This window comes from Brevibacillus sp. SYP-B805 (genome assembly GCF_011059135.1).
In the GTDB taxonomy this organism is placed as follows: Bacteria; Bacillota; Bacilli; order Brevibacillales; family Brevibacillaceae; genus Brevibacillus_F.
Genome location: NZ_JAALGD010000015.1, coordinates 1 through 57,326, shown reverse-complemented (window position 1 = coordinate 57,326; position 57,326 = coordinate 1). Strand labels below are relative to the sequence as shown.

The window sequence follows — 57,326 nt, the reverse complement described above, 5'->3', positions numbered from 1 at the left end:
CCAGATTGCCAAGGAAGAGATCGGCCCGGTCGGCGGTTTTCTCGCCCTGATCGGCATCCTGGCCATCATGGTGATTTTGATTGCCGTTTTGGCGATGGTTGTGGTAAACGCTCTCGCCGATTCGCCCTGGGCCACCTTCACGATCTTCATGACCCTGCCGATCGCCATCCTGATGGGGCTGTACATGCGCTATATCCGGCCGGGCCGCGTCCTGGAAGGTTCCCTGATCGGATTGGTGCTGCTGTTCGTCGCGCTCTGGTGGGGCCAGGCGGTTGCCGAATCGCCCACCTGGGGACCTGCGTTCACCTTCACGAAACCGCAGCTCGCCTGGATGATCATCATCTACGGGTTCATCGCTTCCGTTCTGCCGGTTTGGCTGCTGCTGGCACCGCGTGATTATCTCAGCTCGTTCCTGAAAATCGGCACCATCGCCGTGCTGGCGGTGGGGATCGTATTGACGCTGCCGCCGCTGCAAATGCCTGCGCTGACCAGATTTATCGACGGCACCGGCCCGGTATTCGCCGGCAACCTGTTCCCGTTCCTCTTCATTACGATTGCCTGCGGAGCTGTCTCCGGCTTCCACGCGCTTGTCTCTTCGGGGACGACGCCCAAGCTGATCGCCAAGGAATCGCATGCGCCGATGATCGGATACGGCGGGATGCTGATGGAATCGGCGGTTGCCATCATGGCCATGATCGCCGCCTGCGTGCTGACGCCCGGCATGTACTTCGCCGTCAACTCTCCGGCTGCCGTGATCGGCGCGGACGCGGCCGCAGCCGCTGCCAAAATCACCGAATGGGGCTTTACTGTCACTCCTGACCAGATCACGGCCATGGCCAACGATATCGGGGAGAAGACGATTCTTTCCCGCACAGGGGGCGCACCATCGCTCGCCATCGGGATGGCCACCATCTTCGCCGGGTTTTTCGGTGGATTTAAAGCCTTCTGGTATCACTTCGCCATTCTGTTTGAAGCCGTTTTCATCCTGACGACCATTGACGCCGGTACCCGTGTGGGGCGTTTCATGGTGCAGGACCTGCTGGGCAACGTTATTCCGAAGATGAAGGAAGTGAATTGGCTGCCGGGCAACCTGATCGGTTCCGCATTGATCACCCTCGGCTGGGGGTATTTCCTCCTGCAAGGTGTCTATGATCCGCTGGGGGGTATCTTCACGCTCTGGCCGCTGTTTGGCATCGCCAACCAGATGCTGGCCGCCATCGCCTTCACGGTGGGGACGACCATCATCTTCAAGATGGGCAAAGCCCGCTATTCGTGGGTCACACTGGTGCCGATGGCATGGCTGTCGATCTCGACCCTGACCGCCGCGTGGCAAAAGCTGTTCCACGAAAAAGCCAGCATCAGCTTCCTGACGCATGCGGAAACATTCAAGAAGGCCCTGGCGGAAGGCACGCTGCCGCCCGGCGTCAAAACGGTGGAAGCCGCCCAGAAGATGATTCTCAACGACCAGATCGATGCGGTGGTCTGCGCCATCTTCATGGTGATCACCGTCGGCATCATTCTCGACGGCCTGCGCCTGTGGATCAGCATTTTGAACGGCAAGCAGTATGAACTGCAGGAATCGCCGTATGTGCAATCCAAGGGCGACGACTACTACGATCCGAAAGGACATGTCTTGGCATGAAGCAGAAGCTGAGAGCGATCCGTAGGTTCCTGCGTCAGACCAGGTCCACCATCAAATTCATCTTCGGCATGCCGGACTATGATCGTTATCTCAAGCATTGGTACGCCAATCATGCGGCGCCCGGCGCGTTTCCCATGTCGGAAAAGGAGTATTACATGTGCGCGCTGCGCGACCGTTATGAAAAGGGCGGCGTTTCCCGCTGCTGCTGACGGCAAACAGGGAGGTCCTCACAGGGCCTCCTTTCTTCGTCGTGACAAAATGTGGTACACTAAAGGAAAGTCAAGATTTAGGTGGCGATCCGCTTGCAACCAGTGCAAATCGAAGCTCTCAAGGAGATGGCACTCCACTGCGCGAAATCAGCGGGAGCGTTAAGCCTGGAACGATTGAAACAACCCTTTCTGGTCGAATACAAAACCTCCGCTTCCGATCTGGTGACGGCCGTGGACAAGGAAGTGGAAAAACATGTGGTGGAAACCATCCTGCAGCAGTTTCCCGACCATGGCATCCTGGCGGAAGAGAGCACCTTCAAAGGGGACCCCAGCCAATATGACACCTTGTGGATCATCGATCCGATCGACGGAACGACCAACTTTGTGCACCAGCAGATCAATTTTGCCGTTTCCATTGCCGTTTACCATAAAGGGGAGGGGTTGGTCGGTGTAGTGTTTGACCCGTCCCGGGACGAGATGTTTTACGCCGTGAAGGGCGCAGGGGCCTATCTGAACGGCCGGCGCCTGCGGTTGGAGCGGCAGGTGAAGCTGGAAGAGGCGTTGCTGTGCACCAGCGTGTTCTGGAACAAACGGGCCGAGCAGATGGGGATCGACCTGATCGTCAAGAAGCTGGCCGGAAAGGTACGCGGCATGCGCCTGTTGGGCAGCGCGGCCCTGGAGATGTCCTATGTGGCTGCGGGAAGGCTGGACGGCTATGTCAGCCTGTCGCTCAATGCCTGGGACTTTGCCGCAGGCAGAGTGATCGTGGAGGAGGCTGGCGGAGTGGTTACCCGCATGACAGGCGAACCGCTTCCGCACGATCAGAAAAGCAGCGTGATGGCATGCAACCCCGCCTTCTATGAAGAGCTCCGGCAGTACCTGAATCCCGAAGGCGCTTCTTTCAGCCGATAAACAGGCGCCCCTGTCCCCCGACGCACGCGGCGTATGCGTTGGGGGAATTTTTTCTGACAACCGCACAAAAAGGCCGCCGTCAGCAGAAGGTTCAAACTGAACAGCGGCACAAACATGGAGGACGCATATGTCCATCGTAGGGTCTGACCACCCTCATCGTAAACCGGGGATGTTAAGCCCGCGTAGAGAATCGGTGGACATCCCGTAAAAAATCGGTAAATATACCCTAACCCATTTTGACCGAGCGTAGACGAGTGTGCAAGCCAGCGATTCCCTCCTCTCATACACTGTTTTCAGAATGGTGGTTCCTGTGAGAACCTACTTTCTAAATACCGTATTGAGGAGGAGAGAAAATGAGCGGTTTCGGTTTCGGCTTTCATCGGGGTGGTTTTTTCTTTATTTTCATTATTATCTTCTTTTTGATCTTCTTCCTGGGTGAAGAGTAATTCACAAACGGCGTCTAAGGAAAAAAACCTATGCGGTGCGTGTGGTCAAGACCCCATTTTGTAGACAATAAGAAAAACCCCGGCTGTTAGGCCGCAAGCTGACGCCTGTATTCTACGGGCGTTTGCTTTTTTAATTTGATCTGAATGCGTTCTTCGTTATAAAAGCGGATATATTCCTCAATTCGCCTTTGTGCCTCTTCCACACTTCGTATATCATAAGGGTAGAGCGCTTCCGCTTTCAAATGCGAGAAGAAGCTCTCCATGGCGGCATTGTCCAAACAATTGCCGCGGCGAGACATGCTGATTCGGGCGCCAACCTTCAGCAGCATGTCGTGGTAGCCTTGACGCTTTAAATATTGGTAATATCCGCTGCGCGAGATCTGGAGAAAGCGGCATAAAAATGCACCCCCTAGAATTACATCGGATTTCCCTAGGGTTTTTCCAATGTCTATTCTAAGGGGTGCACTTCAAGCGATCGCATAGGGTTTTTTTATAGTAGCAACTGCAGGAATTGGCGGGTTCGCTCTTCCTGCGGATGGGCAAACAGCGTCTCCGGGTTCCCCCGTTCAACAATGACGCCCTGATCCATAAAGATGACTTCGTCCGCCACCTCGCGGGCGAAGCCCATCTCATGGGTGACCACCAGCATGGTCATGCCGTCGTTGGCCAGCTCTTTCATCACCTTCAGCACTTCGCCCACCAGTTCGGGGTCAAGAGCGGAGGTGGGCTCGTCAAAGAGCATCACCTGCGGGTCCATCGCCAGCGCCCGGGCGATGCCGACGCGCTGCTGCTGTCCGCCGGAGAGCTGATACGGATATGCATCCACCTTGTCGGCCAGCCCCACTTTGGTGAGCAGGGAGAGGGCTTTGGCGCGGGCGGCCTCCTTGGGCTCCTTCTTGACGGTGACCGGCCCCTCCATGACGTTTTCCAGCGCGGTCATATGGGGAAAGAGGTTGTAGTTTTGAAACACCATGCCCGTCTGTTTGCGCAGCCGGGTAATCAGCGCCTTGTCCGTTTTCTGCGCGAAGTCCAGCTTCACATCCCCGATGCGGATGGTGCCGAGATCCGGCGTTTCCAGGAGATTCAGGCAGCGCAGCAGGGTGGTTTTGCCGGAACCGGACGGTCCGATGATAACCAGCACTTTTCCCTTTTCGATTGTCAACGAGATCCCGCGCAGCACATCGCGACCGGCGAACTGTTTCTGCAGATTTGTAATCTCAATCATGTTTCAGCCTCCTACCTCGCGACATAGCGGTCCAACCGCTGCTCCAGCCAGTCCTGCAGGAAGGAGAGCGCCAGGCAGATCACCCAGTAGATCAAGGCGGCTTCGCTGTAGACCAGCAGCGGCTCATAGGTGGCAGCGGCGATCTCCTGCGCCTTGCGGAACATCTCGGAGACGAGAATCGAGGCGGCGAGCGACGTGTCCTTCACCAGACTGACAAAGGAGTTGGAGAGCGGCGGGACGGAGACGCGGGCCGCCTGCGGCAGGATAATCCGGCGCAGGGCCTGCGTGTACGTCATGCCGATGGAATAGGCGGCCTCCCACTGTCCCTTGGGGATGGAGAGGATCGCCGCCCGGACGATCTCCGAGGCATAAGCCCCGACATTGAGCGAGAAGCCGATCACGGCGGCGGGGAACGGATCGATGGTGATCCCGACGCTTGGCAAGCCGTAAAAAATGATAAACAACTGCACCAACAACGGAGTGCCCCGGATGATTGACACATATGCGCGGGCGATGCCGATCAGCACGCTCACCCTGGAAATGCGGGCCAGCGCGGTCACGATCGCCAGCATCAGACCGAATGCAAAGGAGAGCAGCGTCAAACTCAGCGTATAAGTGAGAGCTCCTTTCACCAAAGGGAGAAAGGAGCTTTGGGCAATCTGGATGAGACGCTCTGCGCGTTCAGGGTTTTCGAACCAATTACTTGGAAACATCGGCGCCAAACCATTTCTCGGAGATTTTCAGATATGTGCCGTCTTTTTTCATGTCATCCAGGGCTTTGTTGAACGCTTCCACCAGTTCGGGATTGCCTTTGCGGAACATGAAGCCGTTTTTGGAACCATTCGGGTCTTTGGCTACGATTTTGATCGGAGTGTTTGGCTTCTGTTTCAGCAGGTCGAGTACGGACAACCCGTCGTTGATGGTCACATCGACACGCTTGGAAGCCAACAGGTCAATCGCCTGGTTGAAGCCTTCCACCCCGACGATCTCGGCGCCGTTTTTACGGGCGATGTCGGTCAGGTTGCTCGTCAGGGTTTGCGCTGCCTTCAATCCCTTGATATCTTTGAAATCCTTCACCGTGTTGTTCTCCTTGTGCACGACAAGCACAGCGGAAGAGACGATGTACGGATCGGAGAAATCGTATTTTTCCTGACGGTCGGGACGGATGCTGACCTCATTGGCGATCACGTCGAAGCGCTCCGCATCCAGCCCGGCGAACATCGCATCCCATTGGGTTTCCAAAAATTCCGGTTCCACGCCGAGGCGTTTGGCGATTTCGGTAACCACCTCGACGTCAAAACCGGTCAGCTTGCCGGATTGGTCGTGGAAGGTAAATGGCGCGTAGGTGCCTTCCGTTCCGATCTTGATTTTGCCTTCCGCTTTGATTTTATCAAGCAGCGACTGCTGTTTCGCCGGTTCCGTCGAAGCGGACGGAGCAGGGGCAGGAGCGGGAGCCGCCTGATTGCCGGACGAGCCGCAGCCGGCCAAAAGAACCAAGAGCGAAGCGATGGTAGCGAATGAGAACAATTTTTTCATGATGAATCCCCCAGTAAACCGATATGATTTGGATGTATGTAATGTAGCCTTGTTTGATTGATTTGTCAATACAATACATCCGAAAACTTTTGCTTCTCAACGGTTTGTCCATCTGATAATATCTAGAAGGTAAATAGGCGAGAGTTCGAAACCCCCACCTCTCGTAAAACAAAACTAGGGGAGAGCAGTGCAAGAAACTGTACCACTCTCCGCTCTGTCTGATTTCTCCGGGGCGTTGCAGAGTGGTTTTTTGTTTGTTGGGCTGCTCTCAGACAAGGAGGATGCCGTATGGGCATGTACAACGAGCAACACGACACACGCTTTCTTTACCTCTCCACCGCGTTCGTGGCCCTGTTGGTGGTAGCCAACATCGTGTCGGCGAAGGTGATTGACCTCTGGGGAATGATTCTTCCTGCGGCGGTCATCGGGTATCCCTTCACCTATCTGCTGACGGATGCCATCAGCGAGCTTTACGGAGAGAAACGGGCCAAACAGGTGGTGTACGCCGGCTTTTTCGCCAATCTGCTGATGTTGCTGTTCGTCCAGGCGACGATCGCGCTCCCGGCCGCGTCATTCTGGCCCCACCAGGAGTCGTACGCTGCCATCATGTCTTCGTCGCTGCGCATCGTGATCGCCAGCCTGCTTTCCTACTTCGTGGCGCAGATGGCCGATGTGAAGCTGTTCCACTGGATCAGGCGAAAGACGGGAGGCAGGCGCTTCTGGCTACGCAAGAACGGCTCCACGCTGGTCAGCCAGCTCTTGGACACGGTGATCTTCATCGGCGTCGCCTTTGCCGGCACCATGCCGACCGCCGCCCTGCTGCAGATGATCCTCTTTCAGTATCTGGTAAAAACGGCCATTGCCGTCATCGATACACCGCTCTCGTATCTGCTGATCAAACAGATGGGCAAGCGAACAGCCCCGCAGGCGGAGGTGAACGCGTAAAATGGCAACGTTTGACATTCCGCGCAAGCTGCAGCGCCTGTATGAGGATATCCAGCCCGAACAGCTCCGCTACCATCGGAAGCGGGTGGCGATCAGCAAGGTGTTTACGTTTGATGCCGCCCACCACATGCACAACCATGAGGGCAAATGCATCAGCCTGCATGGTCATACGTACCGGCTGGAGGTGACGATCAGCGGGTACCCCGACGACAAGGGGATGAGCATCGACTTCGGCGTGATCAAACAGATCTATGAGGAACGGCTTAAAGATAAGCTGGATCACCGCTATCTGAATGAAACCCTGCCGCCGATGAACACGACGGTGGAAAACCTCCTCGTCTGGCTGTGGGAGGAGATCGACCGGTATCTCGTGGAAGAAGGCTGGAAAGAAAAAGGGTTCCGCATCGAGGAACTGAAGCTGTACGAAACCCCGAACAGCTTCGGGACCATGAAACGGGAGTGGATGGAGGAAGCGTAGATGAATGCGACCAACATGAAGCTGCCGATGGTGGAACTGTTTCAAACGATTGAAGGGGAAGGAACGCGGGCCGGTTTTCCGACGACGTTTGTCCGGGTGTACAACTGCAACCTGCGCTGCGCCTGGTGCGATACCACCTACAGTTATGCTCCCCACCCGGCTGAATTTTACGCGACGGTGGAGGAGATTGCGGAGCGGGTCGCATCGTTCGGCAATCCCTACGTGTGCCTGACAGGCGGGGAACCGCTGATGCACGGGGAGAAGTCGCTCGCGCTGGTGGAAGCCTTGGCATCCATCCCCTGCGTGACGGACGTTCATATTGAAACGAACGGGGCGGTCCCGCTGGAGCCGTTTGCCGCCCTGCGCGACAGCCATCCGGAAGCGGCGGCCAAAGTGCGCTTCATCATGGACTGGAAGCTGCCGTCCAGCCGGGAGATGGACCGCATGCTGCCCGGCAATCTGGCGCTGCTGGATGAACGGGACGAATGCAAGTTCGTCATCGGCGACGAGCACGATTTCGAGGTGGCCTGCCAGGTGCTGGATACCTACCGGCCCCGGGCGCTGCCGCTGTTCAGCCCGGTGTGGGAAACGATGCCGCCCGCCCGCCTGGCGGAGCTGCTGCTTGCATCGGGCAGAAAACAGGTGAAGCTGAATCTGCAGATCCATAAAGTCATCTGGCATCCGGACGCGCGGGGCGTCTGAAAGGAGGAAACCGGCATGTCAGCCAACAACAAAGCGGTGGTCGTGCTGAGCGGCGGTCTCGACAGCACGACATGCATGGGCATCGCCAAAGCGGCGGGCTTTGAACCGTATCCGATCACGTTTGATTACGGCCAGCTGCACAAGCGGGAAGTCGAACAGGCGAAGGCGGTAGTCCGCTTCTATCAGGCCCGGGCCCACAAGATCGTACAGATGGGCTTTCTGCGGGAGATCGGCGGCAGCGCGCTGACCGACGACAACATCGACGTGCCGACGGGGGGCGTGGCGGATGGAATTCCGGCCACGTATGTACCGGCGCGCAACCTGATCTTTTTGTCGCTGGCGACCGCCTATGCCGAGGTGATCGGCGCCACGCGGATCTACATCGGCGTCAGCGCCGTCGATTACAGCGGCTATCCCGACTGCCGGCCCGCCTTTATCGAGTCCATGACGCAAACGGTCAATCTGGCGACGCGGGCAGGTTCCGAAGGGGCACAGATTGCCATTGAAGCCCCATTAAGCCATTTGAGCAAGGCGGAGACGATCCGGCTCGGCCTGTCGCTGGGCGTTCCCTATCATCTGACGACCTCCTGCTATCAGGGAGGGGAAAAGGCGTGCGGCGTCTGCGACAGCTGCCGCCTGCGGATCAAGGGGTTCCGGGAAGCCGGTGCTCCGGACCCGATCCCCTATGCCATTCCCATCACATGGTAATAAAGGAAAGGAAGGTGCTTTTTCATGGCACGAGTGGAACACGATCACAGCAAGTACAACAATATCCGTTTTGATACCCAGGACGAATCGGCCATCATGGTCGATATCCTGGAGACCATTCCGTACGAATATGTCGGCAAGCGGACGGAAATCATGATGCCGACCAGCGAATTCACCTCGGTCTGCCCGTGGTCCGGTCTGCCTGACTTCGCCGAGCTGAAGATTTATCTGATCCCCAATGAGAAGCTGATCGAGATGAAGTCGCTGAAATACTACCTCACCTCCTACCGCAACGTGGGCATCTATCAGGAACATGCGACCAACCGCATCCTGAACGATCTGGTGGCCTGCTGCGACCCGCTCTACATGCGGATTGAGGCGAACTGGAACGCGCGCGGCGGGCTGGGTACCCAGGTCGTGGTGGAATACAAGAAAGAAGAAGCGCAAAATTAAGTGGGTACCGCGCATCCCCCTTCGGCCGCATGACGGCAGGGGGATTGCGTCCCAAAGGAGACGTGGCGATGAACGATTGGCGCATGTATACGGACGCTTCCGGCCAGGAAGTGGAGCACGCGGCCTGGCATCATGTCTTGAAGGAGATCGCCAGTTTGAACGGCACCACGCATACGCTGGTTCATGCGGCTTACGGCGAACATGTCGATCTGGTGGTAGCCGGGGGGAACAGTGGCCTGGTGCTGGTGCAGTGGAAAGAACACGAGCCGGCGGAACGGCATTTCGTGCTGGCCGCTTATCAGCCGGACGGGGTGATGCAAAATCTGACGGTCGAGGGTGCGGAGGTGGCGTTTCCATTGGCCTGGTGCATCCCGCTGGAGCAGGCCGTACCGGTTTGCGGAGATCTCCTGCGCACCTGTGATCGCCTGGAGTATGAAGGGCTGCAGTGGTTTACGATTGAATAAAAAGACGCGGGAGCACAGGGTGGCGTACCCAGATGTTGAGCCCCCTGCCCGCGTCGCGTTTCGGTACGGGCACGGCCCACTTCCCGCGGGTCGTCAAGAGAGCGAGCGGGAACCGTCACCCATGATCGACAGACTTTGTCTGCACACTGGGCCCGGGGCATCACCCCGGGTTTTCTGATATCACGACGATGCGTCAGGGTTTACCTCGGACACTCCAAATAATAGACCCTGGGGATCAACACAATACGCGAAATATCCCATTCCAGGGACAGCAGTTTTGGGTACAACCACTTTCCCGCCGTTCTCAACGACTTTGTTGAGATATTCATCAACAGAAGGGACTTCAATAGAGATTGTGGTTCTTGTTCCACCATCAGGAGACTTCATCAAGCCGCCATCTATGCCAGGTTTATCGCTCTCACCCGTTGTAATAAACCAATAATCATGACCAACCATCTTTTCAAATTTCCAATGAAAACAATTCGTGTAGAACTGAATGGCTTGTTCAGGATTTGGCACTTGAAACTCAAATCGCAGGACCTTTCCCATATCCACCCTCCTCCAAATCTTGCCTTTTTACAATAACAAATCCTATGACTTTGCTCAATCATGCTGCCCGTCAGGCGTTTGTCTCCTTTACAATGGGTGAAAGAGATGGCATCTTTTCAATATTCCGACAGATAAGGTATACTTCAATGTATATTTGGCTGCAATCGCACCAGGAAACCGACGGAGGATACGGACGTGGAACTGACGACACTGCTGACGTCGATCGCCGTGATGGCGGTCATAATCGGGATTGGGGCCTTGATCGGCATGCGCCTTCCGCTCGGCGGCGACTCCCGCCAGCTGCTGATCATGATCATCGTCAATGTGGCGATGCCCTGCATCATTCTGGACGGCATTTTTCAACTGCCGATTGATCGGTCGCTGCTGACCCAGATCTTTGCCATTTTTGCCATCGCCATTCTGTTTACCTGTATGGGCATTTTTCTCGGCTGGCTGGGGGCCAGGATGCTCCGCCTTCCCGCCAGCCAGGCGCGGCAGTTGGCGATTCTCTCCGGTTGCGGGAATACCGGGTTTATCGGGATTCCCCTGTGTGCCGCCCTGTTCGGCGCAAAAGGAGCTTTGCTGGCCGCCGTGTTTGATGCGGGACTCGATTTTACCATCTGGACGCTGGGCGTCATGCTTTTGCAGGAGAAGAGAAGCTTTTCTCTCAGCGGGTTGCGCTCGATGGTTAACATTCCGATGTTTGCCATCCTGGGCGGGTTAACCATCGCGGTGATCGGCTACCATCCCCCGGAGATCGTCAGGCAGCTGACCGGAACCCTGGCCAAGCTGGCTTCACCGCTGGCAATGATCTATATCGGCATGCTGATTCCCGCCCTGCTGAAAAACAAGAAACGTGTGCCGCTGCCGGTTTTGGGGCTTCCCCTCGCGCTGAAGCTTTGCGTCTACCCGCTGCTGGCGGCCGCGCTGCTCTGCCTCTTTCCGCTGGACGGAGACCTGGCCCACATCATTATCATCCAAACCGCCATGCCGACCATTGCGATGGCTTCGATCCTGTTTGCCCGCTATGCCGCCGATGAGGAGATGGGGGCGATGACGACCGTTTTCTCCACATTGACGGCGATCGCGACGATTCCGGTTGTCGTATTGATGGGCAATCTGATGCTGCAGCAGCTACCTTGACGGCATAGAAGTTCATCTTGCTTAAAAAAATGGAAATGTTTACAATAGAAGCAGTCGTACAATCCTACATATTTTGACAAGGGTGTCAAAAGGTAGGGACGTTGAGCACGGGCCTGCGGCGGCACTGCGGCTGGCCGGACAGCATGCTGCACCCCTTTTGCCAGTGATGGAAGCAAAAGGGGTTTTTTGTTGGCAAGGAGGGGGAAACAAATGAGAATCGCAACAAGGCTGAAGCTGACAAGCGGTCTCGTCGCGCTGTTGTCCATCCTGACGATCGGCAGCATTTTTCTGCTTGATGTCAGCTTTCGCGAACAGCGGAACGCCGTAGTCAGAAAAGAGGAGTTCAAAAGGCTCGGCGATGAGCTGATGGCGTCGGTGGTATATTTGACCGAGGAAGCGCGTCAGTATTCCATTTTCGGCGAACAGGAGCATTATGCCAACTATCAGCGCGAAAAGAACGAGACAAAGACGAGCGAACGGGTGATCAAGAGGCTGACGGAACTGAACGCTCCCCAGGAAGAGATCGACCTGCTCAAGCAGGCGATTGCCCATCTGAAGGAAGTGGAGGCGCAGGAGGAAGAGGCGTTTCGGGCCGTGCAGGAAAAAAATCTGCCCAGCGCCCGCCTGCTGGTGTTCGGCAGCCTGTACAAGGAGAAGCAGAAGAGGGTGCTTGATCCGATCAAGCAGTTTCAGGAGACGATCAATCAACGGGCCGAAAGCGAAGCGGATGCAGCGATCCGCAGGTTTGAACTGATTTCCTATGTGACGGCGGGCATCACTATGCTCTTGATCGGCTGCGTGTTGACGACGTTCTTCCTGCTGTACCGCAAAGTGACCAAGCCGTTGTCCGGAATAACCGATGTCGCCAATCAGGTGGCTTCCGGCAATCTGCGGGTGGCACAGCTGGACAGCCGGGGAAACGATGAGATTGCCCAGCTTTCCCAGGCGGTGAACGGCATGGTTGTCAATCTGCGCCAGTTGCTCGAGCAGGTATCCGTAACGACCGAACAGGTGGCGGCTTCGGCCGAAGAGCTCTCCGCCAGCATGGAACAGACCACCGACACAACCAACCAGATCGCCTGTTCCATCCAGGAGGTGGCGCGCGGTGCCGAAACGCAGCGAATCGGTGCCGAAAAAGGGGTCCACACCATGCAGGAGCTGTCCAACGGCATCCAGCGGGTGGCAGAGACTGCGGCCGTTGTTGCGGAAGCTTCCGAGCTGACGGCGAGAGAGGCCGAACAGGGCAATGAAGCGATCCAGCAGGCGGTCGGCCAGATCAAGCTGATTCATGATGCCGTCAGTGATCTGGCATCGGTGATACGCGTGCTGGGGGAACGTTCCCAGGAGATCGGCCTGATCGTGGAAGCGATCAACAGCATTTCCGCCCAGACCAATCTGTTGGCCTTGAACGCCGCCATCGAAGCGGCCCGGGCCGGCGAGCACGGCAGGGGCTTTGCCGTGGTGGCGGACGAGGTGCGGAAACTGGCCGAGCAATCGCAGGAGTCGGCCGGACGCATTACCGCGCTGATTGCCATCATTCAGGCAGATACCACGCGGGCGGTCGAAGTGATGGATACCGGTTCAAGGGAAGTGGAGACCGGCATGCGTGTCGTCGAAAAGGCGGGTGCTGCCTTCGACCGCATTTTGCAGGCGGCGCAGCGGGCAGCCGCCCAGGTGCAGGAGGTGAGCGCGGCTGCCTCCCAGATGAGTGCCGGTTCCCGCCAGGTAACGGCTGCAGTCGACGAGATGATGCAAATCGCGGTCGCAACGGAAGAGAACGCCCGCATGGTGGCCGCGGCGTCCGAAGAACAGCTGGCCGCGATGGAAGAGATCGCGGGTACGGCGGATTCGCTCAGCCGCATGGCGCAGGATCTGAATGACGCGATCAAAAAATTTGCCGTCTGACACGTACAGCCCGTATCTTGCTGGAAGATACGGGCTGTCGGAATCATTTTTGGCGTGAGCCACCGTGCAGCGGAAAGGAAAAGTGGAGGAGCAAAAACAAAAACCATTATGCTTTGATAATGGTTACAAATTTTTATCTTCATCTTTTGACGATTCTACCACGTAAGCTGCCTCTTTAGCAGGGAATGCTTCTTGTAGTGTTAAATATATACCATGTATATCAGTGGCATATTCAAATCGATACCCAGATTCATATTTGTCAAGATATTCTTGAGCTTCAGTGATGATTTGCTTTTTTCTTTTGTCAATGAATTTTACAAGCATTTGATAATACGGGTCTTTATCAGTATGAAACTTTTGCAAAAATTCTTTCCTTATAGGAAACATTTTTATGTAATGTAACCCGTGCTTGCGTCCCTTGCTTGTCGATTTTCTTGGAGGTAAGGGGAAATATTGCTCTCTTGGTGTTGTGCTTGAGATATTCGATCTTAATGGTATAGCAAAATCTTGTCTTTTCCCATTGTACTTTAATTTGACTATAATTAAATAGGGTCTTCTGTTAGAGTTTTCTAATAACTCTTTGTCAAAAGAGCACAGTTTAAAAAAGTCATTAGAAACAGAAGCAAATTTCATTCTTACCTCCATAAAAAATTCCCTCATGCTACTGAGGGAATCCGCTAAACATACGAGTGAGTGATATTCTACGTATTAACGACCCCGTCACTCCCGGAGGTCAAACACACTCATGAACAATATTCTCTGTTTTACTTCTCCGTTGTTCACGGGGAAGGAGATAAAAATCTCAATACGATAATATCTTATATTACATAATATTGTCAATATCTCACTTTGTCAGGTTTAATTGCCATGAAACACCGTATTTGTCTGCAACCCAGCCAAACTTTTCGCTGAATGGATACGCTGCCAGCGGCATGAGAACGGTACCGTCTTCTGACAACGCCGCAAAGAGCCGATCAATCTCCTCTTCCGTATCACATGTTACATACAATGAGATGGCAGGAGTAAATGTAAACTCATGCTTCACGCTGCTGTCTATGCACATAAACTGTTCACCTTTTAGTGAAAACAGGGCATGCTTCACCGTTCCCTCCACTCCGCCCTCATTTGCTCCATACCGAGTGATGCTGATGATTTCTGACATGTCAAACAAAGAAGTATAAAATTTCATTGCTTCTTCCGCCTTCCCGTCGAACATGAAAAACGTGGTAATTTTTTGATTGGCATTTGCCACTGCAACCTTCTCCTTTCTAACATGCAAGAACAGCACTGTGATGGAGTGTGCGTTCCCGTTTGATTATGCTTAAAGTCTTATTCACAGTATTCTCAAAAACCTGCTCGTTATTTTCCGATCCGTGAAAGGCAATGCTGGATTACTGAAACATTTTTGGCGGCGGCTGCGTCCATGCAGATAGAATGTGCCAAGGGAAAGGGATGTTGACAATGAACAGACAGGCAGCATGGGCATTGGTTCTGGGCGGGCTTTTCCTCTTCAGCCAGCCTTCGATGGCAGCATCGGGCATACAGGTGAGTTTTCAGCAGCAGGCAGCGGTGTTGAAATCCCCTCCGCTCCTTCTGAACGGCCGGATCCTGGTGGCGGCAGACGACCTGGCTCGCCTGATAAACGGCAAGCTGTCCAGCGACAAGGAAACGGTTACGGTCACCTTGAACGGCCACTCCTTCACATTCAGGGTAAACAGCAGTGAAGTGCGGACCGACCGCTGGCAGAAGATCGATCAGGGGGCTGTCCGCCAGGGAAACATCGTCTATATGCCCCTGCGCTGGATCTGTGAACAGCTGGGGCTGCAGGTCACATGGAATGCAGCGGCCCACCGGGTGGAGCTGGATAAAAAGGGGGAGACAGACACGTTCGTTATGGTGGAGATGGGAACGCTGAGCGCGGAGGAAAAGGCGTTCGTCAATCAGGCAAAAATGACCACAGGCATCCACAGAATGGGGAATCTGTATGTCATCGCGCGCGGGGCGGTTCCCAACCCCGGTTATGGCATCCGGATCGTCAAGCAGGAGATGAGCGCGGAACAGTTGAAGGTGTATGTCCAGCTTACTTCTCCGGAACCGGGCAGGATGTATCCCCAGGTGATCGCTTATCCGTATGTCGTCGGCAGGGCGGAATTGGCCCCCTACACGACGATCCAGTTTATCGATGTGAAGACAGGGAAGATGCTGTTTCAAGAATAGCCTTCTCCCATACTGGAAGCGTTGTTGTTAACGTGATAATGCCGCAGGTATATGCCTGCGGTTTTTTTGCAAGGAAGCGCCGCCCGAGTGCGGTTCCGACTTCCGGAATGTCAGTAGCGTTTGTACATGCCCACGGAACGGGGGGCGGTTGGCTGGAAGCCGAATTTCTCATAAAGCTGATTGGCCGGAACATCGGCAATCAAGCTGACGTAGGCGGTCGGATGGGCGTGGGTGTCCAAATAGTGCATGAGACGCTCCATGATCAGCTTGCCCAGCCCCTTGCCCTGGTGTGCGGGCATGACCGCAATATCCACGATCTGATAAAAGCAGCCGCCGTCACCGATAATCCGGCCCATCCCGACAGCCGAATCGTGATGGTAGATCGTGACGGCAAACAGGCTGTTGGCAAGGCCGACTGCAGCCGCTTCCGCCCGCTTTTCACTTAATCCTGCTTCCCTGCGCAAACGCAGATACTCATCTACGCTGGGTGCCTTATCCACCACGCGATACGTTTCATAGCCTGGATTCATGCGGTCCTCCGTTCTCCCTGGCATGCGGAAAGCATCCAGGTATGTTTTTCCATACGGGTGATGATCTCACCGTTCTACAGGTTAACAAGCCTGCGAATTCCCCAGGTCTCCGCTGCGGGTGCGGAAGAGGATTAGGATCAGCAGAATCAGCACGGCGCCCAGCACAAACGGCGCGTTTGGAGACCAGCCATACAGCGCCCCGCCGGCAAGCGGCCCGAGAATGCGGCCAAGGCTGTCCATCGAGCCCATCGTCCCGGTGGTTACCCCTTGGCCCTGCGTCGTCCGCTGGGTAATCAGCGAGGTGGCGGTGGCGCGGATCATCCCCTGCCCGGCGCCGAAGAGGGAGAGATTGAAGGCGAAGCTCCAGAACGAATCGGCCAGCAGGATGGACGCAAACCCGACGGCATACAGCAGAAGGCCGAGCGACAAGACGTTGGGTTCGCCCCATTTCCTGACCATCCTGCCGATCAGGCCCCCCTGGACAATCGCCGCGATCACGCCCATGACCAGAAACATGTAGCCGAGATCCCGGGAGGTCAGGTGATACCGGTCATGGATGTACAGGGCGAACGTGGTCTCCAGCCCGGCGAAGGTGAAGGAGACGACAAACAGCACGTTGTACAGCATCGCCATCGATCCGAACAGGGCGACCAGCGGATTATCCCGTTTGTCGCGCTTCCCGGCACCCCGTTTCCCGGGCGGCAGGCTTTCGGGCAGTACGGCGGCGGCGAACACGAGGGTGACCAGCGCGACTATCCCCGCAGCGAAGAACGGATAGGTCAGGTGTTCGGCGCTGAGCAGCCCGCCGATCGCGGGGCCCAACACGAAGCTGAGCCCCACCCCCGCCCCGATCATGCCCATCCCTTTTGCCCGTTCAGCCGGAGGGAGGAGGTCGGCTGCCATCGCGGTGACGGTGGGGATGGCGGCCGCCGACACGATGCCGCCGATGATCCGGTAGCCGAGCATCTCCGCGTAGGTCGTGGAGAGACCGAACAGGATAAAGGTGACGGAGAAGCCGAAGAGTCCGAACAGGATCAGCGGCTTGCGGCCAAACCTGTCGGACAGCGCTCCCCAGATGGGGGAAAAGAGAAACTGCATGATATTGTAGCTGGAGAACAGGATGCCGATCTCCAGCGAGGTAGCGCCGACGCTTTCCGCAAAATAGGGCAGAATAGGGATGATCATGCCAAAGCCCAGCATGATCAGAAACATGGTGGCAAAGAGCAGGGCAAGCGGTTTCTTTTGCACGAAAAAAACCTCTTTCTTCCGGTTCGGTGAGGGAATTCTTACCTGTTTTCAACCTTACGTGATGGTGCCGAGGAAGTCAAGCCGTGCTATAATGAAGCGGCGATTCCCTACACAAGGTGGTGATGCAGTTCATGAAACCGTTTGTTTGCTATCTCGCCTGGCAGGAAGATGACTGGCTGGACGAGGTGTTGGATTATTTTCCCCAGGTGAATGCGACCGTTCCAACCGCCAAGGCATGGGCGGCGGTCACGGAAGAGCGGATGCGGGCCGGCTTGGAACGGGCTCTCGTCATCCTGAACGTGGCGGGAGAAAAGGAGAAGAGCATGGCGTTTCTTCAGCGGCTGCAGGCGGAGGGGGCCTTTGCGGATGATCCGCTCTACCTCGTCGGCGTCGCCCCGGAAGAAGCGGAGGAGTGGCAGCAGCGTTTCCCGCGCGCCAGCGTGATTGTGATCACCGGCCATCCTTTCGAGTTCGACTATGAGGCTGTCTTCCGGCAGATGGAGGCGGCGCTGGAGGGAGCGTCGTGAACAGCGGTGGTTTTGATCTGCGGGCGCTCTTGAAGCGTTTCGGCATCGTCATCTATACGGGGGATCGATTGGGCGATCTGCTCCTGATGGAGGACGAAATCCGGGAACTGCGGCAGATGGGCCTGATCGACGGCGATGAGTTTGTGCAGGCGATGGCCGCATTGGCGGCGGAGAAAAGCAAAATCCAATGAAAACGCGCGCGGGGTCTTGACGCCGATACATGCTGCGGCAATGCGGCGATTGGCGGATGAATCTCGCTAGATACGCTGCTCGGAAACTATGGTATAATCGAACGTTGATATGACATAACTCGCAGGGAGGATCTTCGTTCATGACCACTCAGTCATTATCTGTTGACCAACTCGCGATCAACACGCTGCGGACGCTGGCGATCGACGCGATCGAGAAGGCCAATTCCGGCCACCCGGGGATGCCGATGGGGGCGGCGCCGATGGCCCACGTGTTGTGGAGCCGTTTCATGAAGGTAAACCCGCAAAATCCGGGGTGGATCAATCGCGACCGCTTCGTGCTGTCGGCCGGACACGGGTCGATGCTCCTATATGCCATGCTGCATTTGATGAAGTACGATGTTACGCTGGAAGATTTGCACAATTTCCGCCAGTGGGGCAGCCGCACGCCCGGCCATCCGGAATACGGCCACACCCCGGGCGTCGATGCCACGACCGGACCGCTTGGACAAGGCATTGCGATGGCGGTAGGCATGGCGATGGCCGAACGTCACCTGGCAGCCACCTACAACCGGGACGGACATGACATCATCGACCACTACACCTATGTGATCTGCGGGGATGGCGACCTGATGGAAGGCGTGTCGGGAGAAGCCTCCTCGCTGGCCGGCCATCTGAAACTGGGGAAACTGATCGTTCTGTACGATTCCAATGATATCTCGCTTGACGGCGAATTGAGCCGCTCCTTCTCCGAGAACGTGGCCCAGCGCTATCAGGCATACGGCTGGCAGTATCTGCGCGTGGAAGACGGCAACGACCTGCAGGCGATTGAGGCGGCCATCGCCGAAGCGCGTCAGGATCTTGACCGGCCGACCCTGATCGAAGTGAAGACCACCATCGGCTACGGCAGCCCGAACAAAGGGGGCACCGCCGCTTCCCACGGAGCGCCGCTCGGCAGGGAAGAAGTGAAGCTGACCAAGCAAAACTATCAGTGGCCTCATGAAGAGGAATTCCATGTGCCGGCGGAAGTGTCCGCCTACTATGCACGGCTCGCCGAAGAGGGCGCCAAGCGGGAAGCGGAATGGCACGAACGCTTCGCCGCGTATGCCAAAGCATATCCGGAACTGGCGCAGCAGTTCCAGGCAGCCGCCAAAGGCGAACTGCCCGCAGGCTGGGATCAGGAGCTTCCAAGCTATGAGGCGGGCACCAAGCTGGCCACCCGCGCCGCATCCGGCAATGCAATCAATGGCCTGGCCAAGCGTGTTCCCTACCTGATCGGCGGTTCTGCCGACCTGGCGCACTCCAACAACACCCTGATCAAAGACGGGGGCAACCTGCTGCCGGGTACCTACGGGGGACGCAATATCTGGTTTGGCGTGCGGGAGTTTGCGATGGGGGCGGCCCTCAACGGGATGGCGCTGCACGGCGGCCTGAAGGTGTACGGCGGGACATTCTTCGTCTTCTCCGACTATGTGCGCCCGGCCATCCGCCTGTCGGCCCTGATGAAGCAGCCGGTCATCTACGTGTTTACGCATGATTCCATTGCGGTCGGAGAAGATGGGCCGACGCATGAGCCGATCGAGCATCTCGCCTCCCTGCGTGCCATGCCGGGTCTCACGGTATTGCGCCCGGCCGATGCGGTCGAGACCAATGAGGCGTGGCGCTATGCCATCAGCCGCACGGATGAGCCGGTCGCGCTGGTGCTGACCCGCCAGAACCTGCCGGTGCTCAAGGAGACGCTGGAGAAAGCGCGGGACGGCTTCACCCGCGGGGCCTATGTCCTGAAAGACGCGGCGGACGGCAAGCCGCAGCTGATCCTGTTGGCGACCGGTTCGGAGGTATCGCTCTGCATGCAGGCGAGCGAGGTGCTGGAAGGAAAGGGCATCGCCACCCGCGTAGTCAGCATGCCGAGCTGGGAGCTGTTTGAACAGCAGCCGCAAGCTTACAAGGATGAAGTGCTTCCGCCCAGCGTCAAGGCGCGCCTGGCTGTAGAAATGGCGATGCCGCTCGGTTGGGAGCGTTATGTGGGCGATGGGGGCGCCGTCCTTGGCATCGACCGCTTCGGCGCATCCGCTCCGGGTGAGCGCATCATGCAGGAATACGGCTTTACCGTGGAAAATGTCGTAGCCAAAGCGGAAAGCCTGCTGAAATAATGATGGAAAGGAAAAACCTGTCTCCTCGCGCGGGGGGACGGGTTTTTCCCTTATCCGGGCGTCTGTGGTATGATAAGACCTTGAAGGTTCATCAATCTTCTCTCCTTCCCGAAACTTTTCAATACGAAGAACCGTCTAAAAAGCGCGGGGAGAGAGGAAAGAAACCAGGAGGTACACCATGGCTAAAGCCAAGAAATCCATCAAGAAAAAGAACCGATGGCTCATGCTGGTCATCTCATTTATGGCATGTTTGATCTTGAGCGTGTTTGGCGGCTATTTTGCCCTGCTGTATGCCGGCGCGCAAATGATCGATAAGAGCAAGCTGGAGGATATGAAGAAAGACCCGTCCGTCATCTATGACAAGGACGGCCAACCGGTCTACACGCTGAATGCAGTGGAAAATCGCGATTACATTCCTTATAACAAAATTCCCAAACACCTGATCGAGGCATTCGTGGCGGTGGAAGACAAGCGCTTTTTCGAGCACAACGGCGTTGATCTTGTCCGCATCGCCGGTGCCATCCTCAAAGATTTTCAGGCCGGTTCGGCCAAAGAGGGCGGCAGCACCATTACGCAGCAGCTCGCCCGCAACGTGTTTCTCTCCCAGGAGAAAACGTTCTGGCGCAAGACCAAAGAGGTAAGCATCGCCATCAATCTGGAGCAAAAGTTCTCCAAGGAACAGATCATGGAGATGTATCTGAACAAGATTTACATGGGAGAAGGGGTCTATGGCGTCGAAATGGCGTCCAGACTCTATTTCGGCAAGTCGCTGCTTGACCCCGACCCCAAGAACCAGTTAACCCTGGCGGAGGCGGCAGCGCTGGCGGCCATTCCCAAAGCGCCTTCCTACTACTCGCCGTTCAAGGACCCTGCGAAGGCCAAGGAACGGCGCGACACCATCCTGCGGCTGATGTATGAGCAGCATTACATCACCCTGCAGGAAAAAGAGGCGGCGCAGAAGGAACCCCTGCCCGTTAACACCGGCAGAAGCGTGAACGACAACAACAGCCAGTATCGCGCCTACGTCGATTACGTCCTGCGGGAAGCCAAAGAGCTGTATGGCGTGGATGAAGACATGCTGTACCGGGGCGGCTGGAAAATCTATACCGCCATGGATAAAAAGATGCAGGATGCCATGGCGGAAGCGTTCGCCAATCCGAAAAATTTCCCGAAAGACGGCCCCCAGCGGCAGGTACAGGCAGGGATGATCGCCCTCGATCCGAAGACAGGCGGCATCGTGGCGATGATGGGCGGACGCGACTACAAGGCCAAGGACTTTAACTATGCGGTGGATATTGAGCGGCAGCCCGGCTCTTCCTTCAAGCCGCTGGTGGCGTACGCCCCGGCGCTGGATATAGGAGGCAGGTTCGACAGTATCTATGCCGGGCTGAGCAACCAACTGCAGGATTTCAACGGCTACAAGCCGCGCAACTACAACAACCAATACAGCGACAAGGTGCCGATGTATGAGGCGTTGATCAAGTCGCTGAACGTGCCGCCGGTCTGGCTGCTGAACGAGATCGGCATCGAAAACGGCATGGAGTATGTGCGGAAGTTCGGCATTGAACTCAAACCGGAGGACCGCAACCTGGCCATTGCGCTGGGCGGACTCAGCACGGGCACCTCTCCCCTGAAGATGGCCCAGGCATACACCGCTTTTGCCAATGGCGGTGTCAGAACCGACGCCCATGCCATCACCAAGATCGAGGCGGACCACATCGGCTTCCTCGAAACGGCGAAAATCAACCAAACCACGGTGCTGAAGCCGCAGGCGGCCTGGAACATGCACACCATGCTGCGCTGGGCGGTGGAACGGGGCACGGGGAAAGCCGCCCGCATGGATCGTCCGGTCGCGGGGAAAACGGGGACGACGGAATCCGGCATCAGCAGCCGGACGACGGACAACAAGGACGTCTGGTTTGTCGGATACACGCCCGAGTATGTGGGGGCGGTCTGGATGGGCTATGACGTGGAGGACAAACAGCATATCCTGCGCAACGGCAGCGATATTCCGGCCAAACTGTTCAAGAAAGTATTCACCGAAGGCTTGAAAGGCCGAAAAGTGGTGGAGTTCGAACGGCCCGATGGGGTTCAGGAACCGGAGAAGCCGCAGGAGAGCCAGCCGCTGCAGCTGGCCGCCGACATGACGATGGAGAACAACGAGCTGAAAGTGGTGCTGAGCTGGATCGGGGGCGAACCCGGCACATCCGCCTATGATGTGTACCGGTTCGTGGATTCCGTGGAATCGCGGGAACTGATTGCGTCGGCATACACGGACACCGTCTACGTGGATACGATCAAAGAGCCTCTCCCGTACAAGTACATCGTTGTCCCGCGCGATGCCCAAGGAAACGAAGGCACGCCCTCCAACGTGGCCGAGATCGACATGTCCCATCTGCAAAAGCTGCTGGAGGACGGGGCGCTGCACAACGATGAGGATCTGCCCCAGGACGGCGTGGAGCCGCAGCCGGGAGAGAACGGGGACGAATCGCCGGACAATCCGGATAACCCGGACAACCCGGATAATCCGGACAATTCGAATAACCCGGATCAACCGCAGGAACAAGAGCCGCCCGCGTCAGGCGACATCACGCCGCCGCCCGATATTCCCAGCGATGGCGAAGGGCAAAAGCCAAAGGAAAAGAAAGGCCGCTCGTCCGGGAAGGAGAACCCCGTGGAAGGTCCTTCGGACGGGGAGACGGGCGGCAACGGATAGCATCCGGTTATTCCGCTGCGCTAGACCAGTTATCTGCTATTTATGAATCACCGCCCGCATGGTACAATGAGTCATAAGATGTGTTGCCGGATGGTTTGGGGAGATTAGCTACGGGAGGGAATAGCTATGGCTGACCGAGTGATACAGGATTTGAACCGGTTTTTTCTGGAAAAGGTGGAACAGGCGAAAGTTTCCTTCGAGCGGGCCCTCGATTGCAAACACACGGAATTTGATGACTTGTACCCATATATGAATGAACAGCCGCAATTTTTCTGGTACAAACGGTATGTGGCGTGGGCGGAACTGCTGACGGTGGTGAAGCTGGCGGAAGAGCTGGACATCGATTGGACCGTCGCCTTCACCGGACAGCAGGTGGAATTCATCAGGGGCAAAGTGCTGCAAGGCAAGGTGCTGGATCACTGGCATCCCGAAGAAGACAACCAGCAGGAAGAAACGTTAAGCCAATTGGAAGAATAATCGAAAGGCAGTGAACCGCGGCAAGGTTCACTGCTTTTTTTCTTACACAAGATCGCACACAGGTATAGGTTTGGGCCCCGACCGGCGCAGAGAGGACCCCGCTCGGCACAGCGATAGCTAGCGCCGAGTGGGTGAAAGCATTTTCCCGTAACCTTTCCCAAGGGTTCACCGTCTAAAAAGGAAAGATGCGAGGACGAGGGGGAATCCGGATTGCGCAAGAAGAGTACGATCCTGCAGCTCATGCTGTGCACGCTGATGCTGGCCGCTCCTGGATGGAAGGCCGAAGCGGCAGCAGACAACGCCGGGGAGTATCAATTCAGCTATCGGGTGGAACCGGGCTGGAAACAGAACATCCTCATCACCAGTGACATCGTCACGATCACGAACCCCCAGCCGGATGAGATCGCGGGAAAAGGCATGTATCCCATCGAAAGCTATCTGCAGGGGAGGGGCACACCCGCGTGGGATCAGGCCGCCATCACCCGTTTCGCCTTTTCGAAACAAGGGTTTCTCCTGCAGCTGTACAACCTGACCATGCCGCTGCCCCCCGTCTATCAGGAAGGATACCGGCCGGAGGAGATGGAGAAGGCGATTGCCCGCACAGAGCCGAACTCGCCGCAATGGCGGGAGCTGCAGGCCGTGAAAGCCAATAAGCAGTTGCAGGCGCGCATCCAGGCGCTGATCGATGCCGGATACGTCAAACCGGAAGAGATCGACGACGGCTGGGCAACCCGTGCCTTTGTCGCCCGGGTGCTTTACCGGATGTTTCACGAGGCGCTTCCGTACCAAGGGAGCATCTCCATCCTTGACACGCCGGATGCAGCCGTTCGCTGGGCCGTGGAAAAAGGGCTGCCCGGTTTTGAGCCGGATGCTGCGGGCAGGGTTTATGCGTCCGCGCTCCTGTCGAGCCCGGCAGGCCCGCATGATACGGTGGACGGGAAAACGTTCCAGGCGCTCTACGATACCATCCGTTATCTCTTTCCGTCCAAAAGAACGGAGACCGGCTGGGCCTACTACGCTCTGAGCTTCAGGCAGCCGCCTGCCTGTAGCGATTGCGCTCTTCTCGTCAACGGAAAAGCAATAGAAGCCTTTCTGCACGATCACCCCGGCGCGGCGCAGGATCCCCGCTTCCAGACGGGATGGCAGGCGACGAAGGCGAAGCTTGCGGCGGCGCTTGCGGCGGAATTGCCGAAGCTGTTGGCCGAGCGCAGGGAAGATTTGAAAAAGCCTCTGCTCCGGGATTGGCAGCGGGACGTCCTGCTGCATCCTGATTTTCAACCGGCGATCGCGGATTACCGCCGGACACGGAGCGATGCGGCGCTGACGGCGGTTTATCAGGCGATCCGCCAGCATTACCGCCTCACGGTGCGGCAGGATTCCCCGCTAGTGGTCAAAAGCGTGCTGGAGAACAGCCCGCAGCGCTAGTGCAGCCAGCGATAGGTGACAAAGGGCGTTTCTTCCTCCCTGCCGGCGGGAAGCGTGTAGCGGAAAGGATTGGACCAGTTGGATACGGGAGCCGGCTTCGCGGAGATGATCACTTCCGTCCCCGGCGTGACGAAGGAATACAGCTCTTCCACGTCGGCGTTGTGCAGGCGAATGCAGCCGAGGGAGACCTGTTTGCCGATGCTTTGCGGATTGTTGGTGCCGTGGATGGCGTACGCGTCCGTGTGAAAGATCATGCCGCGCGTGCCGTAAATGTCGTCGTGGCCGCGCGGATGGTTGATCTTGCGCGTGATCGTGAAATAGCCCTCCGGCGTCGCGGCACCTTTTTTGCCGATCCCGATGGGGTACCGGCGCACCGGATGCGGACCGCTCATGAGGGTCATGCTGTAGGAGGATTGGTTCACCAGGATTTGCAGCGGTTCGAGCGGGACGGCCGGTTCCGGGTAGTCGGCAAGCGGCAGCACATCCCGCAGGCTTGCCCATGGTTCGGCAGGGCGGAACGCTTCCGGGAAGTAGGACCAGGCGGCAGATGATCCGGACGCGCTGCCTGCGGCGGTTGCTGGCTGCGGGATGGCGGGCAGCTCGTTGGACGGATAGGCACCGGCCAAATCCGCCAGCTTCCCGGGCAGCCGTCCGGTACGCTGATAGTGGCGGTAAAGGGCATTGCGCAGGATGAGCACCTGCTCCAGCCGCTGCTGCTCCGCACGGAAGGCCGTCTTCGCCGCGTTGACGTACGGCACCTGATCGCAGGCGCAGCCGGTGGGATACCACTGCTCAGAAAGGATCGATTGCGTCGAGGGATCGTAGCGCAGCACCCCCTTCACCTGGGCGGGGCGGTAAAACAGGAGCGGCGTGAAAAGCGGAATGCCGGGGGTTTCCGGCAGGACAATCAGGGTGTAGGGCTGGGAAAGCGTCGGGCGGCGCCCCAGCAAATAATTTTTGACCTGCTCGCGCGTGGTTTCGATGGAGAGGGCACCGGGAACGGCAATCACTTCAGTATGGTTTACATACGCGTGCGCTGCCGCCGGAAAAGCGCTTGGCTGCTGCGGACGTTGAGCCGCAGCATCGGTTGGGCGTTCCCCGACGGGCGACTGCGGAAACAGCAGAAAGATCCCCAACAGCGCCAGGGAGATGACGCGGCGGCGCAGCCGGTTTCGAAGCGTCTCCTTTTTTTGTTTGCGCAAAAGGGCATGATAAGCTTCCCGCGCCTCTTCCTGAAAAGCGTCCGGTTTGCCGTGCAGCGCGCGGCGATACGCTTCCCGCGCTTCCGCCAGCTGTCCGCGCCGTTCCCATTCTTGTCCGAGATGAAGCCATCCAGCCGCCTCATCCGGAAACTGTTCGGTAAAATAACGGTAGAACGCAAAATCATTTTGCGTTGGATTGCGATGAAAGAAGGCGATTTTTTCCTGCAGAAACCGGGCTTTGTCCACTGTCTCTCCCCCCTACAGGTGATATCGGAAAGCAATGGCAGTCATGTTAGCTCGGCGGGGCGGTTGCGATGGAAGGACGGCGCGTCCGTCCGTTTTGTACAAGCATATGACCTGTTTCTTGCGCCTATGCTTTTTGCAAAGAGAGGAAGACGGCAGAGGGAGCGGTCCATGTCCGGGGAGATCGGGCAGCTTGCGGAGGCATGGGAAAAGGCGAAGATGGTCTCGCGGGAGGAAGGGGGAGGATTTCAACGGCAGAGAACCGGCTGCGATGGGGAAACGGGAATCAAGCGTGATGCGGGTTCTTGCCCACCAGATCGGCCGCGTGGGCCAACTCGCGCACGACATCAGAGCGCAGCTGGGTGTTTAGCAGCAGCGTCTTGATATAGACTTCCCCCATTTTGCTGGTGACATATTTCGGCTGCAGGCGGTTTAAGGCGATGACCTGGATATCCAGCCTGCACTGTTCGCATGTGCAGCTGACGGGATAAGAGTGTTGAAAATCTTCAAACAGCTCTTTCACAATGGGTTCCATTGCGTTGATCATTGCCATCATATCGACTCCTCGACAGTAAGGAAATAGATACCATAAACATATCACACCAAAGCAGGAAACAAAAGACACAACATTGTATCTTTTGTGAGAGAGTGAGAGAAAGACGCCTTCGTTCGAAGAAAAGAACGAAGGCGTCCGCTTTTTACGGCAGAAAAATGGCCTCGGTTCGGTAGATGCGCTGCCCGCGCAGCGAAAAACGTTCCTCATACTCGGTCATCACATTTTCCTCGGCAAAGGGAGAGCGGTGCAGGTCAAACGTGATGTGGCGCAGCCGGAATCCTTCCTCGCTGAACTGGTTCAACGAGAACTCGAACAGCTGCTCATTGTCGGTTTTCAGATGGATTTCGCCGTACGGTTTCAATACCTGCTTGTACGCTTGCAAAAACGACGCATAGGTGAGACGCCGCTTGTAATGCCGTTTTTTCGGCCAGGGATCGCTGAAATTCAAATAGATTCGCTCGATTTCGCCGGGTGCAAACAGATCGGTCAGCTGTGCGGCGTTATGCTGCACAAAGGCGAGATTGGGAACCGGTTTGCCTTCCGTTCGTTGCGCCGCCCGATACACCACTTCCGCCTTCAATTCGACGGCGATGTAGTTGATCTCCGGATGGCGGGCCGCCATCGTGGTGATAAAACGGCCTTTGCCGCAGCCGATTTCGAGGTGAATGGGATGATGATTGCCGAAGCGCTCCTGCCAGCGACCTTTGTGCTGGGCGGGATGTTCCACATAGGTAGGATATTGCAGCAGGGCTTGTTCGACGCCCGGAATATTGCGTAACCGCATGACAGCCTCCTCAAACATGAACTTGTACATAATGGTTTCGATTCTGAATGATGGTTGTCCCATCCCGCAATCGTACCAATGTTTATGATAAACTGCAACGGATCAACGGAAAAGAGATGAACCCGATTTTCCCCTCAGGCGGGGAGTTCGGAACCGTTTGGATTCCGACCGGCTTTTCCCAGAACTTTCCCCTGTCGGAGGGGATTTTTTCCTTTTTGAACGGCTCAAAACGGCGAGCTGCGCCGATATCGCCGGAATGTACTGGCTGAAATTGGCAGATGGCTTGGTAGTTGATGGAAGGATTTAAACCGAAGCATGGTCGGGATCGCCAGCGATGCCGGGGCTGATCGTGTCAACCGGAAACCCCTTCCATGCCGGGAAAACGGCACTGGAAAAAGTTTGGTAACAAAAATGCCCGAAGCAGATGGTAGAGTAGGGGACGTGAACGACAAAGCCGGACAAGCCGGCACCAAAAAGGTAAAAAGGAGGAGTTATCCATCATGACACTGCAGAAAAAAATGTTGAGCGCACTGCTTGCGATGGCCTTTACCGTGACGGGGCTCTCCTTGCCCGGGCAGCCGATCGCTTCCGCCGCTGCTTCGACGGCTCAAAGCTCCGCAGCCAATCAAGTGATTGCAGTGGGGATGAAATATATCCACACTCCTTATAAATTCGGTTCCAGTTCCAAAACGACCCGGACATTCGATTGTTCCTCGTTCGTCCAACGGGTGTACAAAACCATCGGCATCCAACTGCCGCGCAGTTCCCGCCAACAATCCAAGGTGGGAACAACGGTCAGCAAAAGCAACCTGCAGGTGGGAGATCTGATCTTTTTCCGCAGCTACGGCAGCAAATCTAACCGTATCACGCACGTAGCCATTTATGCCGGAAACAACAAAATCCTGCATACCTACGGCAAGCCGGGTGTCACATTCAGCACCTTCCGCGGCACATCGTGGGAAAAACGCTTTGTGACGGCGAAACGGGTCCTGTAAAAGGTGTGAAGCAGGGAGATAGCGAAAGGCACCGCGCCATTGACGCGGTGCCCGTTTTTTCTCTCTTAGATTCTCTTAGATTTTCATGACGCCGCCCATGCTGGCGTTGGTCACCAATTTGGAGTAACGGGCGAGGTAGCCCGTTTTTACTTTGGGTTCAAACCCTTCCCAGCTGGCCTGACGGCGTGCCAATTCCTCGGGGGAAACGTGCAGGTGGATGGAGCGCTCTTCGATATCGATGCTGATGATGTCGCCGTCACGGATGAAGGCGATGGGCCCGCCTTCTGCGGCTTCGGGGGATACGTGCCCGACGCAGATGCCGCGCGAAGCCCCGGAGAAACGGCCATCGGTAATGAGCGCCACCTTGGTGCCCAGTCCCATCCCGACGATCTGGGAAGTGGGGGCCAGCATCTCCGGCATGCCCGGTCCGCCTTTTGGCCCTTCATAACGGATGACGACCACGTCTCCTTCCTTCACCTTGCCGTTCGCCAGGCCTGCCAGCACCTCTTCCTGGGAGTCAAAGCAGACAGCCGGCCCTTCATGCCGCTTGATGGAGGGATCGACGGCCCCCGTCTTGATGATCGAGCCCTGCGGTGCGAGATTGCCGTAGAGCACGGCCAGCCCGCCTTTTGCGCTGTATGGATTGTCGAGGCGGCGGATCACCTTGTCGTTCGTGATTTCCGCATCCGCGATGTTTTCCGCCAGCGTCTTGCCCGTCACGGTAATGCGCTCGGTGTGCAGGGCGCCCGGTATTTTGGACAGCTCCTTCAGGATGGCGGAGACGCCGCCCGCATTGTGGCAATCTTCGATGTGATAATCGGAGGCCGGGGCCAATTTGCACAGATACGGGATGCGTTCGGCAATCTGATTGATCCGTTCGATCGGGTACTCGATCCCCGCTTCGTGGGCGATCGCCAGCGTATGCAGCACCGTGTTGGTGGAGCCGCCCATCGCCATGTCGAGGGCAAACGCGTCATCGATGGCTTCCAGCGTGACGATATCGCGCGGTTTGATATCCTTTTCGATGAGATGCATCAGTTTCCGGGCGGCTTCTTTCACCAGCTCGCGCCGCTCCGGGGAGACGGCCAGAATCGTCCCGTTGCCGGGGAGGGCCAGGCCCAGCGCTTCGCTGAGACAGTTCATGGAGTTGGCGGTAAACATGCCGGAACAGGAACCACAGGTCGGACAGCCGTACTGCTCCAGCTCCTGGAGCTGCTTGTCATCGATGATGCCCGCCTGATAAGCCCCTACGCCTTCGAAGACGGACGAGAGGGAGATGGAGCGGCCATCGCTCGTTTTGCCCGCTTTCATCGGACCGCCGGAAACAAAGACCGTCGGAATGTTGACGCGCAGGGCGCCCATGATCATGCCAGGCGTGATCTTGTCGCAGTTGGGGATACAGATCATGCCGTCGAACCAGTGGGCGGCCACCACCGTTTCCAGGCTGTCCGCGATAATCTCCCGACTGGGCAGGGAATAGCGCATCCCGATATGGCCCATGGCGATCCCGTCGTCCACGCCGATGGTGTTGAACTCAAAGGGGACGCCGCCCGCTTCCCGAACGGCCTCCTTGACCAACCGGCCGAATTCCTGCAGATGGACGTGGCCGGGAATGATATCTATATAGGAGTTGCAGATCGCGATAAACGGTTTGTCAAAATCCTCTTCCTTGACACCGGCTGCACGCAGCAAGCTGCGGTGCGGCGCGCGGTCAAAACCCTTCTTGATCATGTCGCTGCGCATTTTTGCCATTGGTATGGATTCCTCCCTCGTTACCCCACGTTTTTGAACTATCTTACCATTGTCCGGCAAAGGGAAACAACCATAAAAATCTGAACATTCGCTCAGTGCTGGTCGTCAAGAGAACGAGCAGGAACCATTACCCATGACATAACGATCCTTGCATACACATGAAAGGCCACTCCCGTGAGTTGAGAGCGGCCGCGGCAGCGGGCTTATTTCCTTTCAAAACCGAATTGTCACTCATTGAGCTTGTTTTTGATGTCATCGAGCTGGCTTTTGTCAAACCTGCTTGCGCCGATTTGCAGTAACTTCGTAAATAAATTGGAGGAAGACGTCTCCTGCATCAGTTCCTTCAACTGTTGGAGATGCTGGTCGATTTCCTCATCCGTATAGGTTTTTGCCGATACTTTTCCAGCTTGAACCAGGATGGATCGCAAGGTTTCATCGTCCAGCAGTGCATCTTGCGGCACGCTTTTAATCAGGGCGATAATCTTATCGATACTGCTATCCATACTCATCGTCCATCACTCCTCTTATCGATATGCCTGGATAGTCTGATACATGGTTTTATCTTCGAGTTCCAGAAAGATATAATCATCCGGCCGGAAATTGGCTTCAATGATCCACAGCTTCCCCTGCATGTCGAAACACATGTCAAAACCAATCACGCCAATATTGGGATAATGCTGTTGAAGACGTTCTACGGCCAGCAACGCTACCTGATCCAGTTCGGATAACAGCGCGTCCTGTGAAAGGGTGTGGAGGGAGGAGCGTTGAATGGCCGTCTCGACGGGCAGGATGGTTGCCCCCAGATTGACGTTGGTGATGGCGTAACCATCGGCTGCCAGTTTTGCAAGTTTGCCGGTCACTTTCCATGGCGAACCGTTTTTGCGCTGTACCATCACCCTGATGTCAAAGGGGCGCTGCTCGATCTCCGCGATCGCAATCCGATGCTGGATCAGATAACTTTCGGAGAGGATCTTGTTTACCTCGCTGCTGTCCACAAAGGAAGCAAATTCCTTCAAGATGGTTTGGGTCAAGCAGGAAAAGAGATCATCCCTGTTCACGGATTGTTTGGTCAATTTCTCCTGGATGATAAAACGGTCGTCCCCTGCGGAAAAGACGAGAATGATTCCGGCCCCTCCACTCCCTGCGGCAGGTTTAAGAATGACGGCATCTGTTTTGGAAAGCATCTGCCAAAGGGTTTCCTCCGTCAGCAATCGTGTCTCGGGCAAATAGGCATGGATCCTGTGATCTTCACGGAGAATACAATATCGTTCCCATTTGTGCATCCTGAACTCCATCCCCTCGGTTTCATTCGACAATCCTTTCGCTTTGACGAGAAGGTAACATTAACTTATGACAATACCGGAAAAGATGACACGACGGGGACACCAAAAAAATACATTCACAACAGCCAATCATGTAAAATGGGATACAATGAGAAAAAAAGAAGACCAAAAGGGAGAAACAACAGATGATGAAAGAAATCGGAGAGATTTGGGAGAACGGCAGCGAAGAAGAACGGGAAATCCTTTCATTGGCCGTACAGGCGATCCGGCAGCGGAGGGAACGCAAAAGCGCGTTTATCTCCGGGTTCCTGGGGTTGAAGGGACGCTTTCTGGATGAGCGGACCTATCAGTTTATCGTGCCGGTCACCTCATTTATGCATAATTCGCTCGGGGTGGTCCATGGCGGCATCCTGGCGACGCTCATCGACTCGACGATGGGATCCCTCGTCAATCGCTCGCTGCCGGAGGGGGAATACGGTGTCACAACGGAACTGAAGACCAATTTTCTGCGTTCGGCGCGAGGCGGCAGCCTGCGCTCCGAGGCGACCATCCTGCACCGGGGGCGGACGCTCATCGTCTGTCAGGGCAGCGTCTATGATGAGTGGGACAAGCTTGTGGCCCATGCAACGGCCACGTTCATGGTTCTGCGCAAATGAGAAAAGCCGCTGACGCATCGGGCTGCAGGCAGCAGAAGGCGCCGGAGGCAATCGGCTGAAGGAGGTTCAGGGGATGACGTGCAGCCCGCTGTACTGGGCAATATACGGCAGCATTTTCCTTGAGAGCGGCACGATGAATTCCGCATTCTCCTTCTCCGTAATCCCTGACCGGGTCACGACGCGGACCCATTTCACCACCAGTTTATAGTAATCGGAGCCGAACTCGGCACGAATCAGTTCATGCTTGTGCCGGAACGTAATGGGCTGGGTATCCAGCTGGAAGGGGATCAAACTGACGATGTCATGCAGGAACAAGTGATAGGTGACATGGGGTTTGAAAAACACCAGCTCCTTGCTGGTTATCGATGTGCCAAGGCTCCGGTTCATCTGGGTCAACTTCAGTTCGCCTTCCAGGTGCTTGAGCCGGATGAAATCGCTGTTCATCTGCGAACCCTCCTTTCTGAAAGTCGGGTGGTCTTTTTATCATAGTCACTCGCGGAGGGGAGCGCAACGGATATTTTATGCAATCTTCATGTTTCGCGCCTTGATCTGGCCCGCGATGTCCGGTACGATGAGTGGGGTAGTCGAGGACGTTCTAGGGAAAAGGAGCAGGCCATCCATGATTGAAATCGCCAAACAAGCGGCGCTGGCCGCCGGCGCCTATTTGAAGGAGCGGTTCACCGAACAGCTGATTCCCGATCTGGAATCGCACAACGATGTGAAGCTGCCGGAAGACAAGGAGAGCGAGCGGCGCATCATCGAGGTGCTCCACCGCCATTTTCCGACGCATACCATCATTTCCGAAGAGATCGGGGAAGTGAAGCGGGAAGACGAATATCTCTGGATCGTCGACCCGCTGGACGGGACCAACAATTATTTTATCGGGTATCCGTACTTTTCAGTCTCGATCGCGCTGCAGCATCAAGGGGAGATCGTGCTGGGCGTGGTTTTCAATCCCGTATCCGATCAGCTTTTCTGGGCGGAGAAGGGGAAAGGGGCCTGGCTCAACGGGAAAAAGCTGGCCGTAAACGGCCGCGCCGATCTTTCCCGGGCGGTCGGCACCTACATTCGCGGCCGGGATTCTGTCACCAAGGAAGAGGAGCTGGCGCTGACCCGACCGTTTTTCCTGCAGACCAAGCGGCTGATGCGGACGATTGCCCCTGCGCTGGATTGGTGCCTGCTGGCACACGGGTGGATCGACTATGTCCTGTTCCACCGCTCCAACCTGATGGATGTGGCGGCGGGCATCCTGATTGCCCAAGAGGCGGGGGCTCTCGTTACCGATTGGCAGGGGGAGCCGTACCGCTCTCAGCCTTACGATCAGGAAGATTTGCCAAGCCTGTTGGCCACCAATGGACCGCTGCACGACGAGATTCGCCGCCTGCTCGATTGAGCGGGCGGCGAATCCTATTCGGCGGGGTTTTTTAGCGGAGCCGGCCGATTGCTTCCGCGAGACGATCCACTTCCTCCTCGGTGTTGTACATGGAAATCCCGACGCGAACCAGGCCTCCCTGGGACTCCAGGCCGAGCGATTCGATGACGGACATGGCGTAGAAGTGGCCGCCCCAGACGAAAAAGCCCTGCTCCCCGAGCAGCCGCGCAGCGTCCGGCGCTTGGACCCCTTCTACGGCAAAGGAGAGCGTGGGCGCGCGCAGGCCCGTGCCGAACGGCTGTCCGTAGACGGTTACATGCGGCAGGGAGGAAAGGGCGGCATACAAGCGACTGGCCAACTGCTCTTCGTGCGCATGGATGCGGTTCATGGCATCCACGAGGCGTCTGCGCAGGCCGTCTCCTTCCCCATAGGAAGCGATGTACTCCACCGCAGCGGCGACACCCGCCAAAGCGGCGAAGTTGAGCGTGCCCGTCTCGATCCGGTACGGCGCTTCATCCGACTGCGGCCGCAGCTTGTCGGTGGGCAGCTGGTCAAGCAGCCCGGGACGCGCATAGAGAATCCCGACATGAGGACCGTAAAACTTGTACGCCGAGCACAGCAAAAAATCGGGATCAAGGCTTTGCACGTCAAGGGGGAAGTGGGGCGCATAGTGGACGGCGTCGACGATCAGCCAGGCCCCGACCTCGCGGCTGAGCCGGCGGATCAAGGGGAGATCGTTGACGGTGCCGAGCGCGTTGGATGAATAGCCGACGGCCACCAGCTTCGTGCGGGAGGAGAGCTGCGCCCGCAGGTCATCCAGATCGAGCCGGCCGTCCTGCGTCATCCGCACATTGCGCACGACGGCGCCATGCTCGGCCAGACGAAGCCAGGGACCCCGGTTGGCTTCATGGTCAAGGGCGGTGACGATCACCTCATCGCCCGGCCGGATGACCCGGGAGATGGCTCGCGACAGGGAGAAGGCCAGCGACGTCATGTTGGCGCCAAAGGAGACGGTTTCCCCGGAAACCGCTCCCAGGAAAGCGGCCATTCTCTCGCGCGTGCGGTCGACCGTTTCATCCGTTTCCCGGCTGGTGACGAAGGGGCCGTGCGCATTGGCGTTGCTGGTCACATAGTAATGGGTGATGGCTTCGATGACCGCTCGGGGAACCTGCGTGCCGCCGGGGCCGTCGAAATAGGCGGCGGGCTTGCCGGCCACCATGCGTTCAAGCGAGGGAAAATCCGATCGGCATTCGTGCAGTTGTTTCACCTGTGCATCCCGTCCTTTTTCGAAGTGTGAAAAGTGCGACACTTCACAGGTTCGCCTTTTTTGCAAACTCTCCTGCCAAACAAAAAAAGATGGCCCTGTCCGGGCCATGTCGATGCGGTTACGGGGTGATGCCCATGGGCTGGGACATCTTTTGCTGATGCAGGGCGAACTCGATGAGGGGACGCAGGAAGCCGTTTTCCCCGAAAGACTTCAGCTTGGCCGGATCGGCCTGCAGCTCCTGCAGCGAAACCGTCTGATCGGCGCCCGGCAGCGGGAAGGAGGTCGCCTTGCCGTAGTTCCACATGACTTGGTCGGCCGCAAAGCCAACGGTGAACGGCTGGGCTGCCGGATCATGCTTGTCGGCAAGCGTGACGCTGAATTTGCTGGTTTTGCGAACCGGCAGCTTGTTGGCGTCGATATACCAATCGATAGTCCAGGTAAGGGACTGGATTCCTTCTGCCTTCATCATGTCGACCAGTTTTTCCGGCGTATAGGCTTTGCCTTCCGTTTCCAGCCACTTCTTCAGCGATTGCAGACCGAGGTTTACCGTTGCCTCCGCCTGGGCGCGAATCTGGTCGGGCGTGGCTTTTGTACCGTTCGGATCGCTTTCCTGGGCAATGGTTCGGAACAGGATGAGCATGTCAACCGCGTAATCCTTTACGGCGGGGTTCGCCGGTGCATCCCGCAGGATGTACAGCGCCAGCTGGGCCAGCTCTTTGGCATCGAGGGTTACGGCGATATGGGTGGTCTCCACGCTGCCGCCATTTGGCAGGTTCACGGTCACGTTACCCAGATTCTTGGCCTGCTCCAGCTTGTAGGCAAACGTCGTCAGATATTTTTGCAGGAAAGAGAAGGTCAGCTCGTTCATCTTTTTCTGCAGCGCTTTCAGCGCCTCCGGGGAGAGGTTCCCTTTCCCCGCCAGCGCGGACATGTCGTTTTTCAGCTGCAGATACTTGCTGTCCTGCGGGGTTTTGACATACACTTCACCGTCGTTGATCAACAGTTCCAGTTCCACGTCGTCCCTTTGGTTAGCGGGCAGCAGCCCTTTGTCGCGCAGGAGCTTGGCATCTTTCAGTTCGAGCAGCAGTCTGGCCTGCTCCAGGCTTTGCTGCGAACCCTGCAGGACGACACCGGCTTTCAACGCGTTCAAGACGGTGGACAGGTTCTCATCCTTCTCAGCGCCGACAAGAGTCAGCAGCTTGTCCGGTTCCCCTGTCAGCTGGAAGCTGCCTTCATAGTCATAATTCGGATTGTTCAACGACGCGATCACGGCGTCTTTCACCAGCGCGGCTTCTCCCGAGCAGCCGGTGAGCAGCAGCATGAGGGCAAGGAACAACATTCCCCACTTCCGGATCATCGTTTTCTCCTCCTTTTTTCTCCTTATTCTGATTGGTCGAAAACTTCCACATCTTTACTACGTTCTCACCCACCAAATGTTTCATGTGTTCCGAAAAAAATTGCAAAGGTGCCGCCGCAGGGAGATTTTTCTGGTAAGATGGAAGAAAACCCCGCCGACGTAAGCGATGCTCTACCCCAAAAGGTTACGTTGACCTTCGAAGCGTAATCCGCGTACTTTTTGGGGCCACTTGAACATGCTGTGTCGGCGGGGCCCCCCTTAAATTTTTCTATACTTATGAAAAAAACAGGTAGAAGTACTGGCAGAGAGGACGAGGCACCATGTGGTCGTGGCTACTGAAGCTGATTCAATTTTTTCGCGATGAGGAAGAGGTGCAGGAAAAGGGCTACGCTCCTGTCCCCCCTTCCGGTCAGCTGCAGGCAAAGACGAAAAATATCTATCCCCGGGAACGGGAGCATGTTTCCGAACCCCGGCGTACCCGTGAAAAACAGCGGCATTTTCGTTTTCCGGTGATCCCGGATCAGCCGGTTCACAAGACAGAATACAAGGAAACGGCGGCGGGCGGCCCCTCCCGTGCGGCGCGGGTGGAACGTCACGCAGTCGACGTGGAAAAACGGCCGTACAAGCCGACGGAAGTGATCTCGCCGGTCTATGGACGCATCCCGCCCGAGACATACAAGGAGCCGGCGCGGACCCGGAAACCACCTGCGGAGCCGGTTCATGCTCAAAAGGTAGAAGCCGAAGAAACGATTCCGCTTTTTCCGATAAGGAGGCAGGAGCCGCTCCTCATGCAGGAACAGGCAGCGTTAAAAGACGAAAGCGCGGCAGTCAGGCAGGTAGAGGTGATGTCCGCATCGGAGGAGGAACGGACGGAGACGCCGGCTTCGGCGGAATCGCAGCCGGAGCGGCCGGCCGATGAACGCCGGCATGACGGCGGCGAAGAGCGGGAAGAGGAAACGCGGTCCCGGGTAGAGCACGCGGATACGACGGTTCCGGCTGAAGAGCAGGAGGAGGAAACGTGGCCCCGGGTAGAGCACGCGGATACGACGGTTCCGGCTGAAGAGCAGGAGGAGGAAACGCGGCCCCGGGTAGAGCACGCGGATACGACGGTTCCGGCTGAAGAGCAGGAGGAGGAAACGCGGCCCCGGGTAGAGCAAGCGGATACGACGGTTCCGGCTGAAGAGCGGGAGAAGGAAACGTGGCCCCGGGTAGAGCACGCGGATATGGCGGCTTCAGCCGAAGAGCTGGGGCTTGTGTCTCCAGCCGAAGAACAGCCTCCTTTAGCCATGCCCCCGGCCGAAATACAGGAGGCCGTCTCCGCGCCGCTATCCGCCCCGCAAGCGGAGTGGCGGTCGGCGGCACCGCCGGCGGAGGAGAAGCTTCGGGACGGCGAGGGCGAGGGAGGTTATCTCTTTCCGCCCCTCTCGCTGCTCAATCCATCCCCCGTCCCCACGCAGGATGATGATGAGCATACCCAGATCCAAAAGCTCCTGCTGGAGGATACGCTGGCCAATTTCAATGTCAGCGCGCAGGTGGTGGGGATCGTGAAGGGGCCGTCGGTGACCCGTTTTGAACTGCAGCCGGCCCCCGGGGTGAAAGTAAACAAGATCACGGGATTGATCGATGATATCAAGCTGAATCTGGCGGCCAAGGATATCCGCATCGAGGCGCCCATTCCCGGGCGCAATGCGGTGGGCATCGAGGTGCCCAATCTGAAGAGCGAGCCGATCTTCATCAGCCGCATCATTGGGTCGGACGCGTTTCGCCAGCACCCGTCGCCGCTCGCCGTGGCGCTTGGCATGGATATCGGTGGCGCCCCGATCATTGCCGACATCAAGAAGATGCCGCACGGGCTGATCGCCGGGGCCACCGGTTCGGGGAAGAGCGTCTGCATCAACTCGATCATCGTCAGCCTGCTGTACAAGGCGAGCCCCGAGCAGGTGCGTCTGCTGCTGATCGATCCGAAGATGGTAGAGCTTGCCCCGTACAATCATCTTCCGCATCTCGTCACGCCGGTCGTCACGGATGCCAAGCAGGCGACGGCGGCGCTGAAATGGGCCGTGGAGGAGATGGAGCGGCGCTATGCGCTCTTTGCCGATGCGGGCGCCCGCGATATCGAGCGCTATAACCAGACGACCGACGAACCGCTGCCTTACATCGTCATCATCATCGACGAGCTGGCCGACCTGATGATGGTCTCCCCGCAGGATGTGGAGGAAAGCATCATCCGGATCGCCCAGAAGGCCCGGGCTTGCGGCATCCACTTGCTGCTGGCGACCCAGCGTCCGTCCGTGGATGTCATCACGGGCAACATCAAGGCGAACGTCCCGACGCGTTTGGCTTTCGCCGTCTTTTCGCAGGTGGATTCGCGAACGATTCTTGATATGAGCGGGGCGGAACGGCTGCTTGGCCGCGGAGACATGCTGTTTCTGGAAAGCGGTGCGGCTCCCGTCCGGCTGCAGGGCAACTATGTCTCCGATGACGAGATCGAGCGCGTAACCCAGATGATCAAAAGGCAGCGCAAGCCCGCATACTTGTTCAGCAAGGAAGAGCTGGAACAGTCCGTGCAGGCGTACGACATGGGGGATGACCCGCTGTACCATGAAGCGCTGCTTTATGTAGCGGAGCAGGGGCAGGCATCCGCCTCCGCGCTGCAGCGCCGGTTCCGGATCGGGTACAACCGGGCCGCCCGGCTGATTGAGATGATGGAAGCGGAAGGGCATGTGGCCGGACAAAGCGGAGGAAAGCCCCGAACGGTGCTCATTACCCGCGAAGATGCCCAGGCGCTGATGGAAGGAAGCAGTCTGGTCTGAAAGCCAATGGAGAAGGAGAGTGGGGAAATGGAGCATTTGCAGCGTAGCTACCAGGTGATCAATGAGCAGATGATCCTGTTCAACGAGGAGTATTACCTGACCGTGCTGCGGGTCCCGGTCGATGCGTACGGGCAGGAAGCGCGCACGCGGCTGTTTAACCTGCTGTATGCCTTTGACAGCAGCGACATCGCCATGGAGATCGATGTGTCCGAAGAAGAACAGGGCGTCTGGTATTTGCAGCTGCTCGTCCCCAGCATGCTGACGCTCCCCGAGATGGCGGTCAAACGGATGAAGCAGGGCACCGAAGCGCTGGAGGCCTATCTGCTTGACAATGGCGGCCAGCTTGCTGCCGACTTCTTGCAGGGCGATGCGATATACCACTACGTGAAAAGGTATAATCCGAACCTGACCATCATCTGATTCACTCAAGCCAGGAAACCGACATACCCGGGTCGGTTTCTTTTTTTGTACGTGTGACATCACCGGCGGCATGTTCAGCACATCGGCAACTTTACGGTACAGCGGCCTGTATCTTATACTTGACTGGTAATCTTTTACATAATCCCTTGGGAAAAAGGGGGAGCAGCAATGAATCTTGAACTGATACCTTTGTTTACGCTTACGGTCAGGCCTGTGCCGCCAGTCGATCTTGGCGTTACTCCGGCGGGTCATCGCCTGATGGTGGAATTGGCGGAAGTGGTGCTGCAGGGGGAGCGGATACGGGCGAAAAAGAGAGAGGACGTTGCGGCTGCGAATTGGCTGGACATTACGCCGGACAAAACCGCTTTGGTGGATATCCGGGTCACCGTGGAAACGGAAGATGGGGCCTTGATCTACATGCAGTACCAGGGCAGAAGGGATTTTACCCATGTCTATGAAGGGGTGGACGCCCCGGTATACATCACACCGTATTTCGAGACAAGCGATGAACGCTATGCCTGGCTGAACAAGATTGTCGCCGTCGGAAAGGGGACGGTTGTCGGCAATACGCGCGTCTACGAAGTGTATGAGGTACGGTAGAGGTGCTTTGCGTGCCTGACGCTTTTCCCTTATACTAGAAAACAGAACAACATTTCATCTGGTGAAACGAATCGCGTGACACACAGAAAGCGAGTGGATGACCGTGGAAGAACAAAAATCAAATGTTCGCGCGGTAGAGCGGGCTTTGGATATCCTGCTCTGTTTTACCGACAAGACGGAATTGGGACTGAGCGAAATTGCCAACCGCATTTCGCTGCATAAAAGCACCGTTCACCGCTTGCTGTCCACCTTGGAAAACAAAGGCTTTGTGCTGCGCGATCCCGAGACGGAGAAGTACCGCCTGGGATTCCGGCTGTGGGAGCTGTCCGCCAATCTGGCCCACGCGGATGATCCGGCGATAACCCTCTTACCGGAAATGGAGCGGCTGCGAGATCTATTGGGAGAAACCATCAGCCTCTATGTGCGGGACGGCATGGAACGCATTCGGATTCAAGCCGTGCAGAGCACACAGCCGGTCCGCCGCGTTGCTCCCATCGGGGCGCGTATGCCGCTCGCCGTGGGCGCATCCAGCAAGGTGCTGGTCGCCTACGAGGACGAGGCTACCATTCGGGAGATCTTGGCCGACCCCACCTGGCCGGAGACGATCGACCGGCAGAGCTATCTGGAGCAGTTGGAGCAGATTCGTCGGCTGGGCTATTCCACCAGCGTGGAGGAGCGGGAACAGGGCGCTGCCGCCATCGCCGCCCCGATTTTTAACCGCAGCGGCAAGCTGGTAGCCGCCCTCGCTGTTTCCGGACCGTCCAACCGCCTGACGCCGGAGAAGATGCGGGAATTCGCCGCGCCGATCATGGAGGCGGCGACCCGGATGGGCAAAATGGTGAAGTAAATGCGGTGTTCCTGTGCGGATAAAATGGGAAATGGCGGAAACGATTCCCGGCTTCATTCGTAATACAAAGAAGGAGGGGATCGTGTTGTTTCGCAGAAACCGCATTTATGTAAAACCGAGCAAACCTGCTTTAATACTGGGTGTGATTTTCGGGATTTTCTTCATCCTCATCGGTGTGACGCAAGCGCTTCCCCGTTTTGGGGTGTTTGGCGTGTTCTGGACCCTGGCTGGGGTGGCCATCACGGGTTTTAACGTGTATCATCTGGTTACCGGCAGAGGGGCCGGCTTCTATGAGGTCGATGTCCAATCGACGGGCGGGGATCGAACCGAACCTGCGGCTGGCGACTTCGAGACCAAATTGCGGAAGCTGGAGCGGCTCAGACAGGATAACCTCATCACGGAGACGGAATACCAGAAGAAGCGGGACGAAATCCTGCGGGAGAAATGGTAGGGAAGACAAAAAGCCAGTCGGAAACCAGATCCTTCTGGCTTTTTGGTATTTTGGAATGATGGCGAATCAATAGAATCCTCTGGGAGGGAAATAATGATATACAGACGGAAAACCTATCGCATATTGCCGGAAAAGTATGAAGAGTTCAATCGGTTCTTTCATCAGTATTTGCTGCCGAATCAACGGAAGCACGGAGCAAAGCTGGTGGGACGATGGGTAACGGAAAACAGGGACGAGATCGTCGCGATTTGGGAGTATCAAGACATGAGGCATTATGAGGAGATTGAGGAGAAGATTAGGCGGGATGACTTGCACTCGCAGGCCCAACAGCGAAGACAAGAGCTGGGCGAGCTGGTTATCGAGAGCAGGCAGGATTTCATGACCGCCACAGGAACCTATCACGGTGCCAGGAGGGGGAAACCATAGAGGTTGGCTTTAAGAAGCTTGATGAGAGAAACGTGGAAGCATACATAACCCGACCATATTTACGCAGCAGGTTCCTGGATGCCAGGAAGGGAGCGTTCGTCCCTTTGGAGATTTTCAGGACAAATCCATATGGGCTCCAGCTTCGATTGTCGCAGGAGGATAAAAAAAGATAACCGGAAACTGGTCGACATCCATGTTAAATACACTTGCTTCTGTTGCAATGTCTATTACCATGATCGTAAAAAAATGCCGAGTACTCAACTCGGCATCACTCTACTACTGCCATCGCAAAGCGCACATGCTCGTTCGCATGATAGCCGTCCATACGACCCTGAAAATAGCGTTCTTGGATATCGGAGGGGCTTAAGTTCTCACGGAGACGGAGCCCCAGACTTTCCAGTTCAACAGCCAGTGCTGACGGGTCAAAGGAAGTTTTAATCGGCTCGCCTATCTTTCGCAAATTCTCCTGCATCTCTTTCAGATGTGCAGCTTCTTCCGGGACAAAGTAATCGAAAATAACCACACTGCCTGCGGGGGCAATATCGGCAATGGAACGCAGCGTTGCGAACACTTCGTTTCGAGTTAAGTACATTGTGACACCCAGCCAACTAAAAAAACTTTTCGTCTGCAAGTCATACGACGTTCCCTTGAGTGCATCAGCCAATCGTTCCTTTGTGAAATCCACGGGTACAAAATGAAGATTTGATGGGATATCCCATGCCAATTCAGCCAGTCGATTCCGTTTGAAGGCTTGTGTGGCCGGGTGGTCAACTTCAAAAACCTGAATCTGACGCAGAAGATCTGGACGACGAAAAGCAAAGGTATCCAGTCCGGCCCCGAGTATCACATACTGCTTCACCCCTTGTGTTACAGCCTGTTCAAGGTTGTCTTCCGTATATCTGGAACGGCTTAGGACATTGGGTAACCCCATGGCTTGCAACAAAGACGGCAAGGTATTTGCTTTCTGGTCGGCGCAAGCCACGTTACTTTCAGGAACATTCATCTGGAGAGCCCTGGAAAATCCTTGTTCAATGAGTGCGCGTCTTTCCTCCGGTATTAAACGATCGGCCAGAAAGTCATCAAAAATTTTGGGGGCATCATTCATGGCATGATAGGCGCGTAAATAGGCGGTCATGATTGCCGTCAGACTGACTTGGTTTTCGATCATTTGAATATCCTCCTTTTAGAGCTTATCTCCTTAGGAACGGAGAATGAACCTCCAAAAAGAAAGTACACCAAAACCGCCTGACATTTCAATATATAAATTTTTATAATACCATAAAAATATAATTTTGTCAACTGTTTATTTTAAAAAAGCCGCCGAGAAGGTACCCCATGGTGAATTCTTCGCGAGTTCTGTGATCCCATATCTGTCTAAACGTACAATTATTCCGCTATGATTCCGTTCCCCCTCGAAAAAAAAGGCTGTCCTTCCAGCAGTTTTCCTGCTTTTGGGACAGCCTGTTTCTGTTTTCGATTCCTTGTTGTTAGCTGTTACGCCGTAACGGTTTGCTCTTCGTCAAGCAGCTGGCGCAGGACGGTTTGCAGGATGCCGCCGTTGCGGTAGTAGTCGACATCCACCATGCTGTCGAGACGAACGATCACGTCGAACTCGAAGCTGCTGCCGTCCTGGCGGGTTGCACGCACTTTCACCCGTTGACCAGGTTGGACGTTGTCGGAGAGACCCAGGATATCGAAGGTTTCGGTGCCATCGATGCCCAGGGACTTCCAGCTTTGGCCGTCGGCGAACTGGAGCGGCAGCACGCCCATGCCTACCAGGTTGGAGCGGTGGATGCGCTCGAAGCTTTCCGCGATGACCGCCTTGACGCCGAGGAGGAAGGTACCTTTTGCCGCCCAGTCGCGGGAGCTTCCCGTACCGTATTCCTTACCGGCGATAACCACCAGCGGCGTACCGTTGGCCTGATACTTCATGGACGCATCGTAGATGGACATCACTTCGCCGGTCGGCAGGTATTTGGTCACGCCGCCCTCGGTGCCCGGAGCCACTTGGTTGCGGATGCGGATGTTGGCGAACGTACCGCGCATCATCACTTCGTGGCTGCCGCGGCGGGCGCCGTAGGAGTTGAAGTCTTTGCGCTCCACGCCGTGCTCCTGCAGATAGAGGCCGGCCGGGCTGGTCGGCGAGATGTTGCCTGCCGGAGAGATGTGGTCGGTGGTGACGGAATCGCCCAGCAGCGCCAGCGTACGAGCGCCCTTGATCTCTTCGATATGGCCCACATCGCCGGTGATGTTCTTGAAGAACGGCGGTTCCTGGATGTAGGTGGACTTCAGATCCCAATCGTAGAGATCGCCGGTCGGCGCGTCGATCTCGTTCCAGCGTTTGTTCGCCGTGAAGACATGTTCGTACTCGGCGCGGAACAGATCCGGATTCATCGCTTTCTTCATGGCTTCCATGATCTCTTGCGGTGTCGGCCAGATATCTTTCAGGTAAACCGGCTGGCCGTCCTTGCCGATGCCGATCGGATCCTTGGTCAGGTCGATGTCAACGGTTCCCGCCAGCGCATACGCGATCACGAGCGGCGGAGAAGCCAGGTAGTTCGCTTTCACCTGCGCATGGATGCGGCCCTCGAAGTTGCGGTTGCCGGAGAGCACCGCCGCTACGGTCAGATCGTTGTCGGCAATCGCCTTGCTGGTTTCTTCCGGCAGCGGACCCGAGTTGCCGATACAGGTGGTGCAGCCGTAACCGACAACGTGGAAACCGATTTGATTGAGCGCATCCATCAGACCGGCGTCGATCAGGTACTGGGTGACGACGCGGGAACCCGGAGCGAGAGAGCTCTTCACATACGGCGGCTTTTTCAGACCTTTTTCCACCGCTTTCTTCGCCACGAGACCGGCGCCCAGCATCACGCTCGGGTTGGAGGTGTTGGTGCAGGACGTGATCGCGGCGATAACGACTGAACCGGTTTTCAGCACCGCTTTTTCGCCGTTCGGATAGGTGACTTCCGCCTGGGTGTTGATCTTCTCTTCGCTCAGGCCGAAACCGCCTTTGTCGATCGGGGCGCGCAGGCTGTTGTTGAAGGATTCCTTCATGGCTGTCAGCTCGACGCGGTCTTGCGGGCGTTTCGGACCGGCCAGGCTCGGCACGACGGTGGAAAGATCGAGCTCCAGCGTTTCGGAGAAGACCGGATCCGGCGTGTCGTCCGTACGGAACAGGCCCTGCGCTTTGGTGTAGGCTTCCACCAGCTGCACGAGCTCTTCGCTGCGGCCGGTTTGACGCAGATAGTTGAGCGTTTCGGCATCCACCGGGAAGAAGCCCATGGTTGCCCCGTATTCAGGCGCCATGTTGGCAACGGTCGCGCGGTCAGCCAGCGAGATGTTGGAGAGACCGGAGCCGTAGAACTCCACGAATTTGCCCACCACGCCTTTTTTGCGCAGCATCTGGGTAACGGTCAGCGCCAGGTCGGTTGCGGTCGCGCCTTCGGACAGGGTACCGGTCAGCTTGAAGCCGACAACTTCCGGCGTGACGAAGTAGAGCGGTTGGCCGAGCATGCCTGCTTCCGCCTCGATTCCGCCCACGCCCCAGCCGAGAACGCCGAGACCGTTGATCATGGTGGTGTGGGAGTCGGTACCGACGAGCGAATCCGGGAAGGCGACCAGTTCGCCGTCCACTTCGCGGGTAGCGACAACGGTAGCCAGATACTCCAGGTTAACCTGGTGCACGATACCGGTAGCCGGCGGAACGGCGCGGAAGTTGTCAAACGCGGTTTGCGCCCAGCGCAGGAAGCGGTAGCGCTCCTGGTTGCGTTCAAACTCCAGCTTCATGTTGTTTTCAAGCGCGTTTTCGTTGCCGAAATCGTCCACCATGACGGAGTGGTCGATCACGAGGTCAACCGGAACGAGCGGATTGATGCGCTTCGGATCGCCGCCCGCCTTTTTCATGGCGATGCGCATGGCAGCCAGGTCAACCACCGCAGGCACGCCGGTAAAGTCCTGCAGCACGATGCGCGCCGGCATCAGCGGCACTTCTTTGTTTTCGTCACGGCCTTTGGTCCAGTTGGCCAACTGCTGCACGTGTTCCTTGGTAATGGCTCTGCCGTCAAACTGCCGAACGGCCGCTTCCAGCAGCACTTTGATGGAAAAAGGAAGTTTGGAAACTTCGCCGACGCCCTGCTCTTCCAGGCCGGCCAGGCGATAGTACACATAGGACTTGCCGCCTACCTGCAAAGAGGACTTCACGTTGTAAGCGTCTTTCTTTGCCAATTGAATGACCTCCTTTAGTGCGCCACCCGATGCAGTTTCATCTGGTGAAACGGTGTTTCAGTTTTTAATTTACCGAGTTTTATTATACTTCATTTGCTGCGGGGCATCTAGCACTTTTTCATCAAATGTTCAAAAATACCTAGGCGCCGATATATTTGGCGTATAGCGTCCGGGCGACGCTGATGTCATCCGTTCCCTGGACAAGGACGCGGCCGTCCGGGAACACCACGAGCGTATACGGCTCCGTACGGAAGCGCAGCAGGAATCTGTTCCGTTCAATCTCGCCAAGGGGGGCCAGCGTCTCCGCCAGCTTGTCCAGCTGAAGCTGGCTGCGCCCGCCGGGGGTGATCTGCACGGTATTGCGGCCGCACAAGGAGACGGCCATCCCTTCCTGCGTGTCGGGCATCAGATAGGTGAACTCCCGTTTGCCGCAGGCGGGACAGTCCGGACGGCGGGTATGGGCCACGCGGATCTGCTGATGCCGGTTCTCCCAGAGATCGAAATGCTCCAGATTCGGGTTGAAGGCATCGCGGGCGCCTACCAGCAGTTTCAACGCTTCCGTCGCCTGATAGGATGCGACGATATGTATGATGGGACCAATGACCCCTGCGGTGTCGCAGGTGGGAGCATCGCCCGCTTTCGGCGCTTCCGGAAAGAGGCAGCGCAGACAGGGCGTTTCCCCCGGCCGGATGGCGGTGAACATGCCCTTGGCGCTGACCGCCCCGCCGTAAATCCAGGGCTTGCCATGCTTCACACACACATCGTTGATCAGGTAGCGGGTCTGGAAATTGTCGGTGGCATCCAGCACCAGATCCGCATCGGCCAGCAGCTCTTCGGCGTTGTACGGCGTCAGGTCGGTCACATGGGGCTCCACCTGCACGCCGGAATTGATCCGTCTCAGTTTCTCGGCAGCCGCGATCGCTTTCGGCAGCGACTGCCGGGCATCCTCCTCGTCATACAGCATCTGCCGCTGGAGGTTGCTCGGTTCCACGAAGTCGCGGTCGATCAGCCGCACGAAGCCGACGCCCGCCCGCACCATATGGTTGGCCAGCACCGTGCCGAGCGCCCCCATGCCGACGATGGCGACACGGCTTCCGAGAAGGCGCTCCTGGCCTGCTTGTCCGATGGGGCGAAACAGGATTTGCCGGGAGTAGCGCATATCCATGACAAGCATCCCTCATTTCATTAGTATTTCCGAAAAGCGAATCCAAAAAGCAGGCGGCCCGAAAAGTCCGCTCTTCCGTTGACGATAACATAAGCGGCGGCTGCTGCCAATCACCGGGGTTCTTGCGGTGCGCCCATTTTTCGATTGCTTTTATGGTGGTACAGGGGGTATGGTTAGGAGAGAATGAATCAAAGAGCCGGAGGAATCGTATGAGCGATCAGCTGACGCATTTCAATGAACAGAATCGGGCGAAAATGGTGGATGTTTCCGACAAAAGCGTTACCAAACGCACGGCGGTGGCGAAAAGCCAGGTGAAAATGAAGCCGGAGACGCTCGCCCGCATCAAGGAAGGCACAGTGGCCAAGGGGGATGTGCTGGCCGTGGCTCAGGTGGCCGGCATCATGGCGGCCAAGAAGACCTGGGAGATCATCCCGATGTGCCATCCGCTCCCCCTGACCGGCGTGGATATTCGCTTTTCCTTTGCCGGGGACGATACGCTCCTGGTGGAGACGACCGTGAAAACCACCGGCCAGACTGGGGTGGAGATGGAAGCGCTGACGGCTGCCAGCGCCGCCGTGCTGACCGTCTATGACATGTGCAAGGCGATGGATAAGGAAATGGTGCTTGGCCCGACGTATCTGGTGAGCAAAACGGGCGGAAAAAGCGGGGATTTCCATCGGTAAAGGGAGAAAGCGAAAAGTGAAAAACCAGGATGAACATGCAGGAGAACGGGCAAGCCATGCGGCGGCCCCGTCCGGCCGACGCTCGCGCGTGAAACCGGACGGGGTATATTTTTTTGTTCATATACCGTTCATGAAAAGGGTGTATCCTGTATGTTGGAATAAAATATGCCGCGGCGTGAAATTTTTTGGAGGGTTTTCCGTATAACCTTTGTGTGAAATGCTTCCTGTCGATGAGCGAAGCGGGTATCCCTCAATCTTCCTGTTCTTCCTGCAAAAAGGTCCGGGGAAAATTCCACAGTTGCGCAAATATTTCTTGATGCGAAATACTTACCGTGCGATAATTTCATCATTGTAAAATAGATGGGGGAAGAAAGGATGGATACCTATCAGCAATTATGGCTGGAGCTTGGCTTGACAGTGAAGCTGCATGTGGACATCATCACCGAAGAGCTGGCCCGCTGCGGCATAACCAAGCCGCAGATCCTGGTGATCGAGCAGATCAAGCAGGCGCCGAAAACGATCGGGGAGATCAGCAAACGGATCGACCTTTCCTATAGTACGGTTTCCGGCATCGTGGACCGCCTGGAAAGAGACCGGATTGTGGTGCGGAAACGGGACGAGAAGGACCGGCGCATCGTCTGGGTCTCCCTTGCGGATGGGGCGCCCGATCTTGAGAAGAAGATCCGGTTTCTGCGGCAGGAATTTGCGCGCGAGCTGTTCGACGGGATGAATGAAGAAGAAATCCAACAAACGACACGAGCTCTGCTGCTGTTGAGAAGCTGTCTGGAACGAAAGCAGGAGGCGCTTGGTCGGGAGAGAGGTAGTGGAGAATGAATCTGTCCAGATTTTCGATCAATCGGCCCGTAACCATCCTGATGCTGGCGATCGCCGTTCTGATCTTCGGCTTCGTCTCACTGCCGAAGCTGGCGGTCGAGCTCTATCCGGACCTGAATGTGCCGGTTGCGGTCGTCGTCACCTCGGTGGAGGGGAGTGCGCCGGCGGAAGTGGAGAAGCTGGTGACCAAGCCGATTGAAGAAGCGCTTGGCACGGTCGCCAATGTGAAAGAGATCACGTCCAATTCAGCGGAGGGAGCCTCCCAGGTTATTATCCAGTTCAACTGGGGCACCGACATGGATCAGGCTACGCTGGACATGCGGGACAAAGTGGATCAGGTGCGCGGGATGCTGCCCGATAATGCCAATTCTCCCCGCATCTTGAAATTTGACCCGAACAGCATGCCGATCATCACGCTGGCCATGACCGGCGACAGCGATGTGCAGCAGTTGAAAAAACTGGCCGATGACGTGGTGAAGCCCCGGTTGGAGCGGATTGACGGCGTCGCCTCCGTCAGCGTGTCCGGCGGGAAGGAGCGCGTTGTGGATGTGGTGCTGCAGCCTGACCGGATTGCCGCATACGGCTTGAGCGTGGACCAGGTTCAGCAGGCCCTGATGTCCACCAATATCTCGGGGACGGCCGGCAGCGTGCGCGAAGGGGACAACAAGCTCTCCATCCGCGTGGAAGGCGAATTTGCCAGCGTCGGACAGATCGGGGATACCCCGATCCGCGTTGGCAGCGGCAGCATCCTGTTGAAAAACATTGCCGCCATCAATGACACCTATAAGGATGTTTCCCAGCTGACGTATCTGAACAATCAGCCGAGCGTGGGGCTGTCCATTACCAAGGCCACCGGGGGCAACACCATTGAAGTCGCCGATGAGGTAAACCGGCAGCTGCTTGAGGTACAGAAAGAACTGCCGAAAAATGTGAAAATCACGACCATTTCCGATTCCTCCATCTTCATCAAGGATTCGATCTACACCGTCGGGGAGCACGCGCTGGTCGGGGGATTTTTCGCCATCTTCGTCCTGCTGCTCTTTCTGAACAGCGTCCGGTCGATGCTGATCGTGGCGATCGTGATTCCGATTTCCGTCATCTCGACGTTCTGTCTGATGTATTTCACCGGGCAGACCATCAACCTGTTCTCGCTGTCCGGATTGACGCTGGGGCTGGGGTCGCTCGTTGACTTCGCGGTGGTGATCCTGGAAAACATTTTCCGGCAAAGGCAGGCGGGGAAAAGCATGCTGGATGCCGCCCGCGTGGGTTCCCGCGAGGTAGGCACCGCCGTCATGGCGTCCGCGCTGGCGCAGATCGCGGTGTTCCTGCCCATCGTCTTCGTGGAAGGGCTGGCTTCCGAACTGTTTGGGCCGCTCGCCCTCACCGTCGTCTTTTCCCACATCGCCGCCCTGCTGGCATCGATGACGCTGGTGCCGATGCTCAGTTCGCGCTGGCTGAAACGCGTCGACGATCTGGAGCATCTGGATGGCGCCACCTACAAGGGGTATAATCCGATCGTCTGGTTCAACATCGGCTTCAACAAGGTTTCGCGCGGCTATGGACGCCTGCTCGGGTGGTCCCTGTCTCACCGCAAGACCGTGCTGGCGGCGACCATTGCGCTGTTTGTGGGATCCGCCATGCTTGTGCCGCTTGTGGGCATGGAGTTTATCCCGAAGATGGACCAGGGCAAGATCAGCGTCAACATCACCATGCCCAACGGCACCCTGTTGAAAGAGACGGAGAAAGTGGTGGCGCAGGCGGAGAAAATCATCAAGGAAACGCCGCATATCGAGCAGCTGTACACCTCGATCGGTTCCAGCGGAGGGCCGGAAGTGCTCGCCAACGCGACAGCCAACAAGGCGCAGCTGCAAATCTCGCTCGTTCCCAAAGAGCAGCGCCAGGAGTCAACCGAGCAAGTGACCGAAATGCTGCGCCAAAAGCTCGCGACGATTCCGGGAGCGGAGATTGAGGTGAAGGAAGCGGACCAATCCGGCGGACCGCAGGGGGCCGCCCTGCAGATCAGCCTGCGCGGGGATGATCTGGATGTCCTGGAGGATATCGGCAGCATCATCGCCGGGGAAGTGAAAAGCGTACCGGGGACGCGCAACGTGACCACGTCGCTGGAAGAGAAAAACCGGGAGCTCCTGGTGCAGGTGGATGCCGAGAAAGCCAGCCTGTACGGGCTGACGCCCAGCCAGGTGCTGAGCAACGTCAGAACGGCTTTCAACGGCCAAACGGTGACCAAGTACCGGACCGGCGAGGATGAAATCGATGTGCGCGTCATGCTGCCCAAGCAGTATCAAGACGATATCTCGTATCTGAAGCAGCTGCGCATCCCGACCGCAACCGGCGCCCAGGTCGCGCTCTCTTCCGTCGCCACGATCAAAGAGGAACTGGTGCCGCAGACGATCATGCGCTCCAACCAGGCGCGCCAGGTTACCATCACGGGTGACATCGTCGGCCGGGATCTGGGCTCCATCTCGAAAGACATCGAGGCGAAGCTGAACAATCTGACGCTGCCGGATGGATACACCGTTGAAATCGGCGGGCAGAGCAAAGACATGGCGGAAGCGTTCGGCAGTCTGGGCTTTGCCATTATCCTGGCGGTCGTGCTGGTCTACATGGTGATGGCCAGCCAGTTTGAGTCGCTGTTCACGCCGTTTGTCATCATGTTTTCCATCCCGCCGACGCTGATCGGGGTCGTGGTGGGGCTGCTGGTTACCCATAAATCGCTGAGCATATCCGCCTTGATCGGGTATATCCTGTTGGTCGGGATCGTGGTGAACAACGCCATCGTCTTGATCGACTATGTGAACAACCTGCGCAAAGGCGGCATGGAGCGCAATGATGCGATCAAGAAAGCGGGCCCGATGCGTCTGCGTCCCATCCTGATGACGACGCTGACGACCATTCTGGCTATTGCACCGCTTGCCTTTGGCGGCGGTTCCGGGAATGAATCGAACGCGCCGATGGCCATTGTGGTCATTTTCGGCCTGAGCTTCTCCACGATGATCACCCTGGTGTTGATTCCGGTCGTATACTCCTGGTTTGACGATATCGGGGCCAAGTGGCGGAAGCGGAAAGAACAGCGCAAAGCGGCTCGGAACAAAGAGATCGCGACAGTATCCTAGGAGGTGGATGTCATGAACAAAGGAATCAAAAGCTTGGGGCTGTTGCTTTCCCTCTTCGTCGTATTGACCGGGTGCGCACCGCAGCAGGCCGCCGAGCAGCCTGCGGAGAAAGGACCGGTACCGGTGCAGGTGGATGTGGTCAAAACGGGTTCCGTTACATCGGAAGCCGGCATCAGCGGCAGGCTGGCACCCAACAAGGAGGTTGCCGTCAGCCCGAAAGTGAGCGGCAAAATTACGGCGCTGAACGTCGTGCTCGGCCAGTTCGTCAAACAGGGTCAGACGCTGTTCCAACTGGACCGGATGGATCTGGTCAACGCCGTTCAGCAGGCGGAAGCACAATATAATCTGGCGCGCGCCAACCTGAATCAAAGCACCAACAGCACGGTGCAGGGAGTGGCCCAGGCGGAAACAGGCCTGCAGCAGGCCCGGCAGGCGCTGGCCGATGCCGAGCGCAACGAGCAGCGCATGAAGCAGCTGTTTGACCAGGGAGCGGTATCGTCGCAGCAGTATGAACAGGCGAAAACCGCCCTGCTGAACGCCCAGACGGCATACGCCAACGCCCAACAGGCGCTGGCGACGGCCAAACAGCGTTCCGGGGAGGTTGTATCCCAGGCGTCGGTGGAACAGGCGCGCGTCGCACTGGAAAACGCCCGCGAGCAGTTGGCGAATGCGACCATCGTCGCCCCGATCTCCGGCTATGTGGCCCAGGTAAACGGGGCGGTGGGCGAGATGGCAAGCCCGCAGACACCGGTTGTCACCATCGTGAACACCGATCCGCTGCTGGTGAAGGCTAATCTGGCGGAGACGGAGATTACCGGCGTGAAAGTGGGCACGAAGGTGAAGGTGATGATCGACAGCCTGCAAAAAGAGGTGGAAGGCACGATTACGGCCGTCAGCCCCGTCATGGATCAAACCTTGAAGGCGTATCCGATCGAGATTGCGCTGCCCAACCACAGCGGCGAACTGAAGGCCGACATGGTGGCAAGCGTCAAACTGAACGCTGCGGGCCAAGGCAAGGCAAGCACCCTGGTGATTCCGCGCAAGGCGGTCTTTGACGAAAACGGCAAACGCTATGTCTTCAAGCTGGAAGGCGACAAGGCGAAGAAGGTGGAGGTCGTCACAGGGGAAGAATCGAGCGATCTGGCGGAAGTGAAGAGCGGGCTTGCCCAGGGAGACAAGATCGTCGTCAGAGGGCAGACACTGCTGGCCGACGGCGATACGGTGAAAGTCCAGGCGGTCGGGGATTGACAGTACGCCCCCCGCTCGCTAGGATAGAATTGTTCCATCATTCAAACAACATATCGGTATCTTATCCAGAGAGGTGGAGGGACTGGCCCGATGAAACCCGGCAGCGGATCCGTTTGAGCGCGATGCGCCCAGACGGATGCTGTGCCAATTCCAGCAGGAGCATTCCTGACAGATAAGGCTGCGATTGTGGACGATCCCCTTCTTCTGGACGGAAGAAGGGGATCATTTTTATCCATCCGCCTCCTGTTATCGATACCGTCGGGCGGGACCCGGTCAAACCTCTCACCGCAGGAAAGGAAGAGTAAGTCATGCGTATACAACCGGCTTCGATGATCGACAGGCTGCCCGTTCAGTTTTTCTCCAGCCTGGTCGCCAAAACCAATCAAGCGATTGCACAAGGTCACGACATAATCAATCTGGGACAGGGAAACCCGGATCTGCCGACGCCGCCGCACATCGTGGAAGAGCTGCAAAAGCAGGCGGCCAATCCCCTCCACCACAAATACCCGCCGTTTCAAGGGCGGAAGGAGTTAAAACAGGCAGTGGCCCACTGGTACAAGGCGGAGTTCGATGTCGATCTCGATCCGGATGAAGAGGTGGCGATCCTGTTCGGCAGCAAGACCGGCCTGGTGGAGATCTGCCAGATCCTGCTGAACCCCGGCGACGTGGCCCTGGTTCCGGACCCGGGGTACCCCGACTACTGGTCCGGGGTGGCGGTCGCCGACGGCCGCATGGTGATGATGCCGCTGCGGGCGGAAAACGGCTTTCTGCCCCAATACGGGGAATTGGCTGCTGCCGATCTGGAGCGGGCCAAGCTGATGTTTTTGAACTATCCCAACAATCCCACTGCGGTCAATGCGCCTGCGGCCTTCTTTGAAGAGACGATCCGGTTTGCCCGCAAGCACGAAATCGTGGTCTGCCACGATTTCGCCTACGGGGCGATCAGCTATGACGGCAAGAAGCCGGTCAGCTTCATGCAGGTGCCGGGGGCCAAGGAAGTGGGCGTCGAATTTTACACGCTTTCCAAGACCTACAACATGGCCGGCTGGCGCGTGGGGGCGATGGTGGGCAACCGCGAGCTGGTCCGTCTGCTCAATCTGCTGCAGGACCACTATTTCGTCAGCCTGTTTGGCGCCGTGCAGATGGCGGCGGTCCGTGCGCTGACCGACTCCCAGTCATGCGTCCGCGATCTGGTCGGGATCTATGAAAGCCGCCGCAATGCCCTGTTTGAGAGCCTGGCGCGCATCGGCTGGAAGGCTGCGCCTTCCCAAGGCTCGTTCTTTGCATGGCTGCCGGTGCCGGCCGGCTACGACTCGGCCGGGTTTGCCGATCTCCTGCTGGAGAAAGCGCATGTCGTGGTGGCGCCCGGCGTGGGCTTTGGCCCCACCGGAGAGGGGTATGTGCGGGTTGCCCTGCTGTCGCCGGAGGAACGCCTGCGGGAAGCGGTGGCGCGCATCGAACGGCTACAGCTGTTTGGATAATCGATACGAACAGGAAGGGGCTGTCCCTGAAGTAGATGGACCTACTTGGGGGGACGGCCTCTCTTCATGTGGAAGGAACCTCCGAAAAATAGCGGACGCTTTGTAACATTTGGCGGTCCATCCCGGTAGAACAAAGTGAAGAAACCAGGAAAGGAGGACTCCTGATGGACGAGGACAAAGAGTGGGTGGCGGACGTGCTGAGAGGCAACAAACAGGCGTACGCCCACCTGATCAACAAGTACAAGAACAAGATATATGCCGTTCTTTTGCGAATGGTGCATCATCCGCAGGACGCGCAGGATCTGACCCAGGAGTGCTTTATCAAGGCTTACCATTATCTGCACAGCTATGATACGTCACGTTCCTTTTCCGGCTGGCTGTATCGGATTGCCGTCAATCTCTGTATCGACACGCTGCGGAAGCAATCCAGGTATCCGGCTGTGGAGGGAGAGCTGGACGAAAGCGCCATCGCGGATCAGCAAAGTCCGGAGAGCGTCTATTTGAAAAAAGAATCCGCGTCCGAGGTGCATGGGCTGATTCAGGAGCTGCCGGAGACGTATCGGATCGTCTTGCTGCTGCGCTATATGGATGACCTCACCTACCAGGAGATCAGCGACATCCTGAACCTGCCTCTCCATACTGTACAGGTTCGGCTGCACCGGGCCAAGCAGAAGCTGCGCGAACATTTCCTCAACGTGAAAAAAGGGGGCCAACTGCATGAAATGTTTTGAATGCGCAAAAAGTTTGAGCATGTATGCAGACGGATTAGTCACGTTTGAACAGCGCATGGAAATCGATACCCATCTGCTTTCATGCCCGCGCTGTCAAGCCGTTCTCGCCATCTTGCGGGAAGAGGACGAAGTGATCCGGGAGGTGCTGGCAGTGCCGCCGCTGCCCGATGATTTTGCAAAAGGCATCCTGGAGCAGCTGGTTCCCTATCCGCAGACGGACAGACCGACTGAAAGCCTCTCTTCCCGCCCGCGTCCGCGTCGCAGGCGCTGGCAGATGATCGCCGCATCCATCGCCGCTTTTCTCTCACTTACGGTGATGACGGCGATGTATGTCTCTCCCACCTTCGCCGCGTATATCTCCTCCTTTATCACTCGCATCGGCGGCGATTTCGGGCTGAAAAAGGCGGCGGAGGAAGGGTTCTCGACTGCGATCAACGCTGCGGTTACGGATCAAGGGGTTACATTCCGGGTGAAGGAGATTTTGGCTGATCCCAACCGGCTCGTCGTGACGTATGTCCTGGAAAATGGAGAGGGCAAGATATTGGACGATCTTTACATCAGTCCCTATGAGGGGAACAAGATGTACGTGACGGATAAAAACGGTCAAATCATCGCAGATGCCCCCTCTTTTCAGCGGGGAGCCGATTACGCCGATCTGATGTTCTTGCTGAAAGATCCGCCCAATGAGCTCTTCGTCCATTTCGAGATTGCCCGCTACGGCTCAAAGGAACAGAAGAACGTCAACTGGCAGCTGACGGTTCCGGTCAACATGCAGAAAAGCATGGCGGCGACGAAAAGCGTCCCGATCCACGCCGCTTACCAATCGCCGGCAGGGATCAATTTTGAACTGCAGCAGGTCACCTATACACCCAGCGCGATTCGCCTGGACATCGCGACCGAACAATCCCCCGCAGAAAAAGAGCGGGTCAAACAGATGGCCCGGGAAATTACGGGGAAATCGGACGAAAATACCGCCCGCGAGTTCGGAAACTATCATTTTTCCTATCAATTGGTGAATGAACGCGGAGAGGTGGTAGCAAGCAGCAACCAGGAACCTGCGCGCGGCCAGGACAAACGCACCATTTATTTCACACAGGTCGGGGAGACGGCAGACCAAAAAACGATATGGCACGGCGCGTACGTTCCCAATCCGGAACCGGAGCAGCTCTACTTTGTCCTGCAGACGGTCACGCTCACCGAGCAGGCCGATTTCTCCCTGACATTCCGGCCGGATGGGCTCAACCAAACCGGCGTCACCAAAACGTATGAGCAGCTTGGGGAAACTTATACCGTGAAAAAGGTGTCGAAGGAATCCGATCCGCAAACGAAGGAGCCGGTCTGGGTCATCGAGCTTGACGGCAAGATGCGGAACCCCTGGTTCCCCCGCTGGAACCTGTTCGATGAGACAGGCAAACGCTATGAGGTTGAGATCGATTATGCCCGTACGGTTGTAAAGGGCGACCGCCTCAGCCAGCTGATCCTCGTAAAAGGGGTGGATCAGCTTCCGCAGAAGTGGACGCTCTCCATGCAAACCATCCAGAAAGCGTACAAGAACGTGGATTGGAAGGTGCCCATCCCGCCAAAACCGTAATTGTGGAAAAGATAGAGGCATGGGGGATGGGGCCAAGCGAGCTCCTTTGACGACCAACTCAGCGAAGAAATGCAGACGCGGGGAAAACAGGGGGCGATAGTCTCACATCCCTGAACCAGCTAATATCTTGTCAAGCCAAATTAATTAGATAGCATCTTGATTTGTGGTATACTGTAAAAAGGGTATAACAAACCATCCTTCCAACTTCTTTTGGAAGGATTTGGTTATCAGTCCTATCCGTTATCGTTATACGGTCTGTTCTCGATAAGGAACCCCCTTCTTCAGAATAGCGTAGATGAGATGGAGAAGTTTATTGGCACATGCAATTACGGCTACTCTGTAAGGCTTGGTCTCACGTTTCTGATCAAAATATTGGCGAAGCCGTGGATTTCCTGACCTTCTCAGGCTGCATTGCA

The 57,326-nt window shown here is 56.8% G+C and carries 55 protein-coding genes, 1 pseudogene and 1 riboswitch (1 of these 57 running past the window's edge); of the genes and pseudogenes, 34 read left to right on the top strand and 22 right to left on the bottom strand.

Going from position 1 to position 57,326, the window contains the following annotated elements:
- From G3578_RS16950 to G3578_RS16940, 3 genes are all read left to right on the top strand, one after another.
- On the top strand, positions 1-1,642 hold the 3' portion of the coding sequence (locus G3578_RS16950; RefSeq protein WP_165214157.1) for a carbon starvation CstA family protein. The gene continues 446 nt to the left of window position 1, outside the view; only the last 1,642 of its 2,088 coding nucleotides appear in the window; the start codon falls outside the window, past its left edge; it ends in the stop codon at positions 1,640-1,642.
- Positions 1,639-1,851, top strand: coding sequence for a CstA-like transporter-associated (seleno)protein (locus G3578_RS16945; RefSeq protein ID WP_165214156.1), 213 nt, complete (start codon positions 1,639-1,641; stop codon positions 1,849-1,851). Before G3578_RS16950 ends, G3578_RS16945 begins: the two co-directional genes overlap by 4 nt.
- A 126-nt stretch (positions 1,852-1,977) precedes the next feature.
- Complete coding sequence (locus tag G3578_RS16940; RefSeq protein WP_165214213.1) at positions 1,978-2,763, top strand: inositol monophosphatase family protein; 786 nt, start codon at positions 1,978-1,980, stop codon at positions 2,761-2,763.
- 532 nt (positions 2,764-3,295) lie between these two features.
- Here the strand turns inward: G3578_RS16940 and G3578_RS16935 are convergent.
- The 4 genes from G3578_RS16935 to G3578_RS16920 all read right to left on the bottom strand — a co-directional run bounded on the left by G3578_RS16935 (position 3,296) and on the right by G3578_RS16920 (position 5,970).
- Positions 3,296-3,538 (bottom strand): transposase, encoded by a 243-nt coding sequence (locus tag G3578_RS16935; RefSeq protein WP_481752753.1) that lies wholly within the window; start codon positions 3,536-3,538, stop codon positions 3,296-3,298.
- Positions 3,539-3,699: 161 nt separating this feature from the next.
- Positions 3,700-4,434, bottom strand: a complete 735-nt coding sequence (locus G3578_RS16930; RefSeq protein WP_165214155.1) for an amino acid ABC transporter ATP-binding protein — start codon at positions 4,432-4,434, stop codon at positions 3,700-3,702.
- Between the two features lie 11 nt (positions 4,435-4,445).
- Positions 4,446-5,147: an amino acid ABC transporter permease gene (locus G3578_RS16925; RefSeq protein ID WP_165214154.1), complete on the bottom strand. Its 702-nt coding sequence runs from the start codon at positions 5,145-5,147 to the stop codon at positions 4,446-4,448.
- Positions 5,134-5,970: an amino acid ABC transporter substrate-binding protein gene (locus G3578_RS16920; RefSeq protein ID WP_165214153.1), complete on the bottom strand. Its 837-nt coding sequence runs from the start codon at positions 5,968-5,970 to the stop codon at positions 5,134-5,136. Before G3578_RS16920 ends, G3578_RS16925 begins: the two co-directional genes overlap by 14 nt.
- 288 nt (positions 5,971-6,258) lie before the next feature.
- On the opposite strand from G3578_RS16920, the gene G3578_RS16915 reads away from it, so the two are divergent.
- The 6 genes from G3578_RS16915 (at position 6,259) to G3578_RS16890 (ending at position 9,720) form a co-directional block, all read left to right on the top strand.
- Positions 6,259-6,915 carry a queuosine precursor transporter gene (locus G3578_RS16915; protein WP_241254682.1) on the top strand — a complete coding sequence of 219 codons (657 nt, stop codon included), beginning with the start codon at positions 6,259-6,261 and terminating at the stop codon, positions 6,913-6,915.
- Position 6,916: 1 nt separating this feature from the next.
- On the top strand, positions 6,917-7,393 hold the full coding sequence (queD, locus tag G3578_RS16910; protein ID WP_165214152.1) for a 6-carboxytetrahydropterin synthase QueD: 477 nt from the start codon (positions 6,917-6,919) through the stop codon (positions 7,391-7,393).
- Positions 7,394-8,095 carry a 7-carboxy-7-deazaguanine synthase QueE gene (locus G3578_RS16905; RefSeq protein WP_165214151.1) on the top strand — a complete coding sequence of 234 codons (702 nt, stop codon included), beginning with the start codon at positions 7,394-7,396 and terminating at the stop codon, positions 8,093-8,095.
- Positions 8,096-8,110: 15 nt separating this feature from the next.
- Positions 8,111-8,803, top strand: a complete 693-nt coding sequence (gene queC / locus G3578_RS16900; RefSeq protein ID WP_165214150.1) for a 7-cyano-7-deazaguanine synthase QueC — start codon at positions 8,111-8,113, stop codon at positions 8,801-8,803.
- Between the two features lie 24 nt (positions 8,804-8,827).
- Positions 8,828-9,256, top strand: coding sequence for a preQ(1) synthase (gene queF / locus G3578_RS16895; protein ID WP_165214149.1), 429 nt, complete (start codon positions 8,828-8,830; stop codon positions 9,254-9,256).
- A 68-nt stretch (positions 9,257-9,324) separates the two neighbouring features.
- Complete coding sequence (locus G3578_RS16890) at positions 9,325-9,720, top strand: hypothetical protein (RefSeq protein ID WP_165214148.1); 396 nt, start codon at positions 9,325-9,327, stop codon at positions 9,718-9,720.
- Between the two features lie 180 nt (positions 9,721-9,900).
- On the opposite strand, the gene G3578_RS16885 is transcribed toward G3578_RS16890, so the two are convergent.
- Complete coding sequence (locus tag G3578_RS16885; RefSeq protein WP_165214147.1) at positions 9,901-10,269, bottom strand: VOC family protein; 369 nt, start codon at positions 10,267-10,269, stop codon at positions 9,901-9,903.
- A gap of 195 nt (positions 10,270-10,464) precedes the next feature.
- On the opposite strand from G3578_RS16885, the gene G3578_RS16880 reads away from it, so the two are divergent.
- Together G3578_RS16880 and G3578_RS16875 are read left to right on the top strand one after the other, a co-directional pair.
- Positions 10,465-11,412, top strand: a complete 948-nt coding sequence (locus G3578_RS16880) for an AEC family transporter (RefSeq protein WP_165214146.1) — start codon at positions 10,465-10,467, stop codon at positions 11,410-11,412.
- 210 nt (positions 11,413-11,622) lie between these two features.
- A complete protein-coding gene (locus G3578_RS16875) occupies positions 11,623-13,317 on the top strand; it encodes a methyl-accepting chemotaxis protein (protein WP_165214145.1) in 1,695 nt (564 codons plus the stop codon).
- A gap of 123 nt (positions 13,318-13,440) precedes the next feature.
- On the opposite strand, the gene G3578_RS16870 is transcribed toward G3578_RS16875, so the two are convergent.
- Together G3578_RS16870 and G3578_RS16865 are read right to left on the bottom strand one after the other, a co-directional pair.
- Positions 13,441-13,950, bottom strand: coding sequence for a hypothetical protein (locus G3578_RS16870; protein ID WP_165214144.1), 510 nt, complete (start codon positions 13,948-13,950; stop codon positions 13,441-13,443).
- 211 nt (positions 13,951-14,161) lie between these two features.
- Positions 14,162-14,569 carry a VOC family protein gene (locus tag G3578_RS16865; RefSeq protein WP_165214143.1) on the bottom strand — a complete coding sequence of 136 codons (408 nt, stop codon included), beginning with the start codon at positions 14,567-14,569 and terminating at the stop codon, positions 14,162-14,164.
- Positions 14,570-14,778: 209 nt separating this feature from the next.
- Here G3578_RS16865 and G3578_RS20970 point away from each other — a divergent pair, with 209 nt between their 5' ends.
- Positions 14,779-15,534 carry a stalk domain-containing protein gene (locus tag G3578_RS20970; RefSeq protein ID WP_241254681.1) on the top strand — a complete coding sequence of 252 codons (756 nt, stop codon included), beginning with the start codon at positions 14,779-14,781 and terminating at the stop codon, positions 15,532-15,534.
- Between the two features lie 110 nt (positions 15,535-15,644).
- On the opposite strand, the gene G3578_RS16855 is transcribed toward G3578_RS20970, so the two are convergent.
- Both G3578_RS16855 and G3578_RS16850 read right to left on the bottom strand, forming a co-directional pair.
- Positions 15,645-16,064, bottom strand: coding sequence for a GNAT family N-acetyltransferase (locus tag G3578_RS16855; protein ID WP_165214142.1), 420 nt, complete (start codon positions 16,062-16,064; stop codon positions 15,645-15,647).
- Positions 16,065-16,145: 81 nt separating this feature from the next.
- Entirely contained in the window at positions 16,146-17,312 is a 1,167-nt protein-coding gene (locus G3578_RS16850; protein ID WP_165214141.1) for an MFS transporter, read from the bottom strand.
- A gap of 131 nt (positions 17,313-17,443) precedes the next feature.
- Between G3578_RS16850 and G3578_RS16845 the strand changes: the two genes are divergently transcribed.
- The 6 genes from G3578_RS16845 to G3578_RS16820 all read left to right on the top strand — a co-directional run bounded on the left by G3578_RS16845 (position 17,444) and on the right by G3578_RS16820 (position 24,798).
- Positions 17,444-17,839, top strand: coding sequence for a hypothetical protein (locus G3578_RS16845; protein WP_165214140.1), 396 nt, complete (start codon positions 17,444-17,446; stop codon positions 17,837-17,839).
- Entirely contained in the window at positions 17,836-18,030 is a 195-nt protein-coding gene (locus G3578_RS16840; protein ID WP_165214139.1) for a YqgQ family protein, read from the top strand. Before G3578_RS16845 ends, G3578_RS16840 begins: the two co-directional genes overlap by 4 nt.
- 140 nt (positions 18,031-18,170) lie before the next feature.
- A complete protein-coding gene (gene tkt, locus G3578_RS16835) occupies positions 18,171-20,180 on the top strand; it encodes a transketolase (RefSeq protein WP_165214138.1) in 2,010 nt (669 codons plus the stop codon).
- A 178-nt stretch (positions 20,181-20,358) separates the two neighbouring features.
- The gene (locus tag G3578_RS16830; RefSeq protein WP_165214137.1) at positions 20,359-22,896 is read left to right on the top strand and encodes a PBP1A family penicillin-binding protein; all 2,538 of its coding nucleotides are present in this window, start codon (positions 20,359-20,361) and stop codon (positions 22,894-22,896) included.
- 126 nt (positions 22,897-23,022) lie between these two features.
- A complete protein-coding gene (locus G3578_RS16825; RefSeq protein WP_165214136.1) occupies positions 23,023-23,373 on the top strand; it encodes a hypothetical protein in 351 nt (116 codons plus the stop codon).
- Positions 23,374-23,583: 210 nt separating this feature from the next.
- Complete coding sequence (locus G3578_RS16820) at positions 23,584-24,798, top strand: hypothetical protein (protein ID WP_165214135.1); 1,215 nt, start codon at positions 23,584-23,586, stop codon at positions 24,796-24,798.
- On the opposite strand, the gene G3578_RS16815 is transcribed toward G3578_RS16820, so the two are convergent.
- From G3578_RS16815 to trmB, 3 genes are all read right to left on the bottom strand, one after another.
- Positions 24,795-26,246: a L,D-transpeptidase family protein gene (locus G3578_RS16815; RefSeq protein ID WP_165214134.1), complete on the bottom strand. Its 1,452-nt coding sequence runs from the start codon at positions 26,244-26,246 to the stop codon at positions 24,795-24,797. The two genes, G3578_RS16820 and G3578_RS16815, sit on opposite strands and share 4 nt — an antisense overlap.
- Before the next feature lie 283 nt (positions 26,247-26,529).
- Positions 26,530-26,796: a late competence development ComFB family protein gene (locus tag G3578_RS16810; RefSeq protein WP_165214133.1), complete on the bottom strand. Its 267-nt coding sequence runs from the start codon at positions 26,794-26,796 to the stop codon at positions 26,530-26,532.
- Positions 26,797-26,941: 145 nt separating this feature from the next.
- Positions 26,942-27,583: a tRNA (guanosine(46)-N7)-methyltransferase TrmB gene (gene trmB, locus G3578_RS16805; RefSeq protein WP_165214132.1), complete on the bottom strand. Its 642-nt coding sequence runs from the start codon at positions 27,581-27,583 to the stop codon at positions 26,942-26,944.
- Positions 27,584-28,083: 500 nt separating this feature from the next.
- Between trmB and G3578_RS16800 the strand changes: the two genes are divergently transcribed.
- Positions 28,084-28,578 (top strand): C40 family peptidase, encoded by a 495-nt coding sequence (locus G3578_RS16800; RefSeq protein ID WP_165214131.1) that lies wholly within the window; start codon positions 28,084-28,086, stop codon positions 28,576-28,578.
- Positions 28,579-28,653: 75 nt separating this feature from the next.
- Here the strand turns inward: G3578_RS16800 and ilvD are convergent, their stop codons facing one another.
- From ilvD to G3578_RS16785, 3 genes are all read right to left on the bottom strand, one after another.
- Positions 28,654-30,330 carry a dihydroxy-acid dehydratase gene (ilvD, locus tag G3578_RS16795; RefSeq protein ID WP_165214130.1) on the bottom strand — a complete coding sequence of 559 codons (1,677 nt, stop codon included), beginning with the start codon at positions 30,328-30,330 and terminating at the stop codon, positions 28,654-28,656.
- 227 nt (positions 30,331-30,557) lie between these two features.
- Complete coding sequence (locus tag G3578_RS16790; protein WP_165214129.1) at positions 30,558-30,839, bottom strand: hypothetical protein; 282 nt, start codon at positions 30,837-30,839, stop codon at positions 30,558-30,560.
- A 15-nt stretch (positions 30,840-30,854) separates the two neighbouring features.
- Positions 30,855-31,613: a YheC/YheD family protein gene (locus G3578_RS16785; RefSeq protein WP_165214128.1), complete on the bottom strand. Its 759-nt coding sequence runs from the start codon at positions 31,611-31,613 to the stop codon at positions 30,855-30,857.
- Between the two features lie 185 nt (positions 31,614-31,798).
- Here G3578_RS16785 and G3578_RS16780 point away from each other — a divergent pair, with 185 nt between their 5' ends.
- Complete coding sequence (locus G3578_RS16780) at positions 31,799-32,269, top strand: PaaI family thioesterase (RefSeq protein WP_165214127.1); 471 nt, start codon at positions 31,799-31,801, stop codon at positions 32,267-32,269.
- A gap of 66 nt (positions 32,270-32,335) precedes the next feature.
- Here G3578_RS16780 and G3578_RS16775 read toward each other — a convergent pair whose 3' ends face one another.
- The gene (locus tag G3578_RS16775; protein ID WP_165214126.1) at positions 32,336-32,713 is read right to left on the bottom strand and encodes a hypothetical protein; all 378 of its coding nucleotides are present in this window, start codon (positions 32,711-32,713) and stop codon (positions 32,336-32,338) included.
- 175 nt (positions 32,714-32,888) lie between these two features.
- On the opposite strand from G3578_RS16775, the gene G3578_RS16770 reads away from it, so the two are divergent.
- A complete protein-coding gene (locus G3578_RS16770) occupies positions 32,889-33,662 on the top strand; it encodes an inositol monophosphatase family protein (RefSeq protein ID WP_165214125.1) in 774 nt (257 codons plus the stop codon).
- 31 nt (positions 33,663-33,693) lie between these two features.
- Here the strand turns inward: G3578_RS16770 and G3578_RS16765 are convergent, their stop codons facing one another.
- The gene (locus G3578_RS16765) at positions 33,694-34,908 is read right to left on the bottom strand and encodes a cysteine desulfurase-like protein (protein ID WP_346774027.1); all 1,215 of its coding nucleotides are present in this window, start codon (positions 34,906-34,908) and stop codon (positions 33,694-33,696) included.
- A gap of 118 nt (positions 34,909-35,026) precedes the next feature.
- Entirely contained in the window at positions 35,027-36,265 is a 1,239-nt protein-coding gene (locus tag G3578_RS16760; protein WP_165214123.1) for a hypothetical protein, read from the bottom strand.
- A 320-nt stretch (positions 36,266-36,585) separates the two neighbouring features.
- Between G3578_RS16760 and G3578_RS16755 the strand changes: the two genes are divergently transcribed.
- The 6 genes from G3578_RS16755 (at position 36,586) to G3578_RS16730 (ending at position 41,822) form a co-directional block, all read left to right on the top strand.
- Positions 36,586-39,078 (top strand): DNA translocase FtsK, encoded by a 2,493-nt coding sequence (locus G3578_RS16755; RefSeq protein WP_165214122.1) that lies wholly within the window; start codon positions 36,586-36,588, stop codon positions 39,076-39,078.
- A gap of 27 nt (positions 39,079-39,105) precedes the next feature.
- A complete protein-coding gene (locus G3578_RS16750) occupies positions 39,106-39,498 on the top strand; it encodes a hypothetical protein (protein ID WP_165214121.1) in 393 nt (130 codons plus the stop codon).
- Between the two features lie 168 nt (positions 39,499-39,666).
- Positions 39,667-40,098 carry a DUF3237 domain-containing protein gene (locus G3578_RS16745; protein WP_165214120.1) on the top strand — a complete coding sequence of 144 codons (432 nt, stop codon included), beginning with the start codon at positions 39,667-39,669 and terminating at the stop codon, positions 40,096-40,098.
- A gap of 103 nt (positions 40,099-40,201) precedes the next feature.
- Positions 40,202-40,945, top strand: coding sequence for an IclR family transcriptional regulator domain-containing protein (locus G3578_RS16740; RefSeq protein WP_165214210.1), 744 nt, complete (start codon positions 40,202-40,204; stop codon positions 40,943-40,945).
- Between the two features lie 82 nt (positions 40,946-41,027).
- The gene (locus G3578_RS16735; protein ID WP_165214119.1) at positions 41,028-41,396 is read left to right on the top strand and encodes an SHOCT domain-containing protein; all 369 of its coding nucleotides are present in this window, start codon (positions 41,028-41,030) and stop codon (positions 41,394-41,396) included.
- A gap of 93 nt (positions 41,397-41,489) precedes the next feature.
- The gene (locus G3578_RS16730) at positions 41,490-41,822 is read left to right on the top strand and encodes an NIPSNAP family protein (RefSeq protein WP_165214118.1); all 333 of its coding nucleotides are present in this window, start codon (positions 41,490-41,492) and stop codon (positions 41,820-41,822) included.
- A gap of 268 nt (positions 41,823-42,090) precedes the next feature.
- Here G3578_RS16730 and G3578_RS16725 read toward each other — a convergent pair whose 3' ends face one another.
- From G3578_RS16725 to G3578_RS16715, 3 genes are all read right to left on the bottom strand, one after another.
- Entirely contained in the window at positions 42,091-42,990 is a 900-nt protein-coding gene (locus G3578_RS16725) for a class I SAM-dependent methyltransferase (protein ID WP_165214117.1), read from the bottom strand.
- A gap of 326 nt (positions 42,991-43,316) precedes the next feature.
- Positions 43,317-46,046: an aconitate hydratase AcnA gene (gene acnA / locus G3578_RS16720; RefSeq protein WP_165214116.1), complete on the bottom strand. Its 2,730-nt coding sequence runs from the start codon at positions 46,044-46,046 to the stop codon at positions 43,317-43,319.
- 139 nt (positions 46,047-46,185) lie between these two features.
- Complete coding sequence (locus tag G3578_RS16715) at positions 46,186-47,211, bottom strand: ThiF family adenylyltransferase (RefSeq protein ID WP_165214115.1); 1,026 nt, start codon at positions 47,209-47,211, stop codon at positions 46,186-46,188.
- Positions 47,212-47,420: 209 nt separating this feature from the next.
- On the opposite strand from G3578_RS16715, the gene moaC reads away from it, so the two are divergent.
- From moaC to G3578_RS16680, 7 genes are all read left to right on the top strand, one after another.
- Positions 47,421-47,894: a cyclic pyranopterin monophosphate synthase MoaC gene (gene moaC, locus G3578_RS16710; RefSeq protein ID WP_165214114.1), complete on the top strand. Its 474-nt coding sequence runs from the start codon at positions 47,421-47,423 to the stop codon at positions 47,892-47,894.
- Positions 47,895-48,269: 375 nt separating this feature from the next.
- Positions 48,270-48,728: a MarR family winged helix-turn-helix transcriptional regulator gene (locus G3578_RS16705; RefSeq protein WP_165214113.1), complete on the top strand. Its 459-nt coding sequence runs from the start codon at positions 48,270-48,272 to the stop codon at positions 48,726-48,728.
- On the top strand, positions 48,725-51,859 hold the full coding sequence (locus tag G3578_RS16700; protein ID WP_165214112.1) for an efflux RND transporter permease subunit: 3,135 nt from the start codon (positions 48,725-48,727) through the stop codon (positions 51,857-51,859). The genes G3578_RS16705 and G3578_RS16700 overlap by 4 nt, the downstream gene beginning before the upstream one ends.
- A 12-nt stretch (positions 51,860-51,871) precedes the next feature.
- Positions 51,872-53,107 (top strand): efflux RND transporter periplasmic adaptor subunit, encoded by a 1,236-nt coding sequence (locus G3578_RS16695; protein ID WP_165214111.1) that lies wholly within the window; start codon positions 51,872-51,874, stop codon positions 53,105-53,107.
- A 58-nt stretch (positions 53,108-53,165) separates the two neighbouring features.
- Positions 53,166-53,286: riboswitch (SAM riboswitch) on the top strand.
- A gap of 129 nt (positions 53,287-53,415) precedes the next feature.
- Positions 53,416-54,588, top strand: coding sequence for a pyridoxal phosphate-dependent aminotransferase (locus G3578_RS16690; protein ID WP_165214110.1), 1,173 nt, complete (start codon positions 53,416-53,418; stop codon positions 54,586-54,588).
- 164 nt (positions 54,589-54,752) lie between these two features.
- Positions 54,753-55,319 carry an RNA polymerase sigma factor gene (locus tag G3578_RS16685; protein WP_165214109.1) on the top strand — a complete coding sequence of 189 codons (567 nt, stop codon included), beginning with the start codon at positions 54,753-54,755 and terminating at the stop codon, positions 55,317-55,319.
- Positions 55,306-56,910, top strand: a complete 1,605-nt coding sequence (locus G3578_RS16680; protein ID WP_165214209.1) for a DUF4179 domain-containing protein — start codon at positions 55,306-55,308, stop codon at positions 56,908-56,910. Before G3578_RS16685 ends, G3578_RS16680 begins: the two co-directional genes overlap by 14 nt.
- A 246-nt stretch (positions 56,911-57,156) precedes the next feature.
- On the opposite strand, the pseudogene G3578_RS20965 reads toward G3578_RS16680, so the two are convergent.
- Positions 57,157-57,326, bottom strand: a pseudogene (locus G3578_RS20965) (IS110 family RNA-guided transposase); the annotation flags it as partial.

Bases quoted from the DNA above. Each gene is read 5' to 3' on its own strand.
- G3578_RS16810 (WP_165214133.1), bottom strand. From the start codon at position 26,796: ATGGCAATGATCAACGCAATGGAACCCATTGTGAAAGAGCTGTTTGAA.
- G3578_RS16780 (WP_165214127.1), top strand. From the start codon at position 31,799: ATGATGAAAGAAATCGGAGAGATTTGGGAGAACGGCAGCGAAGAAGAA.
- G3578_RS16825 (WP_165214136.1), top strand. From the start codon at position 23,023: ATGGCTGACCGAGTGATACAGGATTTGAACCGGTTTTTTCTGGAAAAG.
- G3578_RS16700 (WP_165214112.1), top strand. From the start codon at position 48,725: ATGAATCTGTCCAGATTTTCGATCAATCGGCCCGTAACCATCCTGATG.
- G3578_RS16905 (WP_165214151.1), top strand. From the start codon at position 7,394: ATGAATGCGACCAACATGAAGCTGCCGATGGTGGAACTGTTTCAAACG.
- G3578_RS16690 (WP_165214110.1), top strand. From the start codon at position 53,416: ATGCGTATACAACCGGCTTCGATGATCGACAGGCTGCCCGTTCAGTTT.
- G3578_RS16685 (WP_165214109.1), top strand. From the start codon at position 54,753: ATGGACGAGGACAAAGAGTGGGTGGCGGACGTGCTGAGAGGCAACAAA.
- G3578_RS16945 (WP_165214156.1), top strand. From the start codon at position 1,639: ATGAAGCAGAAGCTGAGAGCGATCCGTAGGTTCCTGCGTCAGACCAGG.
- tkt (WP_165214138.1), top strand. From the start codon at position 18,171: ATGACCACTCAGTCATTATCTGTTGACCAACTCGCGATCAACACGCTG.
- queD (WP_165214152.1), top strand. From the start codon at position 6,917: ATGGCAACGTTTGACATTCCGCGCAAGCTGCAGCGCCTGTATGAGGAT.
- G3578_RS16745 (WP_165214120.1), top strand. From the start codon at position 39,667: ATGAATCTTGAACTGATACCTTTGTTTACGCTTACGGTCAGGCCTGTG.
- G3578_RS16760 (WP_165214123.1), bottom strand. From the start codon at position 36,265: ATGATCCGGAAGTGGGGAATGTTGTTCCTTGCCCTCATGCTGCTGCTC.
- G3578_RS16705 (WP_165214113.1), top strand. From the start codon at position 48,270: ATGGATACCTATCAGCAATTATGGCTGGAGCTTGGCTTGACAGTGAAG.
- G3578_RS16870 (WP_165214144.1), bottom strand. From the start codon at position 13,950: ATGAAATTTGCTTCTGTTTCTAATGACTTTTTTAAACTGTGCTCTTTT.
- G3578_RS16785 (WP_165214128.1), bottom strand. From the start codon at position 31,613: ATGCACAAATGGGAACGATATTGTATTCTCCGTGAAGATCACAGGATC.
- G3578_RS20970 (WP_241254681.1), top strand. From the start codon at position 14,779: ATGAACAGACAGGCAGCATGGGCATTGGTTCTGGGCGGGCTTTTCCTC.
- G3578_RS16775 (WP_165214126.1), bottom strand. From the start codon at position 32,713: ATGAACAGCGATTTCATCCGGCTCAAGCACCTGGAAGGCGAACTGAAG.
- G3578_RS16750 (WP_165214121.1), top strand. From the start codon at position 39,106: ATGGAGCATTTGCAGCGTAGCTACCAGGTGATCAATGAGCAGATGATC.
- queF (WP_165214149.1), top strand. From the start codon at position 8,828: ATGGCACGAGTGGAACACGATCACAGCAAGTACAACAATATCCGTTTT.
- G3578_RS16920 (WP_165214153.1), bottom strand. From the start codon at position 5,970: ATGAAAAAATTGTTCTCATTCGCTACCATCGCTTCGCTCTTGGTTCTT.
- moaC (WP_165214114.1), top strand. From the start codon at position 47,421: ATGAGCGATCAGCTGACGCATTTCAATGAACAGAATCGGGCGAAAATG.
- G3578_RS16730 (WP_165214118.1), top strand. From the start codon at position 41,490: ATGATATACAGACGGAAAACCTATCGCATATTGCCGGAAAAGTATGAA.
- trmB (WP_165214132.1), bottom strand. From the start codon at position 27,583: ATGCGGTTACGCAATATTCCGGGCGTCGAACAAGCCCTGCTGCAATAT.
- G3578_RS16830 (WP_165214137.1), top strand. From the start codon at position 20,359: ATGGCTAAAGCCAAGAAATCCATCAAGAAAAAGAACCGATGGCTCATG.
- G3578_RS16755 (WP_165214122.1), top strand. From the start codon at position 36,586: ATGTGGTCGTGGCTACTGAAGCTGATTCAATTTTTTCGCGATGAGGAA.
- G3578_RS16790 (WP_165214129.1), bottom strand. From the start codon at position 30,839: ATGAGTATGGATAGCAGTATCGATAAGATTATCGCCCTGATTAAAAGC.
- G3578_RS16875 (WP_165214145.1), top strand. From the start codon at position 11,623: ATGAGAATCGCAACAAGGCTGAAGCTGACAAGCGGTCTCGTCGCGCTG.
- G3578_RS16885 (WP_165214147.1), bottom strand. From the start codon at position 10,269: ATGGGAAAGGTCCTGCGATTTGAGTTTCAAGTGCCAAATCCTGAACAA.
- G3578_RS16715 (WP_165214115.1), bottom strand. From the start codon at position 47,211: ATGGATATGCGCTACTCCCGGCAAATCCTGTTTCGCCCCATCGGACAA.
- G3578_RS16855 (WP_165214142.1), bottom strand. From the start codon at position 16,064: ATGAATCCAGGCTATGAAACGTATCGCGTGGTGGATAAGGCACCCAGC.
- G3578_RS16695 (WP_165214111.1), top strand. From the start codon at position 51,872: ATGAACAAAGGAATCAAAAGCTTGGGGCTGTTGCTTTCCCTCTTCGTC.
- G3578_RS16940 (WP_165214213.1), top strand. From the start codon at position 1,978: ATGGCACTCCACTGCGCGAAATCAGCGGGAGCGTTAAGCCTGGAACGA.
- queC (WP_165214150.1), top strand. From the start codon at position 8,111: ATGTCAGCCAACAACAAAGCGGTGGTCGTGCTGAGCGGCGGTCTCGAC.
- G3578_RS16935 (WP_481752753.1), bottom strand. From the start codon at position 3,538: ATGCTGCTGAAGGTTGGCGCCCGAATCAGCATGTCTCGCCGCGGCAAT.
- ilvD (WP_165214130.1), bottom strand. From the start codon at position 30,330: ATGGCAAAAATGCGCAGCGACATGATCAAGAAGGGTTTTGACCGCGCG.
- G3578_RS16925 (WP_165214154.1), bottom strand. From the start codon at position 5,147: ATGTTTCCAAGTAATTGGTTCGAAAACCCTGAACGCGCAGAGCGTCTC.
- G3578_RS16725 (WP_165214117.1), bottom strand. From the start codon at position 42,990: ATGATCGAAAACCAAGTCAGTCTGACGGCAATCATGACCGCCTATTTA.
- G3578_RS16680 (WP_165214209.1), top strand. From the start codon at position 55,306: ATGAAATGTTTTGAATGCGCAAAAAGTTTGAGCATGTATGCAGACGGA.
- G3578_RS16890 (WP_165214148.1), top strand. From the start codon at position 9,325: ATGAACGATTGGCGCATGTATACGGACGCTTCCGGCCAGGAAGTGGAG.
- G3578_RS16770 (WP_165214125.1), top strand. From the start codon at position 32,889: ATGATTGAAATCGCCAAACAAGCGGCGCTGGCCGCCGGCGCCTATTTG.
- G3578_RS16915 (WP_241254682.1), top strand. From the start codon at position 6,259: ATGGGCATGTACAACGAGCAACACGACACACGCTTTCTTTACCTCTCC.
- G3578_RS16845 (WP_165214140.1), top strand. From the start codon at position 17,444: ATGAAACCGTTTGTTTGCTATCTCGCCTGGCAGGAAGATGACTGGCTG.
- G3578_RS16930 (WP_165214155.1), bottom strand. From the start codon at position 4,434: ATGATTGAGATTACAAATCTGCAGAAACAGTTCGCCGGTCGCGATGTG.
- G3578_RS16800 (WP_165214131.1), top strand. From the start codon at position 28,084: ATGACACTGCAGAAAAAAATGTTGAGCGCACTGCTTGCGATGGCCTTT.